45 protein-coding genes (1 of these 45 running past the window's edge) are annotated in these 57,671 nt (G+C 47.3%); 5 read left to right on the top strand and 40 right to left on the bottom strand.

Annotation, left to right across the window (positions count from 1 at the left end; all coding sequences use genetic code 11):
* The 27 genes from thrS to Q0757_RS00095 form a co-directional block, all read right to left on the bottom strand.
* Window positions 1-1,512 carry the 5' portion of a threonine--tRNA ligase gene (thrS, locus tag Q0757_RS00225; protein WP_298783497.1) on the bottom strand. 429 nt of this gene lie to the left of the window's left edge, so only the first 1,512 of its 1,941 coding nucleotides appear in the window; it begins with the start codon at window positions 1,510-1,512; the stop codon falls past the left edge of the window.
* A gap of 331 nt (window positions 1,513-1,843) precedes the next feature.
* On the bottom strand, window positions 1,844-2,953 hold the full coding sequence (gene mqnC, locus Q0757_RS00220) for a cyclic dehypoxanthinyl futalosine synthase (RefSeq protein ID WP_091614809.1): 1,110 nt from the start codon (window positions 2,951-2,953) through the stop codon (window positions 1,844-1,846).
* 140 nt (window positions 2,954-3,093) lie between these two features.
* Window positions 3,094-4,020 (bottom strand): primosomal protein DnaI, encoded by a 927-nt coding sequence (dnaI, locus tag Q0757_RS00215; protein ID WP_298783493.1) that lies wholly within the window; start codon window positions 4,018-4,020, stop codon window positions 3,094-3,096.
* A gap of 18 nt (window positions 4,021-4,038) precedes the next feature.
* Window positions 4,039-5,442 (bottom strand): replication initiation and membrane attachment family protein, encoded by a 1,404-nt coding sequence (locus tag Q0757_RS00210; RefSeq protein WP_298783489.1) that lies wholly within the window; start codon window positions 5,440-5,442, stop codon window positions 4,039-4,041.
* 16 nt (window positions 5,443-5,458) lie between these two features.
* A complete protein-coding gene (gene nrdR, locus Q0757_RS00205) occupies window positions 5,459-5,938 on the bottom strand; it encodes a transcriptional regulator NrdR (RefSeq protein WP_022793114.1) in 480 nt (159 codons plus the stop codon).
* Between the two features lie 171 nt (window positions 5,939-6,109).
* The gene (gene speD, locus Q0757_RS00200; protein ID WP_022793113.1) at window positions 6,110-6,493 is read right to left on the bottom strand and encodes an adenosylmethionine decarboxylase; all 384 of its coding nucleotides are present in this window, start codon (window positions 6,491-6,493) and stop codon (window positions 6,110-6,112) included.
* A gap of 373 nt (window positions 6,494-6,866) precedes the next feature.
* Window positions 6,867-7,898, bottom strand: a complete 1,032-nt coding sequence (locus tag Q0757_RS00195) for a glyceraldehyde-3-phosphate dehydrogenase (protein WP_298783482.1) — start codon at window positions 7,896-7,898, stop codon at window positions 6,867-6,869.
* Window positions 7,899-8,037: 139 nt separating this feature from the next.
* Window positions 8,038-8,631, bottom strand: coding sequence for a dephospho-CoA kinase (gene coaE, locus Q0757_RS00190; RefSeq protein WP_298783480.1), 594 nt, complete (start codon window positions 8,629-8,631; stop codon window positions 8,038-8,040).
* Complete coding sequence (gene mutM, locus Q0757_RS00185; RefSeq protein ID WP_298783478.1) at window positions 8,604-9,467, bottom strand: DNA-formamidopyrimidine glycosylase; 864 nt, start codon at window positions 9,465-9,467, stop codon at window positions 8,604-8,606. Before mutM ends, coaE begins: the two co-directional genes overlap by 28 nt.
* 12 nt (window positions 9,468-9,479) lie before the next feature.
* On the bottom strand, window positions 9,480-12,104 hold the full coding sequence (gene polA / locus Q0757_RS00180) for a DNA polymerase I (protein WP_298783476.1): 2,625 nt from the start codon (window positions 12,102-12,104) through the stop codon (window positions 9,480-9,482).
* Between the two features lie 263 nt (window positions 12,105-12,367).
* Entirely contained in the window at window positions 12,368-14,149 is a 1,782-nt protein-coding gene (gene pnpS / locus Q0757_RS00175) for a two-component system histidine kinase PnpS (protein ID WP_298783474.1), read from the bottom strand.
* Window positions 14,146-14,856: a response regulator transcription factor gene (locus tag Q0757_RS00170; RefSeq protein WP_298783472.1), complete on the bottom strand. Its 711-nt coding sequence runs from the start codon at window positions 14,854-14,856 to the stop codon at window positions 14,146-14,148. Before Q0757_RS00170 ends, pnpS begins: the two co-directional genes overlap by 4 nt.
* Window positions 14,857-15,027: 171 nt before the next feature.
* Window positions 15,028-15,972 (bottom strand): malate dehydrogenase, encoded by a 945-nt coding sequence (gene mdh / locus Q0757_RS00165; protein WP_091614836.1) that lies wholly within the window; start codon window positions 15,970-15,972, stop codon window positions 15,028-15,030.
* Between the two features lie 29 nt (window positions 15,973-16,001).
* Window positions 16,002-17,270 carry an NADP-dependent isocitrate dehydrogenase gene (icd, locus tag Q0757_RS00160; RefSeq protein ID WP_022793105.1) on the bottom strand — a complete coding sequence of 423 codons (1,269 nt, stop codon included), beginning with the start codon at window positions 17,268-17,270 and terminating at the stop codon, window positions 16,002-16,004.
* A gap of 124 nt (window positions 17,271-17,394) precedes the next feature.
* The gene (gene citZ, locus Q0757_RS00155; RefSeq protein WP_298783469.1) at window positions 17,395-18,510 is read right to left on the bottom strand and encodes a citrate synthase; all 1,116 of its coding nucleotides are present in this window, start codon (window positions 18,508-18,510) and stop codon (window positions 17,395-17,397) included.
* 231 nt (window positions 18,511-18,741) lie between these two features.
* Window positions 18,742-19,215 carry a DUF441 domain-containing protein gene (locus Q0757_RS00150; protein WP_022793103.1) on the bottom strand — a complete coding sequence of 158 codons (474 nt, stop codon included), beginning with the start codon at window positions 19,213-19,215 and terminating at the stop codon, window positions 18,742-18,744.
* Between the two features lie 119 nt (window positions 19,216-19,334).
* The gene (locus tag Q0757_RS00145) at window positions 19,335-19,733 is read right to left on the bottom strand and encodes an FxsA family protein (protein WP_298783467.1); all 399 of its coding nucleotides are present in this window, start codon (window positions 19,731-19,733) and stop codon (window positions 19,335-19,337) included.
* A 72-nt stretch (window positions 19,734-19,805) separates the two neighbouring features.
* The gene (gene pyk / locus Q0757_RS00140) at window positions 19,806-21,560 is read right to left on the bottom strand and encodes a pyruvate kinase (RefSeq protein WP_298783465.1); all 1,755 of its coding nucleotides are present in this window, start codon (window positions 21,558-21,560) and stop codon (window positions 19,806-19,808) included.
* A gap of 84 nt (window positions 21,561-21,644) precedes the next feature.
* Window positions 21,645-22,604: a 6-phosphofructokinase gene (gene pfkA / locus Q0757_RS00135; RefSeq protein WP_298783463.1), complete on the bottom strand. Its 960-nt coding sequence runs from the start codon at window positions 22,602-22,604 to the stop codon at window positions 21,645-21,647.
* Between the two features lie 210 nt (window positions 22,605-22,814).
* On the bottom strand, window positions 22,815-23,777 hold the full coding sequence (locus tag Q0757_RS00130; RefSeq protein ID WP_091614852.1) for an acetyl-CoA carboxylase carboxyltransferase subunit alpha: 963 nt from the start codon (window positions 23,775-23,777) through the stop codon (window positions 22,815-22,817).
* 15 nt (window positions 23,778-23,792) lie between these two features.
* On the bottom strand, window positions 23,793-24,638 hold the full coding sequence (gene accD / locus Q0757_RS00125; RefSeq protein ID WP_298784472.1) for an acetyl-CoA carboxylase, carboxyltransferase subunit beta: 846 nt from the start codon (window positions 24,636-24,638) through the stop codon (window positions 23,793-23,795).
* Window positions 24,639-24,903: 265 nt separating this feature from the next.
* Entirely contained in the window at window positions 24,904-26,139 is a 1,236-nt protein-coding gene (locus tag Q0757_RS00120; RefSeq protein ID WP_022793097.1) for an NADP-dependent malic enzyme, read from the bottom strand.
* Between the two features lie 114 nt (window positions 26,140-26,253).
* The gene (locus Q0757_RS00115) at window positions 26,254-29,550 is read right to left on the bottom strand and encodes a DNA polymerase III subunit alpha (RefSeq protein ID WP_298783457.1); all 3,297 of its coding nucleotides are present in this window, start codon (window positions 29,548-29,550) and stop codon (window positions 26,254-26,256) included.
* A 41-nt stretch (window positions 29,551-29,591) separates the two neighbouring features.
* Window positions 29,592-30,551 carry a bifunctional oligoribonuclease/PAP phosphatase NrnA gene (locus tag Q0757_RS00110; RefSeq protein WP_298783455.1) on the bottom strand — a complete coding sequence of 320 codons (960 nt, stop codon included), beginning with the start codon at window positions 30,549-30,551 and terminating at the stop codon, window positions 29,592-29,594.
* Between the two features lie 17 nt (window positions 30,552-30,568).
* Window positions 30,569-31,879 (bottom strand): CBS domain-containing protein, encoded by a 1,311-nt coding sequence (locus Q0757_RS00105; RefSeq protein WP_298783453.1) that lies wholly within the window; start codon window positions 31,877-31,879, stop codon window positions 30,569-30,571.
* Window positions 31,880-32,079: 200 nt separating this feature from the next.
* Window positions 32,080-32,763, bottom strand: coding sequence for a metal-dependent hydrolase (locus Q0757_RS00100; protein WP_298783451.1), 684 nt, complete (start codon window positions 32,761-32,763; stop codon window positions 32,080-32,082).
* A 77-nt stretch (window positions 32,764-32,840) separates the two neighbouring features.
* Entirely contained in the window at window positions 32,841-33,599 is a 759-nt protein-coding gene (locus tag Q0757_RS00095) for an SDR family oxidoreductase (RefSeq protein ID WP_298783450.1), read from the bottom strand.
* A 171-nt stretch (window positions 33,600-33,770) separates the two neighbouring features.
* Here Q0757_RS00095 and Q0757_RS00090 point away from each other — a divergent pair, with 171 nt between their 5' ends.
* A complete protein-coding gene (locus Q0757_RS00090) occupies window positions 33,771-34,211 on the top strand; it encodes a universal stress protein (protein ID WP_091614868.1) in 441 nt (146 codons plus the stop codon).
* Between the two features lie 129 nt (window positions 34,212-34,340).
* Here Q0757_RS00090 and argH read toward each other — a convergent pair whose 3' ends face one another.
* From argH to Q0757_RS00030, 12 genes are all read right to left on the bottom strand, one after another.
* Window positions 34,341-35,720, bottom strand: coding sequence for an argininosuccinate lyase (gene argH, locus Q0757_RS00085; RefSeq protein WP_298783445.1), 1,380 nt, complete (start codon window positions 35,718-35,720; stop codon window positions 34,341-34,343).
* Window positions 35,717-36,922, bottom strand: a complete 1,206-nt coding sequence (locus tag Q0757_RS00080) for an argininosuccinate synthase (RefSeq protein ID WP_298783442.1) — start codon at window positions 36,920-36,922, stop codon at window positions 35,717-35,719. The genes argH and Q0757_RS00080 overlap by 4 nt, the downstream gene beginning before the upstream one ends.
* Window positions 36,923-37,260: 338 nt before the next feature.
* A complete protein-coding gene (locus Q0757_RS00075) occupies window positions 37,261-39,639 on the bottom strand; it encodes a Lon protease family protein (protein WP_298783440.1) in 2,379 nt (792 codons plus the stop codon).
* A gap of 121 nt (window positions 39,640-39,760) precedes the next feature.
* Complete coding sequence (locus Q0757_RS00070; protein ID WP_298783438.1) at window positions 39,761-40,954, bottom strand: acetate/propionate family kinase; 1,194 nt, start codon at window positions 40,952-40,954, stop codon at window positions 39,761-39,763.
* 29 nt (window positions 40,955-40,983) lie between these two features.
* Window positions 40,984-41,982 carry a class I SAM-dependent methyltransferase gene (locus Q0757_RS00065; RefSeq protein WP_298783436.1) on the bottom strand — a complete coding sequence of 333 codons (999 nt, stop codon included), beginning with the start codon at window positions 41,980-41,982 and terminating at the stop codon, window positions 40,984-40,986.
* A gap of 133 nt (window positions 41,983-42,115) precedes the next feature.
* Entirely contained in the window at window positions 42,116-42,616 is a 501-nt protein-coding gene (gene tpx, locus Q0757_RS00060; RefSeq protein WP_298783434.1) for a thiol peroxidase, read from the bottom strand.
* 32 nt (window positions 42,617-42,648) lie between these two features.
* Window positions 42,649-43,203, bottom strand: coding sequence for an RDD family protein (locus Q0757_RS00055; RefSeq protein ID WP_298783432.1), 555 nt, complete (start codon window positions 43,201-43,203; stop codon window positions 42,649-42,651).
* Window positions 43,204-43,214: 11 nt separating this feature from the next.
* Complete coding sequence (sppA, locus tag Q0757_RS00050) at window positions 43,215-44,210, bottom strand: signal peptide peptidase SppA (protein ID WP_298783430.1); 996 nt, start codon at window positions 44,208-44,210, stop codon at window positions 43,215-43,217.
* Window positions 44,207-45,838, bottom strand: a complete 1,632-nt coding sequence (locus Q0757_RS00045; protein ID WP_298783428.1) for an amidohydrolase — start codon at window positions 45,836-45,838, stop codon at window positions 44,207-44,209. Before Q0757_RS00045 ends, sppA begins: the two co-directional genes overlap by 4 nt.
* A 98-nt stretch (window positions 45,839-45,936) precedes the next feature.
* Window positions 45,937-47,142, bottom strand: a complete 1,206-nt coding sequence (thiI, locus tag Q0757_RS00040) for a tRNA uracil 4-sulfurtransferase ThiI (protein WP_298783426.1) — start codon at window positions 47,140-47,142, stop codon at window positions 45,937-45,939.
* Window positions 47,139-48,284, bottom strand: coding sequence for a cysteine desulfurase family protein (locus tag Q0757_RS00035; protein ID WP_298783424.1), 1,146 nt, complete (start codon window positions 48,282-48,284; stop codon window positions 47,139-47,141). Before Q0757_RS00035 ends, thiI begins: the two co-directional genes overlap by 4 nt.
* A 77-nt stretch (window positions 48,285-48,361) precedes the next feature.
* Window positions 48,362-50,068, bottom strand: a complete 1,707-nt coding sequence (locus Q0757_RS00030; RefSeq protein WP_298784470.1) for a septation ring formation regulator EzrA — start codon at window positions 50,066-50,068, stop codon at window positions 48,362-48,364.
* A 273-nt stretch (window positions 50,069-50,341) separates the two neighbouring features.
* Between Q0757_RS00030 and hisJ the strand changes: the two genes are divergently transcribed.
* The 3 genes from hisJ to rpsD all read left to right on the top strand — a co-directional run bounded on the left by hisJ (window position 50,342) and on the right by rpsD (window position 52,615).
* Window positions 50,342-51,163 carry a histidinol-phosphatase HisJ gene (gene hisJ / locus Q0757_RS00025; RefSeq protein ID WP_298783421.1) on the top strand — a complete coding sequence of 274 codons (822 nt, stop codon included), beginning with the start codon at window positions 50,342-50,344 and terminating at the stop codon, window positions 51,161-51,163.
* 13 nt (window positions 51,164-51,176) lie between these two features.
* Complete coding sequence (locus Q0757_RS00020; RefSeq protein ID WP_298783420.1) at window positions 51,177-51,683, top strand: GAF domain-containing protein; 507 nt, start codon at window positions 51,177-51,179, stop codon at window positions 51,681-51,683.
* 329 nt (window positions 51,684-52,012) lie between these two features.
* On the top strand, window positions 52,013-52,615 hold the full coding sequence (rpsD, locus tag Q0757_RS00015; protein WP_022793076.1) for a 30S ribosomal protein S4: 603 nt from the start codon (window positions 52,013-52,015) through the stop codon (window positions 52,613-52,615).
* 72 nt (window positions 52,616-52,687) lie between these two features.
* On the opposite strand, the gene tyrS is transcribed toward rpsD, so the two are convergent.
* Window positions 52,688-53,965 (bottom strand): tyrosine--tRNA ligase, encoded by a 1,278-nt coding sequence (gene tyrS, locus Q0757_RS00010; RefSeq protein ID WP_298783412.1) that lies wholly within the window; start codon window positions 53,963-53,965, stop codon window positions 52,688-52,690.
* 425 nt (window positions 53,966-54,390) lie between these two features.
* Between tyrS and Q0757_RS00005 the strand changes: the two genes are divergently transcribed.
* A partial coding sequence (locus Q0757_RS00005) for a transglycosylase domain-containing protein (protein ID WP_298783410.1) occupies window positions 54,391-57,671 on the top strand: 3,281 nt, incomplete at its 3' end.

Genomic DNA, 57,671 nt, shown 5'->3' with positions numbered 1-57,671 from the left:
GAGATCAAAACGTTCAGGAAGGTGGGTGTCGATCTGGACGGTGGAGAGCGTCTCTTCCTTGCCCATCGCTGTTTTTACCTGGACATCGAGCTTCGGGCCGTAAAATGCTGCTTCCCCTTCTGCTTCCACATATTCAGCGTCAATCGCATCCATCGCTTCCTTCAGGATACGCTCGGAATTTTCCCACATCTGGTCGTCATCCACGTATTTTTCTTTATCCTCCGGATCCCGGTACGAAAGCCGGAAGGTGTAATCCTTAATGCCAAAATCATGGTAGACTTCACGGACAAGCCGCACTGCACGGATGAATTCATCCTTCAGCTGATCCGGGCGGGCAAAAATGTGACCATCGTTTAATGTCATCGCCCGCACACGCTGCAGGCCGGCAAGCGCCCCGGATTTTTCATAACGGTGCATCGTTCCGAGCTCTGCGATGCGGACCGGCAGATCGCGGTAGCTGTGCTTTTTATTTTTATAGACCATCATATGGTGCGGACAGTTCATCGGCCTAAGCACGAGGGTTTCATTGTCCATTTCAATCGGTGGAAACATATCATCCTGATAGTGGTCCCAGTGGCCCGACGTTTTATACAGCTCGGAGGAACCAAGCACCGGCGTATACACGTGATCATAGCCGAGGCGTACTTCTTTATCTACAATGTAGCGCTCAATAATCCGGCGGATTGTGGCACCGTTTGGAAGCCAGAGCGGAAGCCCCTGTCCGACTGTCTGACTTGTCGTAAATATGTCGAGCTCTCTGCCGATTTTACGGTGATCGCGTTCTTTGGCTTCTTCGAGCATTTTCAAATGATCATCAAGCTGGGACTGCTTTTCAAAGGCGGTGCCGTAAATACGCTGCAGCATTTTGTTATTGCTGTCTCCGCGCCAGTAAGCCCCGGAGATGTTCATCAGCTTAAACTTTTTCAGTTTGGATGTCTGCGGTACATGAACGCCGCGGCATAAATCGACAAATTCTCCCTGCCGGTAAAGCGCGATCTGTTCTCCTTCAGGGATATCTTCAATTAATTCCAGCTTCAGCTCGTCGCCAAGCTCTTTAAAAAAGCGGACTGCTTCTTCCCTGGACACTTCCTCGCGAATAATTTCCAGATTCTCATCAATGATTTTATTCATCTCTTTTTCGATTTTAGGAAGGTCTTCCGGCGTCAGCTGGTGCGACGTATCAATGTCATAATAAAACCCGTTTTCAATCACCGGGCCGACACCAAGCTGCACGTCATCAAACAGGCGCTTCACCGCCTGGGCCATTGCGTGCGCGGTGCTGTGCCGGAGCACTTCAAGGCCTTCCGGAGACTGGTACGTAATGATTTCAATCTGGCCATTCTCCCTTAGCGGAGTGCGGAGATCCACCATTCTTCCGTTGATTTTTCCTGCCAGTGCGCTCTTTTTCAGGCCTGAGCTGATACCTCCGGCTACTTCTTCTGTCGTCGTGCCGATGTCATATGATTTTTCGTTCCCATCTGGAAATATGAGCGTGATTGTTTGTTCTGCCATTGTGGTTTTGTCCTCCTTTTATAACTGTAATAAACCAAAAAACACATAAAAAAGCCCGCCCCTCGAAAGGGGCGGGCTCAGCCGCGGTTCCACCCTAGTTTTCGTCCCAAGCGCAGAGACGACTCTATCCGGGTAACGGCCGGGGGCCCGCCGGCAGATACTGCTGTTCCCTGCCGGAGCTCCGAGGGGGTAAAAATAAAACGGTTCGTAGAGAACTTCCAGCCCTGGTTCTCTTCTCTGGGACGCCTGCTTTAATTTTATGTCCTCATCCTTGCATTTTCCTTTTCGCTATTTCAGCATAGCGAAAAGCTTCTTATCATGCAACCTGTAGTTAGTTTTGCATTACAAAGTCTTTTTCGCTGTTTTCTTCTCCTTCAAACACACGGAGTGTATGGTACTTCGTATTCCGCTGCGCCGGCGTGTAGCCTGCTTCCCGTATCAAACGAAGAATCCGGTTGATGTTCACTTTGTGTGTGGTACCCGCTGAAGAAACAACATTCTCTTCCATCATGGTGCTGCCAAAGTCATTACAGCCGTAGGAAAGAGAGCGTTTGCCCGTCTCTGGTCCTGCTGTTACCCAGGAGGACTGGAAGTTCGGGATGTTGTCCAGGAATAAGCGTGAAATGGCTACATTCCGGAGGTAGCCTTCCGGTGTAATACGCTCGCCTTTCATGCTTGTGTAATCCTGCTGGAAGGTCCAGGATATGAAGGCCAAAAAGCAGTTGGATTCGTCCTGGGCCTCACGAATGCGCCACAGGTGTTCTGCCCGCTCTTCGTTTGATTCGCCAAAGCCGATAACCATCGTTGCCGTGCCGTGCATACCAACCTCTTTAGCCATTTTCATGCAGTCGATCCACTGATCGGCCGTGCATTTCAAGCGGCTGATCCGTTTTCTCGTCTTTTCTGTGAGAATCTCGGCACCTCCGCCTGGAAGCGAATCCAGACCAGCTTCGTGAAGAGCCGTTAATACCTCTTTTAATGACAGACCGGAAACCTCCATCATTTTGTACACTTCTGCCGGCGTAAACGAGTGCATCGTCACGTCCGGGAAATGACTTTTAATTTTTTTAAGCAGGTTTGTATAGTATTCAAATGGGAGATTCGGGTTGGTCCCACCCTGCATTAGAATCTCGTCTCCTCCAACATCCTGAAGCTCTTTAATTTTCTGCAGAATCTGGTCGTCCGAAAGAAGGTAGCCCTCTTCCGATCCCGGCCGGCGGTAAAATGCACAGAAACGGCAGAAAGTATCGCAGACGTTTGTGTAATTGACATTACGCCCTATGTTAAAGGTGGCAACAGGCTCCGGGTGCCAGCGTTTTTTTATTTCATCCGCGGCAGCTCCCATTTTTTCTATTTCATCACTTTCATATAAGCGCACAGCGTCGTCCATTGTCAGTCGTTCTCCGTTTAATGCCCGTTCCAGTATTCCATCAATGCTCATTGTATACCCTCCAGAAAATTCCTTTATGGCGCTCGCATGAAAATATCGCGAATCCAACCCATTTTCTGCATGCTGGGCGCTATTATCATGGTAGCATATTTATTTGTATTATACACTTAGAATGGCCTCTGTATTTCCAATTATCCCCGACGGTTCTGTCCGTCCATAAATACTTCCTCTGTGAACGGGCGGATGCGCTCCATGATACGCTTTGCTTTCAAACGCTCGTTACCGCCTTTCTGGGAATACGTCAAATGCTCTTCAAGTTCACTGTAATCATAGTTGGACGTATAGACAGTAGGAAGCTTTTCCATCATCCGGTACTGCAGAATAACGCCCAAAATATCATCCCTTGTCCAGGCGCTCATTGATTCGGCTCCAAGGTCATCGAGTATGAGTACCGGTACACCTTTAACACTGTCGACCTTTTCCCGCACCGTATTATCCGATAACGATTCTTTGATTTCCCGGAAAAAGTCCGGCACATGTACAATCATCGAGCCGATGTTTCGCTCCGCCAGTTCATTCATAATAGCTCCCGCAATATACGTTTTACCAACTCCGAACTTTCCGTACAGGTAAAGTCCTTGTCCGTCCTCCCCGGGCACGGTGGCCGATGCGAAGTGAAGTGCCGCAGTTCCGGCCTTAGCTCTTGATTCATGGTCCATATCCACCTGATCAAAGGAGGCGTGCAGTATCTCCTTTGGAATATAATAGCTTTTAATAAGTGCCTGTCTTTTTTTCTTTTCATCATCGTGTACCTTTAATGAACAACGGTGATAGGCCACCGTCACTTTTCCTTTGTCTTCCATCAATTCCGGCTGGTACCCCTGCATCAGGTTTGGGCAGTTTTCAAGTCCCGGACAGGCATCGCAGTTGCTGCGTTCCCGCTTATATTCAAATAAAGCTGCTTTGTTTTTTTCGTATTCTTCTGCTGGTATATGCGGATGGCGGCGCTTGAAATCGATAACTCCCGGATAGGCAAATACTTCTTTTTCCAGCCTTGCCATCCGCTCCTTCCAATCCTTATCCATCCATCTGTTCAACGAGGATCCGATCGAATCCATCCAGCGGCCCCCTTTCTTTTAACGGTTTGCTCTTTCCCGTCGTTCCTTCAGCATTTCTTCAAAGCGCTCTCTTTCCTTCGACAGCTGCTCATCCTGGGTGGTTTTTTCAGCTTCAGCCGGTGAATTCTTCACCTGCTCTTCCTTTTCCATCCATTTAGGCAGCCTGTCGTTTCGGACATAGCCCTGCTGCCGTTTATTTGCATAATTGTTTTTAGGCGCCGTGCGTTCCTGGGCCTGCTTGTGTTCTTCCTTCGCAAGCTTCATGGCATCCTCTACGGTATGTACTTTTTTCCTTGTCCACTGACCGGCGATTTTATATACAAGCGCCTTGCTTAATTTCATATTATTTTTCTGCATCACATAATCCGTCAGCACGTTCACCACGCCCGGTGATAAACGGTAGCTGAATAAAAGCTCCTCCACGAGATGAATATCGGACTCCGGCACAGTCGCTCCTCCGGCAACCGAACGAAGAAACGTCACCGGGGAGGTCTGTTCATAAAACTGCTTCATCTGCTCCTGTTCGGACGCAGGGCGGTCCTTTGCCGGCGCTGGTTCCTCCCGCTCTATACGGTTTCCGAGTGCAGGCGGAGCTGCTCCGTGCTCCATGCGGTAATGGTTTTTTGCTTTTTTACGCAGATCTTCTATATTCACTTCGTCGTCCGCTGATAGGGACTCCTGTATTACTTTTCCCATATCAATTGGCGAAAGCTGATACACAAAAGCAAGCCGGCGGACGGTCTGCTGCAGCGATGGCGTTAACAGCCGGGCAGCGTCGAGAAAGGATGGGAGCGAAGCTTTCAGCAACTCCATATCGAACCCGTTCTCTTCAAGCTGCAGACGCGATGGTTCACTGCCGCCGATAAACTCTGTGTCTTCATCTGCCGGAGGCGGTTCGGAGGCCATCTCCGACGCATGCAGAGAAGCAAATACTTCATTGAACGAAGCCGTAATTTCTTCTGCTGCTTCGGGCACAGCTGAAATGCAAAAGCGCTGGCGAAGCTGAATATATTTACTCTTTCCAAGGCGGTTATATAAAAATACGCTTAAAACATCATCCTGAAAAAAAGCCCGCGGCGACATGGGCGGCTGGATATCGTATACAAATGTTTTATCCTGGGACTGGGTTTCTAATTCGTAAACCCTTAGAAGCCCGATGCCCTCAAGCAGGCGGCGGGCAGCGTAAATTTCATTTAAAGGCATCTGCAAAAAAGCCATCAGCTCATGATGGGTGGCTTCGGAGCTTTCATAGCAGTCCTTTTCCAATTTATTCTGCAGAGTCTGGTAGAGAGCGATCGCTTTGCTTCCGACTAACGGCTGGTAGAGCATAGACATTGTTTTATCCGTGCTCTCGCTGAATTCTTTACTTGTGCGAACGTAGTACCCGTCCACCGGTTTGACTTCCATCCAATGCAGACTCAAAGCGCCGCCCTCCTTTTTATGATTTTGATGAATCCTCTTTGTTTTCTTTATCAATCAGCTCTTTTAATTCATTGATGAATACATTTATATCACGAAACTGCCGGTAAACAGAAGCAAAACGGACGTAGGCGATTTCATCAATATCCGCGAGCTCTTCCATGACAAGCTCTCCGGCTTCTTCGCTTTTCACTTCTGTCCGTCCCTCTTCCCGAAGTTTATTTTCCACCCTCGAGACAATGCCCTCGAGCGTTTCCATTGGAATTGGCCGCTTTTCACAGGCCCTGATCAAGCCTCTCAGCATTTTTTCCCGGCTGAATTCCTCCCGGTTCCCATTTTTTTTCACTACGACAAGCGGGAGTTCTTCCACAATTTCAAAAGTGGTAAAGCGGTGGTGGCACGTATCACACTGACGCCGGCGCCGGATGGAACGGCCTTCATTGCTCGGCCTCGAGTCCAATACACGTGTGCCATTGGAGTAGCATACAGGGCATTTCATTATTATCATCTCCAATTTGATGGGCGGTCTCTATTTTTATTGGTTCTATCATATCACATTCGTTCCTTGCGGGAGGATGACAATTTGTGTATTTCTTTGAATCTATTCCGCTGCCGGAAATAAAAAACCGTTCAAGCACAGGCAGCTGCTTGAACGGTGTTCGTATGCGCATTATAGGGCGTTTGCTTCCGGACGCTCTACACGGATAGGGCCTGTTCCGCGGGGAATTTCTATCGTTTCTTCCGCTTCGGCACCGAGTGAACCGGCAATATATTTAGCCGCCGTGTTCGGGTCAATATGGTCCCCGCACGTATAAACATCGATGCTGGCATAGCCGTGTTCCGGAAAACTGTGAATCGTTAAATGAGATTCTGAAATAATGACGACTCCGCTTACACCCTGCGGAGCAAATTTATGAAAAATCACTTCTCTTATCTCAGCGCCTGCTTTTAAAGCGGCGTTTACAAAGATACGTTCGATTGCATTTACATTGTTTAAAGTTTCTTCGTCACAACCCCAAAGCTCGGAAATGACATGGCGTCCCATTGTTTCCATGGTACGTTTCCCCCTTTGTTTCTTTTTATTACATCATTAGGTCGCTGTGTTTTTATCGGCCCGTCACGTTTTAAAGGCTACTCTGGGGGAAAGTTAGTCCAATTTGGCACTAACCCTTGCAGTAACCGTTGGTATACCTGTATACGCCTGGAAACTGTGCATTTCTGCCGTTAAATTCAAAGACGCAAAGGCACGAAATTCAGTATACGATGTTTATTTGCAATTTGCAACCAGTTTTCTCACGCAGCGTCTTAAACCCAGAATTTACGGATTTCTTACCTGTATAAGCTCTATACCTTCTATATTTGATGTTCATAACGGGGATAAATAAAAAGCGCCCCGCTCAAGGGACGCTTTCCCACATTAACGATTTTTAAAACGAAGCAACGGAGGAGTACCCGACAGCTGGCTCACTGACCATTTTTACCAGATCCACCACCCGGCAGGAGTAGCCCCACTCGTTATCGTACCAGGCAAGCACCTTAACCTGGCGGTCGTTGATCACCATGGTCGAGAGCGCATCGATAATCGAGGAATGTTCATTTCCGTTAAAATCCGTTGAAACGAGCGGATCCTCGCAGTAGGAAATGATCCCTTTGAGCTCCTGCTCTGACGCCGCCTTTAATGTTTGGTTGATTTCTTCTTCGGTTACCGGGCGCTTCATATCAATTACCATATCCACAAGCGATATGTTTGGTGTCGGCACCCGGAGCGCCATGCCGTTCATTTTCCCTTCCATGGATGGGATCACCTCGGAGAGCGCCTTAGCTGCTCCAGTGGACGTCGGGATGATCGACTGTCCGCAGGCTCTTGCCCGTCGCAGGTCTTTATGGGGATTATCCATGTTATTTTGGTCATTAGTGTATGCGTGCACGGTCGTTATTAAACCGCTTTCAATACCGATTTTATCCTCGAGCACCTTGACGACCGGCGCAAGGCAGTTTGTTGTGCAGGAAGCATTCGAGATTATGTGGTGGTTTTCCGGATCGTAGTCTTCTTCGTTTACGCCCATCACGATGGTGGTATCGACTTCTTTTCCCGGAGCAGTCAATACTACCTTTTTCGCCCCGGCTTCTATATGCATTTCAGCATCCGGCCCGCGGTTGAATTTGCCCGTCGCTTCAACCACAATATCTACGCCAAACTCTTCCCACGGGAGTTCAAGTGGATTTCGGTTTTGGAGCAGCCGGATCCGTCTGCCGTCCACCACCATTTCGTCTCCTTCAGATTTTACCTCAAGCGGAAACGGACCATGTACACTATCATATTTCACCAGATGAGCCAGTGTTTCAGGAGGATACATGGCATTGATGGCTTTCACTTCAACTTCCGGGTCCATCATTGCCTTTCGAAAAACCATACGCCCAATTCGTCCGAAACCGTTGATCGCTATGCTAGTTTTCATTTAATATCCTCCTCTGGAAACATGTTATACTTTTATAAGTAAAATCTAAAAATAGTATAACACATTGACAGCGTATTCTTGCAAGTAATTTTAAAAAAATAACCACTTTCTTTTACCAAAAGTGGTTATTACCAAGTTTCTATTTTATTTTCCACTGGTGAAGCAGCTCGTCCACCTGGATTTTTGTTTCCTTTTCTGTGCCCGAATTATCGATTACTGCATCCGCCAGGTCCTTTTTTTCTTCCAGGGGCATCTGCGACCTGATTCTCGCAGCCGCATCCTCTTCTCCCCGACCGTCACGCTCCACGAGCCGCTGCTTTTGGGTCGCTTCATTTACATAAACAACGATAACGCGGTCAACTAGAAAGTTTAAATTATTTTCAAGCAAAAGGGGAATATCGAGAACAACATGCTCATTTCCTTCACGTACAAGATCGTCCCGTTTGGTCATCATACGCTGCCTGACAGCCGGATGAATAATCTGGTTAAGCACCTGACGTTTTTCAGCATCATTAAAAATGACGGAGCCTAACTTCTTTCTGTCGAGTGTGCCATCAAACTGAAGGATTTCCGGACCGAAATGCTCAATGATCTGCTCCAGGGCAGGCTCTCCCGGCTCCACCACCTCCCGTGAAATTACATCCGCATCAATCACGGGCAGTCCCTGCTCCCGCAGGGCATCTGCGACCAGTGACTTGCCGCTTGCTATTCCGCCTGTAAGACCGATAACCATTTTGTCCCCTCCTTCGTCTGGCAGACTGGACAGTAGTGCGTACCACGGCCCGCCACTACAGCCCTCTCTATTTCATGGCTGCATACCTTGCACGGCTCTCCTTTTCTTCCATATACAAACAGGTTTAATTGGAAAGCACCAGCCTGCCCGTCTCCATTCACATAGGAACGCACCGTGCTTCCTCCCTGTTTTACTGCTTCTTCAATCACTTCTGTTATCTGCTTTTGAAGGATTTCCACCACAGGCTTTCCGAGTCCTGCGGCTGGAGCGTCCGGCAGAACACCCGCCCGGAACAGCGCTTCATCCACATAAATGTTTCCGAGCCCTGCAATAATTGACTGGTCGAGCAGCACCGCTTTAATACTGCGTGACGTTTTTTGAAACCGGGCGTGCAGATAATCAGCGGTAAACGAAGCGTCACGATAAGGCTCCGCCCCAAGCTGGTTCAGCGGCTTTTCGTTCCATTCCTCGCCGCGGCTGAACACGTGCATCGTACCGAATTTCCGCACGTCACGATAGCGAAGCTCCGTACCGTCGGTGAAATGAAAGCGCACATGCGTATGTTTATCCGGTTCCCCGCCATCACTCCATTCGTAACGCCCTTCCATGCGCAAGTGAGAAACAACAGCCAGGTCTTCAAGATAAATCACTAAAAATTTCCCTTTACGGTGCACACGCTCGATCGTTTTTCCTCCCAGCATCATGGAAAAGGCTTCATGGTCATCGGGACGCTTAATAATGTTAGGCCAGTATACTTTCACGTTCTCCACCGTTTTTCCAACGGCCGACTGTTCTAAATTCCGTCGGACCGTTTCAACTTCCGGTAATTCAGGCATCGTTCTCTCTCCTTATTTCGCATCATACCATGTCGGGCCCTGTGCCACATCTGCTTTTAAAGGCACCGACAGTTCGATTGTCTTCTCCATCAGCTCCGGAACAAGCTCCTGCATGGTTTCAACTTCGTTTTCCGGCACTTCGAAAATTAATTCGTCGTGTACCTGCAGGAGCAGCCGGCTGCTCAGACCTTTTTCTTCAAGGGCTTTGCTTACATCCACCATCGCTTTTTTAATAATATCAGCTGCAGTACCCTGAATAGGGGTGTTCATGGCGGTTCTTTCTGCAAAGCTGCGCTGGTTAAAGTTGCGGCTGTTCATGTCAGGCAGATACCTGCGGCGGTGCAGAAGTGTGGTCACAAATCCGTCGCGCCTGGCTTCATCTTTAATTTCATTCATATAATTCTGCACATTAGGGTAGCTTTTTAAATAGCTTTCAATAAATTCTTTCGCTTCGTTCCGCGTGATGCCAAGACTCTGTGAAAGCCCGTAGTCCGAGATTCCGTAAACAATCCCGAAGTTTACGGCTTTCGCACTTCTGCGCATGTTGGACGTCACTTCGTCATGCCCGACGCCGAACACGTCCATCGCAGTTTTTGTATGAATATCCATGTTGTTCTGGAAAGCTTCCTTGAGCCCCTCATCGTCTGCGATATGAGCGAGTACCCGAAGTTCAATCTGCGAATAGTCTGCCGATAAAATGGACCACCCGGATTCAGAAGGAATGAACGCTTTCCTGATACGTCGGCCTTCTTCAAGGCGGATTGGAATGTTCTGCAGATTCGGCTCCGTCGAACTCAGTCGCCCTGTCTGCGTAATCGCCTGGTTAAACATTGTATGGATTTTGCCCGTAGTGGGATGAATGACTTTTAATAGGCCTTCAATATACGTGGAGCGCAGCTTTGAAATTTGGCGGTACAACAGCAGACTCGGAATAATTTCATGCTGGTCCCTGAGCTTTTCGAGCACATCCGCTGACGTGGAATAACCGGTCTTCGTTTTCTTAACGGCAGGCAGGCCGAGCTCCTCAAACAGAATCGGCCCAAGCTGCTTCGGCGAATTAATATTAAACTCACGTCCGGCCTGTCTGTATATTTCTTTTTCAAGCTCTGTGAGACGGCCGTCCAGTTCATCACCGATCGTCTCAAGCTGCGAACGATCCACGCAAATACCCTGGGTTTCCATTTGTCCGAGTACTAGCGACAGCGGCATTTCCAGCTCTTTAAACAGCTCGAGCTGCTCGTTCTGCTTTAAGTTCTCTTCAATTTTTCCCTGCAGCCGGTAGACGGCTTCACCTTTGCGGATCAGATGCTCTGCCAGTGCACCTTCCTCCGGCTTCGTGCGTTTGGCGCCTTTGCCGTAAACGGCTTCGTCAGTATCCACAACCTGCAGATTCCGCCGTTTCGCTATATCAGAAACGTGATGCGAGGATACGGATGGGTCAATTAAATAGGAAGCGATCAGCGTATCGTGGGTGATGCCCCGTAGTTCCAGCCCTTTCCAGCCGAGAGCAACGACAGCACGCTTTGTATCAAACGTATATTTTTCTTTGGATTCATCCTTAGCCCAGGCCTGAAACGCTTCACTCTGCAGTGCATCTTCTGTGGAGATAAAATAACGGCCGGTTTCGTTAATAACCGCTATGCCCCAGATACTTCCGTGGTGATAATTTTCCTCCGGCACTTCCACCACCAGGGCAGACGGAGAAACGAGCATATCCTCCTGCACATCTTTCACATGCTTGTATGCCAGTTCATCGAAGGTCTGCTGCGCTTCATCTACGTCATCAAACTTGTTCAACAGCGTTTGAAACTCCAGCTCCCGGAAAAGATCTGTTATCTCTTTTACGTCATACTCCTCATGCTTTAACTGCCGAAGCTCCAAATCAAGCGGCGTGTCCCGGTAAATGATAGCGAGTTCTTTACTCATTCTCGCCTGTTCCTTGTTTTCTTCGAGCCGTTCCTTCATTTTTTTTCCGGAAATTTTATCAATGGACTCCAGTACTTTATCAACAGATCCATACTCCTGCAGCAGCTTCAATGCAGTCTTTTCCCCGATCCCGGGCACGCCTGGAATATTATCCGAGCTGTCTCCCATAAGCCCCTTCATATCGGTTATCTGAATAGGAGTAAGACCATATCGTTCCTGAATGGCATCCGGGTCGTACAGCTCGGTATTCGTTATTCCTTTTTTAATAAAGGAAACATGTACATGAGGACTGACCAGCTGCAGCAGGTCCCGGTCACCGGTATAGATGCGCACATCCCAGTTTTCATCCTCGGCCTGCTTTGAGAGCGTACCGATAATATCATCGGCTTCATAATTTTCTTTTTCGATGTAAGGAACTTTAAAAACGTCCAGCACTTCACGAATGACCGGCAGCTGTTCGGATAACTCAGAGGGAGTTTTTTCCCGTCCGGATTTATATTCGCTGTAAGTATCGTGGCGAAAGGTTGTTTTTCCGGCATCAAAGGCCACGAGCACGTGGCTTGGCTCCTCGTCCTCCAGAATTTTTAAAAGCATGGTTGTAAAACCGTAAATGGCGTTGGTGTAAACGCCTTTATCGTTATTTAAAAGAGGCAGGGCAAAAAACGCCCGGTAAGCAATACTGTTTCCATCCAATAACACTAGTTTACTCAAATCATTGTCCTCCTTATTACAAAAAGCCGAACCGGCTTCTTATGTACATCATCTGGCGAGCCTTCACGTTCATCGTTATATTTTATCATACACCGGGGACAGCGTCAGAATGTCTACCTGAAAAAAAGCATAAAAAAAGAACGAAAGCCAAGGGGTGCTTTCGTTCCAAAAGGGATGCAGCCCGCTGTAAAAACAAACAGCGGATGAAAACCCGTTCGAACACTATGTTATAGCATAAATGTAAACAAGTCGTTTACCGGAGATTAAGAATTTGTAAATTCTTCCTCTTCATGCTCCGTTTCCCCAGGAAAACGCAGTGTGAATACCGTTCCTTCACCTCTCGTGCTGTTCACTTCGATACGGCCGCCAAGGGCATCTGTCAGATGCTTAACAATAGCCAGTCCGAGCCCCGTGCCGCCCGAGCCACGGCTTCTCGCTTTATCAACGCGATAGAACCGCTCAAAAATACGCGGCAGCTGCTCAGGGCTGATGCCGATGCCGTTGTCTTCCACTTCAAGCACGACTTCTTCTGCTTCCTTAAACAGCCGGACCTGCACTTCCCCGCCTTCTTTTGTGTAAATAATGGCGTTATTGACCAGGTTGATAATAATCTGTTTTAACCGGGCTTCGTCCCCGTCCATATAAATCTCTGTGTCTACACGCGAAGTAAGCAGCAAATGCTTATCAATCGCTTTAGTCTCAAGCAGGCGAACAGCTTCTGCTGTCGTTCTGCTCACATCAAACCGTGCCCGGTTCAATTCAAAATAGTCCTGCTCAATTCTTGAAAGCTCCAGCAGATCACTGATTAAATCCTGCAGCCGGTCGCTTTCTTTCCAAATAATGTCCAAAAACTGCCTGCTCAGCGCTTCATCATGCATGGCCCCGTCCAGGAGCGTTTCAGTAAAGCCTTTTAATGAAGTAACCGGCGTTTTTAATTCGTGCGACACGTTCGCAACAAAATCTTTCCGCACTTCCTCGAGCTTTTTCAGCTCCGTAATATCATGCAGGACAAGCACAATACCGCGCAGTTCATCGTTTTCCCCGAGTACTGGAGCACCGTAAACGTGGAAAAAACGAACTTCAAGTTCGTGGAGCATCTGAACAGTGGCGCTTGACCGGCTCTCCGTTAAGAATATCTTCTGGATAAGCTTAATGATTTCTTTCTCATCCATCGCTTCATAGTACAGCAAATCGAGCCACTGACTTGTATCTTCCTTAAAAATCCGGGCGCAGTAGGCATTCATCAAAGTAATTTCGCCACGGCTGTTTATAAACACCAGGCCGCTCTCCATCGTATTGATCAGCGTTTCGAGCCGCTCCTGCTGTTCCTGGTTTTCCTTTGTCACACTTTCAAGATTAAATGCGAGCACGTTAATCGAACGGGTCAGTTGACCGAGTTCGTCCTGCGAACTCCCATAAGCCCGGGCACTGAAATTTCCTTTAGCCAGTTCATTGGCTGTTTTTGTAGCCTGAGTGATCGGTTTGGTTAATTGATTTGTCACTTTTGTTGTAATGTATAAAATGATCAAAAGCGCGACAGCAAAGCTGCCAATTAATGTTCCCCAGATCAGCCAGTTGGTTGCATTGATTCGTTCCACTGGAATCGCAAGTCTCATATAATACGTGTTATTGTCATAGGAAAACGGTACTGCGTAATACAGAAGCTCCGCTTCCAGCGTATTACTGTAGCGGATGTTACTTCCTTCTCCGCTTTCACGGGCATCTTCTATTTCCGGACGTCCAAAATGGTTGTCCAGTTCCTCTGATTCAGCTTCCGTTTCTCCAATCACTTCGCCGGTTTCATTCAAAATCGTCACGCGGACATTCAGCTGGCTGCTGATGTTCTGTGCCAGCGCTTCCCAGCTTTCTTCATCTCGTTCTTCAGCAATCGAGGCAGAAAGGTTGGCTTCCCTTTCCAGACTGCTCTCGAGCTCGTCCAGGTAAAGAGAACGGACAATCTGCCCGATAACAAGCCCCACGACGGTCAAAACGATTAAAATAATCGCCATTAGAGCTACTATCAGGCGGGTGCGGAATCGCTTCATGCAGGTGCGGGCTCCTCAAATTTATAGCCCAGCCCACGTACCGTTTTGATATATACCGGCTTTTTCGTATTCGGTTCAATTTTTTCACGCAGATGACTGATATGTACATCAACTATTCTCGTGTCTCCAACAAATTCGTAATTCCATACTGCATTCAACAGCTGATCACGCGTAAGCACCCGCCCCTTGTGATTAATTAAGTACACGAGCAGTTCAAATTCCTTTGGGGTCAGCTCAAGCGCTTCTTCTTTCACGTATGCTTCATAATTTTCCGGGTACACTGTTAAGTGACCGATGCTTTTTCTTTCTATTTTTTCCATTTCCGTTTCCTGCCCGGAATAATCCACTCTGCGCATGATTGCCTTAACGCGTGCAACCAGCTCGCGCGGGCTGAACGGCTTTGTCATATAATCATCGGCTCCAAGTTCAAGACCGAGCACTTTATCAAATTCTTCGTCTTTTGCAGTCAGCATCAAAATTGGAACCTGAATCTTTTCTGTCCGGATTTTCCGGCACACTTCGAGACCGTCGATCTCTGGAATCATCAGATCAAGCACAATTAAATCGTACGTTACCTCCTGTGCCTTCCGGAGTGCTTCCACACCGTCATAAGCTGTATCCACCGTGTATCCCGACTGCTCGAGATTATATTTTAACAGCGTAACAATGGATTCTTCATCGTCTACTACCAATAACCGTGTTGCCATATGAACCCTCCGCCTCTCAGCGCCCCCCTTGGCCCTGATTATTTTCCCGAGCTGCTGCATCTGTCACGTTCATCATACTATAAGCGGGCAGGGCAGCTCAATGTTTATCGCTTCTCTCCTGCCAGTATAAAAAAAGCTGCCTGTATCATACAGGCAGCCCACAGTATTTCTTTAATCGTTCGGTAAAGCCTTCATGACATCACGAACAGAATCAGCAGAAGTATTCAATTGATTTTGTTCTTCATCTGTCAGCTCGAGCTCGATAATTTTTTCCAGCCCGTTACCGCCAAGAATGGTCGGTACTCCGAGGTAAAGATCATTATATCCATATTCGCCTTCAAGATAAGCAATAGATGGGAGCACGCGCTTTTTATCCTTAAGAATCGCTTCGACCATTTCCGTAAGAGCGGCGGCTGGTGCATAGTAGGCACTTCCATTACCAAGAAGCTGTACAATTTCTCCTCCACCCTTGCGTGTGCGTTCAATAATGGCGTCAATACGTTCCTGGGATATGAGCTTAGTCAGCGGCACTCCGCCAGCGTTCGAATAACGGATCAGCGGTACCATGTCATCTCCGTGGCCTCCAAGAACGAATCCCTGGATATCTTCCACAGAAATGCCGGTCTCCTGGGCGACAAATGTGCGGAAACGTGCCGTATCGAGCACCCCGGACTGTCCGATAACACGGTTTTTAGGGAAGCCGGATTCTTTATACACCGCATATGTCATTGCATCTGCCGGATTCGTGAGCACGACAATAATGCATTCCGGAGAATGTTTCACAATTTCTTTCGTGACAGATTTCATGATTTTTGCGTTTGTATTAATAAGATCGTCCCGGCTCATTCCCGGCTTTCTTGCAATACCTGCTGTAATTACGACAATGTCCGATCCGGCTGTATCGGCGTAATCCGAGGTGCCGGTCACATTAACATCCGATCCGTTTACCGGAGTCGACTCGAGCATATCGAGTGCTTTCCCTTTTGTTGGCCCTTCATTGTCCGGGACATCCACAAGCACTACATCCCCGAGCTCCTTCTGGGCAACCATAAGAGCCGTAGTAGCACCTGTAAAGCCGCCTCCTATAACTGATACTTTTCTGCGCGTAATAGCCATGCATGCTCATCTCCTATCAATTGATTGGATTACATATTGCTGATTAGGGCGTCACCGAACTCAGAGCACTTCACTTCTTTTGCTCCGTCCATCAGACGGGCGAAGTCATAGGTAACGACTTTGCTTCCGATGGTTTTGTCCATGGATTGAAGAACAAGCTCGGCAGCTTCATTCCAGCCAAGGTGACGAAGCAGCAGTTCTCCGGAAAGAATGACAGAAGAAGGATTCACTTTGTCCAGACCGGCATATTTTGGTGCAGTGCCGTGAGTCGCTTCAAAGATGGCGTGTCCGGTCTCGTAGTTGATATTGGCACCCGGCGCGATACCAATGCCTCCAACCTGGGCAGCCAGTGCGTCGGATACATAGTCTCCGTTCAAGTTCATAGTGGCAACCACATCGAATTCCTTCGGACGAGTCAGGATCTGCTGCAGGAAGATGTCAGCAATAGCATCTTTTACGATGATTTTGCCTTCGCTTACCGCTTTATCCTGAGCAGCGTTTCCTGCTTCCTTGCCTTCTTTTTCTACGATTTCATCGTATTCGCGCCATGTGAAGACTTTATCACCAAATTCGCGCTCTGCAAGGTCGTAACCCCAGTTTTTGAAGGAGCCTTCAGTGAACTTCATAATATTGCCCTTGTGCACGAGAGTTACACTTTCACGGCCTTCATCGAGTGCGTATTGAATAGATGCACGTACGAGACGCTCAGTTCCCTCTCTGGAAACAGGCTTCACGCCGATTCCGGATGTTTCAGGGAAACGGATGTTTTCGGAGCCCATTTCATTTTGCAGGAAGTCGATTACTTTTTTCACTTCATCTGTGCCTTCCTGGAATTCAATACCGGCATAAATATCCTCAGTGTTCTCACGGAAAATCACCATGTTAACATCCTCCGGACGCTTTACCGGGGAAGGTACGCCTGTAAAGTGCTGTACCGGGCGCAGGCACGTAAACAGATCAAGCTTTTGGCGCAATGCTACGTTCAGGGAACGAATGCCTCCGCCGATAGGAGTCGTGAGCGGGCCTTTAATAGCGATTAAGTATTCACGGATAGCATCCAGGGATTCTTCCGGGAGCCACTCGCCTGTTTTGTCATAAGCTTTCTGACCTACAAGAATTTCCTTCCAGTGAATTTTCTTTTCACCGTTATAAGCTTTTTCTACAGCTGCATCCAGTACTTTCTCTGCTGCAGCCCAGATGTCCGGGCCGATGCCGTCCCCTTCGATATAAGGAATAATTGGTTCGTTTGGCACCGTTAAGTTACCATTATTAGTTTGAATTTTTTCTCCATTAGACATGAATAAATCCTCCTTTAATGTGGTCAAGCTTTCTTTTTTTACCCGGGCATAAAATCATGCCCGGGACGCTGGCTAAGCAGGGACCGGAAAACGAGGGACCGCTTTCCGCTATTTACATTCCAGCCTACCGTTCTTCAAGAGAAACGTACGTTTTATTTTCCGGACCGACGTATTCTGCACGCGGACGGATTAAACGATTGTTTTCATATTGTTCAAGAATATGGGCGATCCATCCGGATGTGCGGCTGACGGCAAAAATTGGTGTAAACAAATCGTGGTCGATGCCGAGACTGTGGTATACAGACGCTGAAAAGAAGTCAACGTTCGGCAGGAGCCCTTTTTCGTTTTCAATTTTTTCTTCGACTTTCATTGACATGTCATACCATTTTGATTCCCCGGTCACCTCTGTCAGCTGGCGGGACATTTCGCGCAGGTGCTTGGCACGCGGATCTCCGGTTTTATATACCCGGTGGCCGAATCCCATAATCTTTTCTTTATCGTCAAGAAGCTTCTGCACATGACTGTCTACATTTTCCGGCGTGCCGATATCCATAAGCATTTGCATCACGCGCTCGTTGGCACCGCCGTGCAGAGGCCCTTTTAGTGCTCCGATGGCAGCTGTTACTCCGGAGTACATATCTGAAAGAGTGGCTACACAGACACGTGCAGTAAACGTAGAGGCATTCAGCTCATGATCGGCGTGCAGGATCATTGCTTTATTGAATGCTTTGATGGACGTTTCATCCGGCTCTTCTCCGTTTAGCATGTACAAAAAGTTCGCAGAAAAGCTTAGTGCAGGATCAGGCTTGATTGGATCTTTTCCTTTTCGAATTCTTGCAAAACCTGTGACGAGAGATAAAATTTGTGCCTGCAGACGCACAGCTTTATGCTGGTTTGCTTCTTCGCTCATGTCATCAGCTTCACTGTCGTATAGGCTCAACTGGGAAATTGCAGTCCGAAGAGCCGCCATAGGCCGTACTTTATCGACAGGATAGTTTTTCATATAATCAAAGACCTCGTCCGGCACGCTCATATTATCCATGAGCGACTGACGGAAGTTGTTATATTCTTCTTTAGTTGGAAGCTCCCCGTACCAAAGCAGATAAATAACTTCTTCAAACGATGCATGTTCTGTCAGGTCATCAATATGATATCCCTGGTACTTTAACACATCATCAACAATGGAGCTGACACTGGAAGTAGTAGCTACAACGCCTTCTAAACCACGAGTTGAACTCATTACACAATCTCTCCTTTAATTCAAAAAGTATAGCGTACATATTGAAGAAAATGCTTACAATTTCCTTTTAATAAAACATACGCTTCGAAAACAGAACGGTTAGTCTGTTTTTGACATAAAAACCCATTGTAATGCCACTTTTTGGAGGTATAGCGCATTCAATTGTGTACACAATAATGACTTGTTCCCTGTTTAAGCAGCCGGAGATACCTCCGGCTGTTATCCAGCCGACTACCCGCCGAGAGAGGAAAACCACTCTACGGCTCTCATCGCAATATAAGCGATGCCGGCCCCAATAAGAGGCCCGACGGCTATGCCGTTAAACAGAGCTACTGCTAAAATGGTTCCAAGCACAAGCGCGGTAGTAATATGCGGATCTGTTTGAAGCAGCTCCACACCGCCCTTGGCAATAAGTGCCACCAGTATACCTGAGGCAAGCGCAATCCATGCATAATAAGAACGAACTGCTTCGCCCAGCTGGCGAAAGCCAATATCCCCGGTAGCAATAGGGACCAGAACCGCAAATGTCAAAATAGTAACAGCAATTTCAATGCCTTTTGCCTGCATAAACGGAAATATTTTATCGCCCAGCCCTGTCCATTTAATAACGATTAAAGCAGCGACAGCTATGATTAATGACTGGTTTTTTGCGAAAATCCCCACCGCAAGCAGTATAAGTAAAAAAACTGAGGCTTGCGATAACAATGCATGGTCATCCTTCCAAATTAAACGCTCCTAATAATCCTACCACATTTGACAATTTCATGTCATGTGCGCCCGGAAAGTTTTCAGAAGTTTCAATCGGGCAGAGGGGGGTGGCAGGGTTACCACCTGCGCCCCATCACTCTTATATTCCCGTTATCCACCATTTTTTTAAACCATTTCTTCAGTACTGCTTTCATTCCTTTTCTCGACCACGGGATTAACAGGCTGAAACCGAGAGCGTCTGTGATAAAGCCCGGGGTGAGCAGCAGCGTACCACCGACGAGAATACATACACCATCGAGCACAATATCTCCAGGCATTTCTCCCCGCTGTGTCTGCAGCTGAAGCGTACGGAACACCTGCAGGCCTTCCCGCTTCGCCAGCCAGGCCCCAAGCAGGCCTGTTGCAATAATGAGTGCAATTGTCGGCCATATGCCAATCGTGTTGCCGGATAATATTAATACACCTACTTCTGCGGCCGGTACAATAATCAGCAGTAATAAAAACCATTTAGCCATCTGCCCGCCCCCTTTCATTTAAAATTTTATCCAGATCTCTGCACCGTTTCAGTACTGCAGGTTATAAATTCCTTACAGTACACTTGCATGCCCGCGGTAAATGTCACCTCTTGAAGCGTCGACTGTAATTTCCTCTCCGTCTTCAAACAAGCTCCTGGCTTCTTCCACACCTACTACTACAGGGATACCCAGGTTCAGCCCTACAACAGCCGCATGGGAGGTTAAGCCGCCTTCTTCTGTGACCACAGCCAGCGCTTTTTCCACAGCCGGCATCATATCTTTATCCGTCGCCTGAGTGACAAGCACTGCCCCCTCGGTCATTTTGGCATTTGCTTCTTCTGCGCTGCCGGCAACGACTACTCTTCCTGCTGCAGTATAACGGCCAATGCCCTGTCCTTTGGCAACCGTTTCACCGATCACATGGACCTTCATCAGGTTAGTCGTTCCTGTTTCACCTACAGGGACTCCGGCAGAGATAACCACAAGATCCCCGCGGCTGACGAGCTCTTCTGAAAGAGCTTTGCTTACGGTGACATCAAGCATTTCATCGGTAGTGCTGGATTTTGTTCCAAGCAGTCCCTCAACGCCCCAGATCAAAGCGAGACGACGATAGACACGTTCATTACTTGTAACCGCAATGATCGGTGACTCAGGACGGTATTTTGAAACAATGCGTGCAGTATACCCGCTTTCAGTGGCAGTCAAAATCGCCGAAGCATTCAATGAATGGGCCGTATAGGCAACGGACTGCCCAATGGAGTTGGTAATTGAAGGCTTGCTTTCTTTTGTTTTTTCATCAAGCGTATTGCGGTACTGCAGGGATGACTCTGCTCTCAGCGCGATGTTGCTCATTGTTTCCACGGATTCCACCGGATAGTCCCCGGCTGCTGTTTCCCCGGAAAGCATGATGGCATCTGTACCATCAAAAATGGCATTCGCCACGTCACTTGCTTCAGCGCGGGTTGGACGTGGATTGTGCTGCATGGAATCGAGCATCTGCGTAGCTGTAATGACCGGCTTGGCCAGGAAATTGCAGCGTTTAATCAGGCGCTTTTGCACGAGCGGCACTTCTTCTGGCGGGATTTCAACGCCCATATCTCCGCGCGCCACCATCAGTCCGTCGGACACTTCAAGAATTTCCTCGACATTGTCGATGCCTTCCTGGTTTTCAATTTTCGGCACGATGAATGTGTCTTCTGCTCCGTGCTTTTCCAGAAGCTCGCGGATTTCCAAAACATCGGAGGCCCGGCGTACAAATGAAGCAGCAATAAAATCGACGTTGTTTCTGATTCCAAATTCAATGTCATCTGCATCTTTTTCTGTTATACCCGGCAGATTGACCTTCACGTTCGGAAGGTTAACGCCCTTTTTGTTTTTCAGTTCGCCGCTATTGAGCACTTTCGTATGAACTTCCTTCTCCTCGATACCGGTTACTTCAAGCTCAATCAGCCCGTCATCAAGAAGGATTTTTTTGCCGACTTCCATATCCTCCGTCAGGCCGCCGTGGGTGACAGAGATTTTTTCCGTCGTCCCTACAACTTCTTCTGTGCTGATGATGAGTGACTGCCCTTTTTCAAGCTGAATGGCGCCGCCTTCCATCGTATGAGTCCGTACTTCCGGCCCCTTTGTATCCAGCAGAATAGCGACATTTTTTTTCAGGCGGGCGGAAACTTCGCGTATGCTGTCAATCCGGGCCTGATGTTCATCAAAGTCCCCGTGGGAAAAGTTGAGTCTCGCTACGTTCATGCCATTTTTAATTAATTTTTCCAGCGTTTCCGGCGCTTCGCTTGCCGGTCCTATCGTACATACAATTTTTGTTTTTCGCATGATCTTCCTCCTATTCTCTCTCTAAAATCCTAGTTTATTGTACCACAGAAACTTTTCATTCGTGACACTGCCTTGAACCCGGAATTAAATTGACAGTTCCTGAGACAATTTATACATGCCCGAGTCTACCTGATGCTTTTGCTTAAGCACTTCGGGAATGGATTTATCAACAATTTCATTTTTTTCAATGCCGACCATCCGTCCTTCTTTACCGTTTAGAAGAAGCTCCACGGCTCTTGCTCCGAGACGGCTTGCGAGCACACGGTCAAAGCCGGTCGGTGAGCCTCCGCGCTGAATATGGCCAAGCACAGTCACCCTTGTTTCAAGGTTCGTTGTCTCCTGAATTTTTTGGCCGAATTCTGTTCCGCTTCCCACGCCCTCAGCAATAATAATGATACTGTGTTTTTTACCTCTCGCATGACCGCGGCGGAGACGGCTTACTACCTGGTCCATGTCATACTCTTCCTCCGGAATAAGAATCGTTTCTGCGCCGTCGGCGAGCCCGGACCAGAGAGCAAGATCACCGGCATTCCTTCCCATTACTTCAATCACGTATGTACGCTCATGTGAAGTCGCGGTATCACGGATTTTATCAATAGCGTCGATGACTGTGTTCAGTGCTGTATCAAAGCCGATTGTGTAATCCGTCCCTGGGATGTCATTGTCAATTGTACCCGGCACACCAATTGTCGGATAGCCCAGCTCTGTCAATTTTTCAGCGCCGCGGAAAGAGCCGTCGCCTCCTATAACGACCAATGCTTCAATACCTCTTGCGTTCAGCTGATCCACTGCCTTTTGGCGTCCTTCGGGTGTACGGAATTCTTCGCAGCGGGCAGTATACAGCTTCGTTCCACCTCGGTGGATAATATCGCCCACGTCGCCAAGCTCCATTTTTTCAATATCGCCTTCGATCAGCCCGGCGTAACCGTACTGAATCCCATAAACTTCAAGATCGTGATAAATCGCCTTCCGAACGACAGCACGTATGGCCGCATTCATTCCCGGAGAATCTCCTCCACTCGTTAATACTCCAATCCGTTTCATTCCATAACCCCTTCCCTTTGCATTCCTGTTTATCATTATACCCGTTATGGGCCCGATGACACAAAAGTAATTGTGTTTTTAAAAGCCGCTTTAAACAAAAATCCACACCACACGAAGCCTCTATGACAGCTTCCAGCACGTCTTTTCCAATATCACATGCCCAGCAGGACTCTGCTCAATTTCATAAAAAAAGCGCCATCCGGCGCTTTCCTAAAAATCACTTTCTTCAAACGTGCCCATCTGCTTAAATTTTTCATATCTTGATTCTATTAATTCATTCGGCGTTAATACAAGCAGATCCTTCAATGACTGCTGAAGCGTCTTTCTCAGAATAGCCATCTGTTCTTTCGGATCATGATGGGCCCCTCCCCGGGGTTCTCTCACAATCTCATCAATCACTCCAAATTCCTTCAGGTCTCCGGCTGTGATTCGCATAGCCTCGGCAGCTTCCCTTGCATACGAAGCATCCTTCCAGAGGATAGAGGAAGCCCCCTCTGGAGAAATCGTCGAATACCATGAATTTTCGAACATATGTACATGATTCGCTACTCCAAGCGCAAGGCCGCCTCCGCTGCCGCCTTCTCCAATAACAACACTAATCACCGGCACTTTCAGTCCGGCCATTTCCATCAGGTTACGGGCGATAGCTTCACTCTGGCCGCGCTCTTCTGCTGCTTTTCCGGGATAAGCACCCTTCGTATCAACAAAGCAGATGACCGGACGGTTGAACTTTTCCGCCTGCTTCATAAGACGAAGCGCCTTGCGGTACCCTTCCGGATGCGGCATGCCGAAATTCCGGCGTACATTTTCCTTTGTGTCCCGTCCGCGCTGATGTCCGATAACAGTTACCGGGCTTCCTTCAAAAAAGGCAATTCCTCCGACAATTGCTTCGTCATCGCCAAACAGCCGGTCACCGTGCAGCTCGATGAACTGCTCAAACAAACTGTCAATATAATCCAGCGTAGTCGGACGCTCCGGGTGCCTCGCGATCTGGACGCGCTGCCACGGCTTTAAATTATTATATACTTCTGCTTCGAGCTGCTCGAGCCGCTGTTCCAGTTTTTCTATTTCTCCGCTTAAATCAATGTCCTTTTCATCTGTGAAGCTTTTTAACTCATCGATTTTGTTTCGGAGCTCCATGATTGGTTTTTCAAAAGGAAGATGATTTTCCATTGTCACTTACTCCCTTCACGTATGCATCTGCACGATCGCGGACAAAACATTTTTTATGTCCTTCCTATGCAGTACCTTGTCGAGCTGGCCGTGTTTAAGCAAAAATTCCGCTGTCTGAAAGTCTTCGGGAAGCTCCTGGCGTATCGTCTGTTCAATTATTCTTCGTCCGGCAAAGCCGATCAGTGCTTCCGGTTCGGCAAAATTGTAATCCCCGAGAGAGGCAAAGCTTGCAGAAACGCCACCGGTAGTAGGGTGAGTCATAACTGATACAAACAAAAGCCCTGCTTCATCCATTTTTTTCAGCGCTGCACTCGTTTTGGCCATTTGCATGAGGCTTAAAATTCCCTCCTGCATCCGGGCTCCGCCTGAAGCAGAAAACAGAATGAAGGGCGCATGGAGATCAAGTGCCCGTTCGATTGCGCGGGTGATTTTTTCCCCGACTACTGAGCCCATACTTCCCATCCGAAACGCCGGGTCCATAACACCAAGAACCACCGGGGTGCCTCCGATCATCCCTTCACCTGTGACGACCGCTTCTTTATGACCAGTCTTTTTCTGATCTTTTTCGAGTTTTTCTTTGTATTCCGGAAACTCCAGAGGATCTGCCGAGACCATATGGGGGTTCAATTCACGGAAAGAGTCCGTATCGAGGATCAAATCAATCCGTTCGGAAGGAGTCATCGGCATATGATGACCACAGTGCATGCAGACATTGGCATGTTTCATTAACTCTTTTGTATATACAATTGTTTTGCATTTGGGGCATTTTGTCATAACGCCCTCATTCATTGTTTTCGGCTGTTCCCGTTCAGCCGGCATTGAAGCATATTTCCGCCTTTTGCTGAATAAATCTTTGATCATCATAAAGACACCTTCTTCATATTTAATGCTTGGCTGCTCCGCAAATAATAAAAACGCAAGCAGACTGCAGCGTCCCGGAATGTAATTCACCGTTCAGCGGGTGTACATAACGCAGCGCTGTTGTCTTATTTGCAGACGTACATCAGGAGCGACCGTTTTATCAGCGATCGCTCCTGGTATTAGTCTTCCACATAGTTTATCACATACAAGTTCTAATATATAGGAAAAGCCAGACATCTTCAATGGTTAGAAATATAGGTCTTTACTATTCTTCGATATCAGAAAGAGCTCTAGTTTTTTCTTTGATTTTTTCCGGGTCAGCATTTTTTCGCGCCACACCTGTTTCCATCGCTGTTTTCGCTACTGCTGCAGCCACTTCCGGGGCAACTCTCGGATCAAACGGATTTGGAATAACATAGTCTTCGTTCAGCTCATCTTCTGTGATCAGCTCTGCAATAGCATATACAGCTGCTTTTTTCATATCCTCATTAATGTGAGTGGCGTTTACATCGAGTGCTCCCCGAAAAATGCCCGGAAACGCGAGCACGTTGTTTACCTGGTTTGGAAAATCGGAACGGCCCGTGCCAATTACCTTCGCCCCGGCTTCCTTGGCATCGTCCGGAGTGATTTCAGGATCCGGGTTGGCCATTGCAAAGATGATAGGGTCATCATTCATGGACTCTACCATTTCTTTCGATAATACTCCCGCCACAGAAACACCAATAAATACATCCGTATTCTGGACAACCTCTTTTAATCCACCGGAAACATTTTCATTGTTCGTTACTTTTGCGACTTCCGCTTTCATGTCGTTCATGCCTTCCGGACGCCCTTCGTAAATGGCTCCCTTGGAGTCGCATAAAATCACGTCTTTCACTCCAAAGCGGCGCAGAAGTTTAATAATAGCAATTCCGGCTGAGCCTGCCCCGTTAATAACTACGCGGATTTCAGACATATGCTTTTTATTGAGCTTCAGGGCATTGATTAATCCGGCTACGGTAACAATTGCCGTTCCGTGCTGATCATCATGAAAAACAGGAATATTTGTTTCTTTTTTCAGTCGTTCTTCAATGACAAAGCAGTTAGGAGCGGCAATATCTTCCAGATTTACGCCGCCAAACGTCGGCTGCATTAATTTTACCGTCTCGACGATTTTATCCACATCATTTGTTTCAAGGCAGATCGGAAAAGCATCTACACCCGCGAATGATTTAAAGAGAACCGCTTTCCCTTCCATAACCGGGAGGGATGCTTCCGGGCCGATATTGCCCAGTCCAAGCACGGCAGAGCCATCGGAGACGACCGCTACCATATTACCTTTCATTGTATACTCAAATACTTTTTGCTTATCATCAAAAATTTCTTTGCACGGCTCGGCCACTCCTGGAGAATATGCCAGACTTAAATCTCTTCCATTCCTCACCGGTACTTTCGAGACCGTTTCCAGTTTTCCCTGATTCTGTTTATGAATATGTAGTGCTTCTTCGCGGGTTGTCGGCATAGTGCCACTCTCCTTCAGCATGTTTTATATTTTAATCATAACCCTGTGCTTTTAGAAGCACATCAAGTGTTTCATTCATTTTAATTATAAACGTTACCTATTATAACAGAATAATCAGTCAGCGGCATCTTTCTTTGGTTTTAAAATAATAGATTCTTTTGATACAACCTTTTCAAGTTCGCGTATGCATGCATTTCCGGCATTTGTTTTCAGACTGGGTTCGAGCTGAATGGTACGCTTTTGCTGTTCGTCATAGACGATGACAGGCACAGCCCCGGGTGACTGCCGAAGCACCCGCTTAATCCGGCTCAGCGCCTGCTCTCCGCCTTCTTCCGGCAGTTTAACAAACAGCGTACTCTCTGACTGCTTTTCAAGCTCCTGCAGAGATAGACACGCTTCTGCAATCATCTTGCTGCTGCGGGCCTGTTTATCGGTGCGCCCCTGGACCAGAAGAATCGATTTTTCTGTAAGCAGTGATTTCACACTCCGGTAGACATTCGGAAATACTACCACTTCAAGCTCCCCGGAGCCATCATCCATCGTCAGAAAGCACATGGACTGTCCATTTTTTGTTCTCACGGTTTTCACCGTCCTCACGAACCCGCCGGCCCAGCGCAGCTGATTATCCGTTGGAAGAGAACGTCCAAGGTCCCATAACCGGAAGGAAGCAAAAAGTTCATTGTAGGCATCCAGCGGGTGGCCGCTCAAGTAATATCCGGAGGCTTCTTTTTCCATCTCAAGCTTTTCTTCCCGGGTAAGGGGTTCAGCTTCAATCCAGCGCATTCTCGGTGCCAGCTCTGTACCAAACTCCTGGAATTCCTGCTCTCCTTCGATCATCCGCAGGGAACGATCAAGCGAAGCGAGCAGCGTTGACCGCTCGACGCCAAATTCATCAAACACGCCAGCCTGAATAAGGTACACAAATCCCTGCCGGCCAATAGCTCTTGTGTCCACGCGGTGAAGAAAATCAAGCCAGTATTCAAACCGCCCTCCGCTGTGTCTTTCTTTTAAAATCATCTGGATATTATTTTTGCCTGCCTGTTTAATGATATTCAAGCCAAAACGGAGATTTCCTTCCTCGATACGAAACCCATAGCCGCTTTGATTTATGGAAGGCGGAAGCAGTCTAATGCCAAGCTCCTTTGCTTCCCGCTGGTACTCCAGAAACTTTTCTTCGCTTCGTACGTGAGTGGTCATTAAGGAGGAGAAAAAAACGGCCGGATAGTGGGCTTTAATATAGGCCAGCTGATAGGAAATAACGCTGTAGGCTACTGCGTGGCTTTTATTAAAGCCATAATTGGCAAATTGCCCGATCCAGCTGAATATTGTTTCTGCTTCCGTTTTCGGCACGCCCGAAGCTGCGGCTTTTTCAAGAAACCGTTTTTCTTCTTTTTTCATTTCACCAGTATCTTTTTTGCTGATAGCCCTCCGGAAGGAATCTGCTTCTCCCATCGAATATCCTGCCACTTTCACCGCAATCTGCATAATCTGCTCCTGGTATACGATAATGCCGTACGTAGATCCCGCGATGTCTTCAATATGTTCAGGAAGTTCGGGCATTTCTTTTATTCCATGCTTGCGCTCTGCATACAGCGGAATCTGAGCCATCGGGCCCGGACGGTAAAGGGCGCTCACCGCGGCAATATCTTCAAAACGGTCGGGCCAGATCTGCTGCAGAGCAGATTTCATCCCTGCCGACTCAAGCTGAAATATCCCGTTCGTTTTCCCCTCGCTCAGCAGTTGATACGTTTTTTCATCATCCATCGGAATGTACCTTAACTGAAAATCCTTCTCTACTTTTTGAACCGCCTCAGTCATATATTCGAGCAGTGTTAAATTCCGAAGCCCCAGCAGGTCGATTTTCACAAGTCCGAGAGCTTCAAGGTCTTCCATTGGATACTGTGTTAACAGCAGCGAGCCGTTTCTCTCCATTAAGGGAGTATAGGATTCCAGCCGTTCGCTGCTTAGCACGATACCGGCTGCGTGAATAGATGTCTGGCGCGGCAGCCCCTCCAAAAAAGAAGCTGCCCGGAGAAGGGAATCAACTTTTGGTTCATTCTGCTGCCACTGCTGCAGCTGTTTGTCACCGGCAGTTTTTCCGGCAATGGAATCAGAGCCTGAAAACATACCGGCCGTGCGGTTAATGAGTCCCTGGGGAATTTCGAGTACCCTTCCCGCATCCCTTATTGCCGCCCGTGCCCCGAATGTATTGAATGTAACAATCTGAGCCACATGGTTTTCCCCGTATTTATTCCGTAAATAGTGCAGTACTTCTTCCCTTCGGTGATCCGGGAAGTCAATATCTATGTCCGGAAGCGCCGTACGTTCCGGATTTAAAAAACGCTCAAAAAGAAGGCCGTACTGCAGGGGATCCACATCTGTAATACCGATAAGATAGGAAACAAGCGATCCAGCTGCCGATCCTCTGCCCGGCCCTACATACATGCCCTGTTTTTTAGCAAACGCCACAAAATCCTGCACAATTAAAAAATAATCAGCAAAGCCTGCTTCGGTAATAACGTTCAGTTCATGCTCCAATCGCTCTCTCATTTGTTCTGAGACAGCATTATAACGCTTTTGCATCCCTTTTTCCGCGAGCTTTTTTAAATACAGGCCCGCAGACTGCTCATGCGGAGTTGGAAATACAGGCAGATGCGTTTCCCCGAGTGAAATGTCTACGTCGCATTTATCAGCTGCCCGTTTCCAGTTTTCAATATGCTCAGCTTCATACAAATCAGATGCTGCCTGCTGCCACATTTCGAGTGAGAAAGGCCTCTGCTCTATTACCGTATCCTTCCAGACGCTGCCTTTCTTTACTGCATGCAGCAGCTTATAGGCCCGCTCCTCTTCGGTTGTTTGCATATTGATTAATGGAGACGCTGCCATCGATAGTCCGAACTGCTCTGCAGCCCTTCTCCATTCTATTTCCTCTCCAGCCTTTGGTGCTTCAAGCCATAGTGCGTCAGGCTTGAACCGCCTGCTCCACTTTTCAAAAAATGCATGTAACGCGTCCTGGCTGTTCTTAAAGGTGCCCGGCTCACTGTTTTCAAGCGGGAGGATAAAAAGACAACCGGCAGAGCCTGCCAGTTGTTCCCATGTTACCTGCTTGTCCTGTTGTTTATCCCCGGCCCACCGCATGAGCTGCGCGTATCCCTGATTGTTCTGCGGGAGCGCCACCACCGGAAATTCTTCGTCCTCATTCATGTCTCCCTGGACCCACAATTCAATCCCCGGGAGACCTTTCACCTGATACTGCCGGCAGAGGCGGTAAAAAGCAACTGCGCCGTGCATCGTATCCCGATCAGTAACCGCTGCAGCCGGCCAGTTGTATTCCTTTGCTTTGCGCACAAGATTTTCGAGCCGGATCGTGCTTTGCAAAATGCTGTATTCCGAGTATGCGTGCAGTGACATGCGCCTTCCCCTCCCTTCAGCCTGGCCTATTACGAAGCTCTTTACCGCTGCTTCCAGCTTCGGCAGATAGTCTCAAGCTCCTGGATGATATCCTCCGCTTCTTTCATGTTCTCTGCTTTCGCTCCAGCGGCCATTGTATGTCCGCCCCCGTGGTATTTAACAGCCAGCTGATTGATTACCGGCCCGCGTGAACGAAAGCGCACACGGTATGTTCCCTGCTCTTCTTCTACAAAAAACACCCACGCAATGACACCTTCTGTATCAGCAAAGGAGTTAATTACCGCTGAAGATTCGTTGATAGTTACATTGTACTTATTAAGCATGTCCTGCGTTAAGTACATGTAGGCTGCTCCGTCTTCGGTCAGCGTGAAGTTTTTAAGCACTTCCCCGCGCAGACGCACCAGACTCTCAGGATTTTTATACATTTCGGCATAGATGGCTCCTGGATCAAAATCAAACGCAAGCAGTTCAGCTGCCATACGCATCGTATTCGGCGTGGTATTACTGAACTGGAAACGCCCGGTGTCCCCAATAAGACCAGCATAGCAGAGACGGGCGGTTTCATTCGGGATCGCCCATCCGTAAGACTGCTGGGCATACAGCACCAGCTCGGTAATCATTTCGCAGGTGGAGCTTTTTTTCGTATCCACCCACATCGGCTCGCCGTATGGGTCTTCGTTCGGATGGTGGTCGATTTTTATGATCGCCGCTCCCTGGTCCCATCCCCCGCCGTCAATTCTTGCCATATTGGCAGTGTCGCACACGATAACCAGTGTTTCGGCATCCACTTCAAACGGCTGTTCATCCATGGTTGTTAAAAACGAAAGAGAAGGCTCATTTTCACCTGTAGTGCCCACCTCTTTGCCGGGAAACTGCTTTCTAATCCATGCCGCCAGTCCCGCCTGGGACCCGAGAGCGTCCGGGTCCGGGCGTTCATGCCGGAAAATCATGATTTTACTGTATTGTTCTATCGTTTGTATGATTGCCTGAAACATCTGCATTATTTTTCCTCCATTGATCAGCGGTCGAGCAGCTGTACCATCATCATCGCCTTACCGACGATTGCACCTTCGTAGTACAGTTCCACATCCACTTTTCCGTGTTTTCTTCCCACTTCCAGGATTTTTCCGTTCAACTCAATTTTACTTTCAATCTGTACTGGGCGGATAAAGTAAAGTGTTACGTTTTCTACAACCATGTCACCTTTTTTGTATTCTCTTAAAAGACGCCGGCCTGTTTCTGTGACAAGCGACATGATGACCCCGTTTGCTACCGTCCCCAGCGCATTAGTCATCTGCGGAGTAATATCGCACTCAAACATAAAGCCTGATCCTGGAGAAGCCTCCCGGAATCGGCTTGTCACTGTATCTTCGATGGTTTCCCCGACGTGAGGCTGGCGCTGCACCATCTGCAGCGCTTTTAATACATCCTGCCGGCTGATGACGCCAAGCAGCTTTTTCGCATCGTCCATCACCGGGAGCAGCTCGATTCCTTCCCACACCATCGTGTGGGCTACCGAAGCTACAGACGTTCGTTCACTCACCGTAATCGGAGATTTTGTCATTACTTTTTCAATCGGTGTCTGCACTGAAGCACCCAAAACATCCTTCGCTGCCACCATTCCCTGGATTTTCATGTCCTCACTGATCACCGGATATCTGCTGTGGCCGGTTTTCTGGTTCATTTCATGCCATTTTTCCACAGTGTTATCCACTGTCATAAAATAGGTGTCCTGAAGTGGAATTAAAATGTCGTTTACTACTACAATTTCCTTTTTAATCAGCTGGTCATAGATCGCCCGGTTAATCATTGAGGCTACCGTAAACGTGTCGTATGTCGTTGTAATGACCGGAAGTCCCAGTTCATCCGCCAATGAAATGACATGTTCATTCGTGTCAAATCCGCCGGTGATTAAAACAGCAGCTCCCGCTTCAAGTGCAAGCTTATGCACCTGGTAGCGGTTGCCGACAATAAGAAGATTTCCGGGTTCCACATAGCGCATCATCGCTTCGAGTTTCATCGCCCCGATCACGAAGCGGTTCAGGGTTTTGTGCAGGCCGTTTCTGCCCCCGAGTACCTGGCCATCGATAATATTGACGACTTCAGCATACGTTAAGCGTTCAAAATTTTCTTTTTGCTTTTTTTCAATACGTATCGTGCCCACTCGTTCGATTGTACTGACAATTCCCTGGTTTTCCGCTTCCTTGATCGCCCGGTACGCTGTACCTTCACTTACCTCTAAATTCTTTGCAATTCCTCGGACTGAGATTTTTTCTCCTACATCCAGGGCAAGTATGTAATTTAATATTTGTTCATGTTTAGTCGCCATAGGCACAGTACCTTCCTTTTTATTCACGCATTTACCGGGAACGCTCTGTCTGCGTAAATTTCTAACTGTATTACTTCTGTTTTATTATCTGTACTATTACATTATACGGTTCAAGAACCCTCCCTTCAACTGCCTGCCAGCAATTGCATTAAAAAAAACCGCTCAGTCTGTTTTAAAGACTGAGCGGTTTTTTAAAAGTGTTACAGTTCGATGGATCCGCCTGCTTCCAGCGCTTTTCCTTTGAGCGGTGAAAGCGAGTCCACAAACTGCTGCGGGTCCTGCTTAATGGGCGGCATAGTGTTGTAATGGATTGGGACTGTATAATCCGCGTTTACCCATTCCGCTGCCGTTTTGGCATCCTTTGGCCCCATTGTGAAGTTATCACCGATCGGAACGAATAAAAGATCGATCTTATTTCTTTCAGCAATAAGCTTGATATCTGAGAACAAGCCAGTATCACCCATGTGATACACTTTTTTGCCTTCTGATTCAAAAATGATGCCGCTTGGCATGCCGGTGTATATAATCTTTTGTTCTTCTTCGAGGAAATAGCCCGATCCGTGAAATGCCTGCGTCAGCTGCACGTGACCGAAATCAAACGTGTATCCGCCACCAATATGCATCGGGTGCGTTTCTACACCCTGCCAGCCAAGATACTGTGCCAGCTCAAACGGTGCTACAACAAGCGCATTGTTGCGTTTAGCAATATCCACCGTGTCGCCAACGTGATCAAAGTGACCGTGAGTCAGCAGAATGGCATCTGCTTTTACTTCCTCCGCGTTTAAATCAGTTAACGGGTTGTCTGTAATAAATGGATCAATCAAAATCGTTTTGCCGTTCGTTTCAATCTTTACTACTGAGTGACCATGATAAGATACTTTCATGTATATCCTCCTCCGCAATCAAAAACTGTTTCCGGGGAACTATACCTTTTACTGGCCAAACTTAAACTGCCTTCCTTTTACCTGTGCTTATGAAGCACATCCACTCCACCGGTCACTTCAATCACAGAACCAGTGATCATATCTGCATCGTCATCCGTTAAAAACAAAATAGTTCTCGCAATATCCCCGCCTGTGGCCGGTCTTCCCACCGGGATGGAATGGTCGGTTACCTCTCTGCCTTCATGAATATCCGCTTCCTTAAAATCTCCGGTCACTACGCCCGGGCATACCATATTTGCAGTAATGCCATGAGGCGCTTCTTCAATCGATATTGATTTTGTCAGCGAGACCAGACCGCTTTTTGCGGCAGCGTAGGCTGAACGATAAAGCCATCCCGGTGCTGTTGGAGCATTTTGGAATCCATATGTGACAAAACGGCCAAACTGCTGCCGGCGCATAATCGGTATTGCCTTTCGAGCCAGGTGGAAGGCAGCGCTTAAATTGCCGTCGATCATCCGGTGCCATTCTTCATCAGAGTAATCTGCCAGCTGTTTTTTCTCGAATATGTAGGGGCCGGCGTTATTCACGACAACATCCAGACGGCCAAAAGCTGTGTAAGCTTCCTCCACCATCCGCTCAACGTCCTGCTTTGACACCATATCCCCCTGAACAAACTGAACACGGCTGCTTTCCTCTTCCCACTGCTTTTTCATCCTATAGTATGCTTCGTCTTTTTTTCGGTAAGTAATCGTTAATGTATATCCTTTTTCTTTTAAAGCTTCAGAAACTTTTCGGCCAAGGCCTTTGGTGCCTGCTGTAATTAACGCATGCCTCATCGTTATTCACCCGCCTTTATATCATCCATTAGTCATATAATAATGAAAATTTTTTGAACATTTTCTACTTCTTTTTCCGGCACATCCTTTTACCTACACTCCATCGTTTTAAATTAAAAAAATAGGGAAAATCATCTATAGGAAAGAGAAATCCTACGACAAAAGGGGAGGATGGCATTGAGTAGATACGAAGTTATTATTGTTGCCGTCGACGGCTCAGACGAATCCAGAACAGCTTTCAAAAAATCTGTTGAGATCGCACAGGAGCAGCAGGCAAAATTAATCATCTCTCATGTTATTGATACAAGAACATTCGCTACAATGGAACGGTATGACCGTACTATTATTGCACGAGCAGAAGAATATGGCAACGAACTGCTCGAGAACTACACGGCAGAAGCAAAAAATGCAGGGGTCCCTGACGTCGTCTCCTCGTTGGAGTTCGGTTCTCCAAAAACAAAGATCCCGCGTGAGCTTGCCAAAAACTATGAAGCAGATTTAATCATCACCGGTGCTACCGGCTTGAATGCTGTTGAACGTGTGTTTATCGGAAGCGTTTCTGAAGCTATTGCCCGCCATGCAAAATGTGATGTTTTGATTGTACGTAAATAAAAACTGGGACAGTTCCCCGCATCCATAAGGATTCGGGGATTTTCTATTGTTTAACCAGGCGCAGGGCCCTTCTGCATCAAAAAAGCCCCGGCCGGAGGGTTACTCCGGGCGGGGCAGAAGCAATGCTTATTACGCTTGGTTTATTACCTTTTTTCCCTGCTCGATGGCAGCACGAACCTGCTTGAAGCCGGTGCCGCCTTCACTATTTCTGCGGCTGACAACTGTTTCAGGCTTTAAGACCTCATAGATGTCTTCTTCAAATGCTTCATTTGCCTCTTTGAATTCCTGCATGGAAAGGTCCACAAGATACTTGTTGTTCTGAATGCAGTCAAGCACCAGCTTGCCGACAATCTCATGAGCCTCCCGAAATGGCACTCCTTTAACGGCTAGATAATCCGCCAGTTCTGTCGCATTGGAAAAGTCTTTGCTCGTAGTTTCCGCCATTTTCTCCGTACGAACTTCCATCGTTTCCACCATTCCTGCAAAAATATCCAGAGACCCTTCAAGTGTCCGCACAGTATCAAACAGTCCTTCTTTATCCTCCTGCATATCTTTGTTATACGCAAGCGGAAGTCCCTTCAAAAGCGTATACAGTCCCATTAGGTTTCCGTATACCCTCCCGGTTTTCCCCCGAATAAGCTCTGCCATATCCGGGTTTTTCTTCTGCGGCATAATACTGCTTCCTGTCGCAAAGGAATCATCAAGCTCAATAAACTGGAATTCCTGGCTTGACCAGAAAATCATCTCTTCGGCCAACCTCGATAAATGCATCATCACTGTGGATGACGCACTCATAAACTCCAGGGCGAAATCTCTGTCGCTTACAGCATCCAGGCTGTTTTGGTAAATATCATCAAAGCCGAGCTCCTCTGCCGTCTGCCGCCGGTCGATGGGAAACGTTGTGCCGGCGAGGGCCCCTGCCCCGAGAGGAGAAATATTCGTGCGTTTTAAGCTGTCCTCAAAGCGCCCGTAGTCCCGCTCAAGCATCCAGAAATAAGCCATCATGTGATGGCCAAAGGATATAGGCTGGGCCCGCTGCAAATGAGTGTAGCCGGGAATAATGGTTTCCACGTGCTCCTCGGCCTGCAAAAGCAGCGCCTGCTGCAGGGCCCGGATGGAATTCATAACGGTGTGTGTATGATTTCGCACATACAGATGAACATCTGTAGCAACCTGGTCGTTCCGGCTCCGGCCTGTATGGAGCTTGCCCCCGACCGGACCGATTTCATCAATTAAAAACTTCTCGATATTTAAATGAATATCCTCATTTTGAACCGAGTATTCCAATTCCCCGTTTTTTGCTTTGGCAAGCACCGCTTCCAGGCCACGGTGAATTTCGGAAGCCTCTTCTTCGGTGATGATTTCCTGATTTTTCAGCATATGTACGTGCGCAATACTCCCCTGGATGTCTTCTTCCACCAGTTTTTGGTCAAAAGGAATGGATGCCCCGAAGGCATCCACCCATTCTTCCGCTTGTTTTGTAAAGCGCCCGCCCCACAGTTTGGTCATACATTAACACCTTTCTTGTTAACTGCACTTTGTACTTTGGTCGGCAGACCCCACAGCTGAATAAATCCAACAGCTGCATTATGATCAAATTCGTCGTGCGTTGAGTAGGTAGCCAGGTTTTCATTGTACAAGGAGTAGTCTGATTTTCTTCCTTCAATGATAGCATGGCCTTTAAATAATTTCACCCGTACAATGCCTGTCACGTTGGTCTGCGTTTCTTTCAAAAACGCTTCAAGCGCCGGCCGCACCTGGGAGAACCACAGTCCTTCATAGATCACTTCGCTCAATTTTTTCTCAATAACCGGCTTAAAGTGAGCCACTTCTTTGGAAAGCGTCAGGTCTTCAAGCTCTTTATGCGCCTGAATCAGCGTCATAGCTGCCGGGCATTCATAAATTTCTCTTGATTTAATTCCCACCATTCTGTTTTCCACATGATCAATTCTGCCCACGCCGTGCTTACCAGCAACGTCATTTAATTCCAAAATCAAATCCTGCAGTTCATAGGCCTGGCCGTTAAGTGATACCGGCTTGCCCTGTTTGAATTCAATTTCGACGATATCTGCTTCGTCCGGTGTTTTTTCGAGCGGGTTCGTCAAATCGTAAGCACCTTCCGGTGGTGTGGCCCATGGGTCTTCAAGAACGCCGCACTCATTGCTTCTGCCCCAGAGATTCTGGTCCACAGAATATGGATTATCGAGATTCACTGGAACAGGAACGTCATTTTCCTTCGCATAGGCGATTTCTTCATCTCTCGACCATCCCCACTCCCGGACAGGTGCGAGTACTTCGAGATCAGGATTGAGAGCCTGTATGCTGACTTCAAATCTTACCTGGTCGTTCCCTTTACCCGTACAGCCGTGTGCTACGGCATCGGCATTTGTCTGCTCTGCAATTTCCACAAGCTTCTTTGAAATCAACGGCCGCGACAATGCGGATACGAGCGGATATTTTTGTTCATACAGCGTATGTGCCTGCAGGGCCGGAAGCACGAATTCCTCGGCGAATTCTTTTTTGGCATCTACCGTATATGACTGTACCGCCCCTACTTCCAGTGCTTTATTTTTTACAAATTCCAAATCCTTTCCTTCACCCACGTCAAGACCTACTGCTACCACTTCGTACCCCTGACTGCTCAACCATTTAATTGCTACTGATGTGTCTAAACCGCCTGAATAAGCGAGAACTACTTTTTTGTCTGCCATTCTTATTTCCCTCCAGATTATAATTGAATATTCATGCTTGATTAATTATTTTTATACATCATTTTGAAAAAATTAAAAGGACCAGCGCCTTTGTTTATGATTACTGTATTCAACTTCTTTCATTACTTTAACAAGCCCGCAAAGAATTTGCAACCGGAAAATACAATTTTTTAGTATAAAAATTTATTTTTTTGATATTTTATGCGTTATCCGCCCTTTATCATGCAATCTGGTGTATGTGCATGCATGAATTATAAAACACTTTTGAAATGCTCCTGCTAAACAGCGGGATGAACATACAAATAAGCAGAGACGCCTGTACGGGCCTCTCTGCTTATTTATTCCTGATGCTTTTCTGCCATCTCCATTAAGCGCTGCTGCACGTTACCGTAAACAGTATTGGAAGCGTAGAATCCATTTTCTCCTACCTCACCGGCATGTTCACTCATAAGTATTTCCATGCCTTCTTTCACAGTGTTCACCGCCCAAATGTGAAATTCACCGGCCTCCACGGCCCGCCTGATTTCATTTCGAAGCATTAAATGCTTCGCGTTCTGCGTCGGTATAATTACGCCCTGGGTTTTTGTAAGTCCCTGCTTTTTACATACATAATAAAAGCCTTCAATTTTTTCGTTTACTTCTCCAATTGCCTGCACATCACCAAACTGATTGACAGCTCCGGTCACGGCAATATCCTGGCGGAGCGGCACTTCTGCCAAAGAAGACAGGAGAGCATAAAGCTCCGTGCTTGAAGCACTGTCACCATCCACTAAATGATAGGATTGTTCAAAGGTGATGCTTGCCGCGAGCGGCAGGGGCCGGTCACTTGCAAATTCTGCCTGCAGATAGCTCGTCAGTGTATGAAGGCCCTTCGTATGAAAGGCTCCGGTAAGCTGGGATTCCCTGTCGATATTAACGATCCCGCCGCTCCCGGCATATGTACGCGCCGTGACCCGGGTCGGATAACCGAATGAATAATCCCCTGTATGGGCTACCACCAGTGCATTGATCTGGCCAATTTTTTCTCCGCTCGTTGCGATATTGATTGTTCCATCTTCAATTGCTTCATGAATGGCTGCTTCCGGCTGAGCTGAGCGGTAATTTGTTTCTTTTAAGGCAGCGTGTACGTGATCTTGTTCAACGATGGCTGATTGTTCCTGCGCCGCCCAATAATCCGCTTCAATTAATAAAGATGTTACTTCGTGAAATTTAACGGAAAGCTTGCGCTGGTGGCCTGCTTCTCTGGTGCTGTAATCAATAAGCCTTGCGACTGCTTCCGATGTCAGAGGACGGAGTCGTTTATTATCGCAAAAACAGGCCAGAAAAGTTGCATACTGCCATATATTCTCTTGGGTCCGCTCCATTGTGGTAGTAAAATCCACCTTCACTTTGAAAAGCTTACGGAAGGTTTCATCTTCCTTCTGGAGCTTCTGGTATAAAGCATTCGTTCCGACAAGAAGCACCTTCGCCTGAAAAGGCACAGGCTCCGGCTCGAGATAGGTGCTGGCAAATATATCAGAATCCTCATAAGGAGTCTCAAGCCGGATATAACCCAGCCGCATGGCTCTTTTTAATGCTTTCCATGCAAATGGATGAGACATCAGCTCTGCGGCATGAAGGATTAAAAACCCTCCATTTGCCCGGTGGAGAGCACCTCCTCTGATGTGGGAAAAATCCGTGGGGGAGCCTCCGTTACGGCCAATTTCAACCTTCCCGAACAGGTTGACATATGTCGGGTGAGACTCATAAATGACAGGAGCCCCCGAATTACCGCCGTTATTTACCAAAATATTAATTTCATACCGGCGAAACGAAAAGCCCGATACAGCCGGGCGCTCCTCCTGTGTTTCTTTTGCTGGCAGGAATTCCTGCCAATGCTGAATAACGTCCTTTTCCATGTCCGACAAGAATGTATGTAAGCCTTCGTTGATATATTCATCTTTTAAAGTCGAAATAAAACCCTGGATGGATGCCTGAACCATCTGTTCGTCGGCTTCCCTGAGCTGGCGTCTTAAAATACGCTTTGCCACCTGCTGCTGTCTCAAAAAGTCGTTCACCTGTCTGGTGATCGTCTGAGATTCTTCCATAATATAATCCTGCCGGCTTTTTGAAAGTTCGTTGTAGCTTTCGTCACTGTGGGGTTCGCCGTCATCTTTAAGCGGCACCGCCACGATGTCTTCTTCTGTTTTTTCAAGAGCAAACCCCTTTGCCGCGGCCTCCTCTTCAAGCTTTTCCCAATGCTCGTTAATCGCTTTTTCATGCTTTTCCGCCATAGCTACTTTTTTCCGTTCAAAGGACTTACTGCGAAGTGTCGACGCAATCTCTTCCTGCAGATCCTCAATCAATTCTTTAATATCTTTAGCAAAAGGCTCAGCCATTCCGGCGGGGATGCTCATCACTCTCGGCCGCCTGGGATCTTCAAAAGAATATGTATAAATCCAGTCAGCCGGCACCTGCCGTTTTTCTGCTGCTTCCTTTGCTTTCCTCCGGGCATAGGTCGTTTTCCCAAGCCCGCTTGCTCCGGTTAAAAACATATGATAATTTTCATCCTGAATATCCAAACCCATCTCCATAGCTTTCACTGCACGCTCTTGTCCAATCATTCCCTGAGTTCTATCTGTTAATTCTTTCGTTGTGTGAAAGGAAAACATGCGCGGATCGCAGCGCTCCGCTAATGCTGAGACAGGAAGTTTGCAGCGCATTTCAGCTGTTTGCATAAATCTGTCTCCCTTCAAAGTACTGTTACTCCTTCTTTCCCATTATCCAGAGAATATATGCAGAAATATCATATATTTTGTAAAAAACTCCTGCTTCACCGAAACAGGAGTTGAGTCTTACTTATTGAATCTGGCCGAGCCGGACTGTGTCCCGTGCAATCATTACTTCTTCGTCGGTAGGAACCACTGCAACGGCCACCCGGGAGTCACCTGTCTGAATAAACGCCTCTCCCGAAGCCTGGCTGTTTTTCTCTTTATCAATTTGAATGCCCATAAATTCAAGGCCCTCCATTACTTTTTCACGGACCAGCGCACTGTTTTCGCCTACACCGGCGGTGAATATAACCGCATCGACACCGTTCATACTGGCTGCATAGGTGCCAATATATTTATGCATCCGGGTTAAATATATATCGAGCGCTGTCTGAGCTCTTTCAACGCCTTGCTCCGCCTGCTGAACAACATCGCGGAAATCACTGGACGCTCCGCTTACACCAAGCAGCCCGCTTTTTTTATTCAGTGTATCAATAATTTCCGCAGCTGTCTGGCCGGTTTTTTCCATTAAATATGGAATCAGGGCCGGGTCAATGTTGCCGGAGCGGGTGCCCATCATTACGCCGGCAAGCGGAGTAAAGCCCATCGACGTATCGACAGAAGCTCCCTGGTCCACCGCCGTAATGCTGGCACCGTTGCCAATATGACACGAAATGATTTTCAGGTCATTTTCAGGACGATCCATTAACTCTGTCATCCGCTGACTGACATATTTATGGGAGGTTCCGTGAAAGCCATATTTACGAACACCATACTTTTCGTAGTATTCATAAGGAACACCATATAAATATTTTTCTTTCGGGATCGACTGGTGAAACGCTGTGTCAAATACAGCTACAGATAGTACATCCGGGAGAATATCACGAAACGCTTTAATCCCGACAATGTTAGCCGGGTTGTGAAGCGGGGCAAGCTCGCTTACGTTTTCCAGTTCGCTAAGTACCTGCTCTGTAATTAATACAGAATCCGAAAATGCTTCGCCTCCGTGAACTACCCGGTGGCCCACACCTTCAATGTCATTAACATCGGTGATAACATTATATTTTGTTAACGAGTCCAACAGGGCTTTTACAGCCTCTTCATGATTTTGCAGGGAAGGATATTCGGTTTTCTTTTCCCCCTGCACCTCCACGGTAATAAAAGGGGATTCCAGGCCGATCCGTTCCACGACCCCTTTAGTGATAATGGTCTCTTCAGGCATCTGCAGCAGTTGAAATTTCAGCGAGGAGCTCCCCGCATTAATAGCAATAATGGTAGACATTCTTTCTCCACTCCTAATAATTACTCTCTTTATTTATCGATAAACCCTTCCTGTACAAACCAGTCATTGATCCGCTTCATCATATCCTGCAGAGCTTCCTGACGGCTGAATGATGGCAGCTCTGCCAACAGTGCCTGCCCCGGCTGTTTTACATCAGGACTTTTCTTTTGAAGCATCCATATACTTTTTGAGGCTTCTTTGGCCTGAAACATCGTTTCCGGCAGCTGAAGAAGACCGAGCGTATGCGCATGTCTTTTTACATAAGCCTGAAGCTCCGCTGCTTTTTCATCTTCAAACAGGTTGTTTGGAATAAGAAGCATCATAAAACCACCCGGCTTCAACCGGTTCATCATGCCCTCCACAAGCAGGTGATGCACGTAGGATTTTCCGTCTGTGCCGCCCAGCTGATACAGTTCGGCTATTTGATTTTTCGGATAGTAGCCGACCGGAAGATCACTCATGACCACATCCGGAGCAGGCGCACCGAATTGTTCGATACTGTCCTGATGAAACAGCTGAACAGCATGCTCCTGCAGGTTCGCGAGCGTATAGGCAATTTTAATTAACGTTTCATCAACTTCGGAACCGTAGGCCTCAATATTTTTTTCCGACAGCTGGTTTAATACGGCTGACAGCAGATTGCCTGTACCTACAGCCGGGTCCGCGACCACAAATTCTTTACGTCCGTTCATCAGCTTGTCTACTAAATAACCCATGAAAATAGCAACAGCGTCCGGTGTAATAGCATGATGCTGCTGTACGGACTGCTTCATTCCTTTAATCAAAGCGAGCTGAAACGCTTTACGAATATCCTCCTGCTCCATCGCTTCAGGCATCTTTTCTTCCAGACTCTGCTCCAGACGATCTTTTTCCTCGGCAGATATACGCTGCACTACTGTGCCCTGAAAGATATCCTCTCCAGCTTCGGCTATCGCTTCTAAATACGTTATACTCAGTTCCTGCTGTATCGTTTTTGTAAGGTCATCCACCAATTCAAATAATTGTTCCACCGGTGTCGTTTCATCCATGACAAGCCCTCCTTCTGCAGCGTAAATGCTTCTCCGCTCTCACTTTACAATACGCCAGTATAGCAGATGTGGTCTTTAAAGAGAAGTAATGAAAACAGAATAAATGACGCCCTTGCAGGCGCCATTTTCTTCATTAGTTTGTGTTGTTGGCTGCGTTTATTGCCGCTTCGTAATCCGGATGATTCGTTCCTTCTGAAACAACTTCCTTATAGGAAACCTTGCCTTCGCTATCCACTACGATCACCGAACGGGCAAGCAGTCTCATTTCATCCATTACAAGGCCAAACTGTTCGCCAAAGTCCAGGTCTTTATGGTCGGACAGTACACGGACGTTTTCGATTCCTTCTGCTGCACACCAGCGCCGCTGGGCATAAGGAAGATCACAGCTGATAGTCCATACTTCCACATTTTCAAGCGAAGCAGCTTCTTCGTTGAACTTCCGTGTCTGCTGCGAGCAGACCCCTGTATCAATAGATGGTACTACGCTGATTAACCTTACTTTGCCTGCGGCATCACTTAATGATACCGGAGTCATATCGTTAGCGAGTACAGTGAAATCGGGAGCGTATTCTCCGACTTCTACTTTGTCTCCCACAAGTGTCACCGGTTTTTCTTTAAACGTTACTGCTGTCATTTTACTCCTCCTTCACTTTTTGTTCACGGGCATCATTTTCTTGTATGAATGACCCTCGTATCGGCAATCATATCATGAATACCAGCCTTTTGTGGTGTGAAGGCTACTACAATATAAGCCAGATTGGTAATAACCAGGCTGCGGTAGGCAAACCGGAGAACGATTTCCCTAAAAATGATATCAGACCATTTTAGTTTTTCCCGGTTCACCCGGACAACCCTCAAGCCAAAAATCATTTTACCGAGCGTCTGCCCATAAAGTTTTGTCATCAGCACAAAATATCCGTAGGTGATCACTGCGTTAAATACAGCATACAATGTGATGAATCCCCAAATTTCTCCTTCTCCCGTAAAATAGAATGGAGATAAAAGGAGCCCATTCAAGGAAAAAAGTATAATCAAATCGGTAAGGTATGCCCAAAAGCGCATCCAAAACCCTGCAAACAGCTCTTCCTTCGTTTCATTTTTTGCGGCGTACTTCTGCTTATCTGCTGCCCCGGACAGAGAATCGGCATTCTTATTGCTTTCTTCCGGCGCTGTTCGTTCAGTTCCCTGTGCATCCTCCGGATAGCGGCCGTCTGTAGTCATCTTCATCCCTCCTATCCTTCATACAAATACATTGGCCGCGGACTGTCGCTTCCGACTGATTTCAACAGCTCCTGGAGTCCAAGCAGCTTCTCATCAGAAATGAACATTCCCTGAACGGAATTTTGCAGCAGCGACTGCCAGCTGAATCCATCCGAAGTGTAGCGTTCTACAGTAGCGTCTCCGAGTTCAAGATCTTCCTCCATCATTGCGATAGTGTCCTCTGAAGTCCCAAGCTCATCGATCAATCCATTTTCTTCCGCCTGCTCCCCTGTATAAATCCGGCCATCAGCCAAATCGCGTGCCTTTTCTTCACTAAATCCTCTTCCGTCAATGACGACCTGGAGAAAATCTTCATACATATCGTCGACGATGCCCTGCATAATTTCCCGGTCTTCCTCAGTTACTTCCTCTGTGGGTGATCCCATATCTTTAAACTCTCCGCTCGTTATGTTAACCCCTTCAATACCAAGGTTTTCAGCCAGCTCGGAGTAGTTCAGGGAGGACATAATTACACCTATCGAACCGGTAATAGTCGCTGAATGAGCTACAATTTTATCCGCCGGGGCTGCGAGATAGTAGCCCCCGGAGGCAGCCGTATTCCCCATTGAAACATACACAGGCTTATTTTCTTCCTCCTGTACCTCGACTACAGCGTCGTGGATTTCATCGCTTTCAACGACACCGCCGCCCGGGCTGTTTACATTAATAATAATACCATCCACATCTGCACTTGATCCGGCTTCCTCCAGATTATTCAGAAATTCCTCATGGTTGTAGCCTTCACCGGAAAAAGCTCCGGATCCGCCCGAGGATTGAATGGTCCCCTCGACATCAAGCATAGCAATTCGGCTGTCTGAAGAGCCCTCTTTTACTATATCTTCCTGATTCTGCTGATTTTGCGCCTGGTTCGAGACTGTATTCCACAGGGAAAAAGCTGTCTGGGCGCCAAGGGAAACGATGAGAAGCACCGCTGCCGCTAATAAAGCAAACCACCTTTTTGCGTTCATGATTGTTCCTCCATTTCATTATTAATTTCGATTCTGCTCTCCTCCGGCAGAAACACGACCGTATCCCCTACAACAGTCGCTTCCACTTCGGCTGTTAAAATCTCTTCCGGCTCAATTCGGAAAAGATCCTTCCGGAGTATCGTAAAGTCTGCCTTGTAACCAGGAGCGATCCTGCCAAGATCGTGCTCCCGGCTGATCGCCCTGGCACTGCCACCGGTATACAGCTCCACGGCTTCAAAGGGAGTCAGCTTTTCTTCCGGCATATAACCGTTGTGCGGCTCTCCCGGGTTTTTCCGCGCGACAGCCGCGTAAATTCCGGTTCTCGGGTCTACAGATTCGATCGGAGCGTCTGAGCTTCCCGCGCAGATTATCTCCTGATCAAGGAGTGTTTTCCAGGCGAAGGAATAACGAAGGCGTTCTTTGCCAAGACGTTCTTCGACCCACGGAAAGTCCGAAAGCACAAACCGCGGCTGCAGATCGAGTGCCACCGGCAGAGCCTTCAGCCGTTCCACCAAATCTTCCCTGGCGATTTGGACGTGAATAATCCGGTCCCGCACTCCTTCCGGCACCGGCCAGGCTTCTAAAGCATCTATTACATATTCCAGAGCTAAATCACCTATAGCGTGAACAGCCACTGGCATTTTTTCTTTTCTCGCTTCTGCCACGAGCTGTTTTAGCTCTTCTCTCGAATGAATAGCAACGCCTGCTGTTTCAGGAGCATCATTGTAGGGACGGCTGAGAAGGGCGGTACGTCCGCCGAGCGCTCCATCCGCAAATATTTTCATGGCGCCAAGCTCCAGGCCTTCCTCAAGAAGCCCATAGGTATGGCCGTGCTGTATAAAATCCGGAAACACTTCATGATGCACAAGAAGGTGGGCCCGAAATGAAGTAGCCGCCAAAATATCCCTGAACGTGTCCAATGTCCGCTTAAACCCACCGTAGTAATTAAGATCTTCTGTATGCCCGCCGGTCAGTCCACACTGATGCATGTAGCGCACAGCTTTTCCAAGTGCTTCATGTAAATATTCCTCAGACACCTCTGGGATTTCATCCTTCACTAAATCAGCGGCCTGGTCGAGCAAATAACCTGTTGGCTCTCCGTGACTTGATTTAACAATGATGCCTCCCTCCGGATCCGGAGTATCTTTATCAATACCTGCAGCATCAAGGGCGCGTGTGTTAACCAGTGCCGCGTGGCGGCATATCCGGGTCAAAAGCAATGGATGAGCGGGCACTAAATCATCAAGCTCCTCCCGGTGGAAAATTTTCCGGTCAGGGAAATTGTTTTCATTCCATCCTTCCCCTATGACCCATTCTCCGGCAGGAATGTCTTTTGTTTTCTCCTTAATCAGCGCAGCCATTTCTTCTGCCGAGGTGCACTCTGACAGATCCAGCTGGATCATCGTTTCCCCCAGCCCGATCATATGTAAATGACTGTCTGTAAAACCCGGATACATTGCCTTACCGTTTAAATTTATCCGGCGGACAGCAGCATTTTGCAATTCTTTTTCTATTTCTCTGAGCATGCCTGCTTTTTCGATTGTCCCGTCCGCGGTCAGGACTGCCTCCACCTGTTCCCCTTCTTTTTTCATCGTATAAATGTTTCCGTTATACCAAAGTGTTTTCACAGCATTAACCGCCTCTCCTTTTTACGGGCAACTTCCCGTTTTGTTTCAACTCTTTTTAAATTCCATTTTATACCATCTTCATGAATGAAAAAAGCTTTTCAGAGAAGGTCTTCAAACTCTTCCTTTTCACTCTTTGCGCCAGATATAGAAATCACCTTCGTTTCAGCTACCGCTTCTTCAAACAGTTCCTCTTTATTCAAGCGTTTTTCATATTTGTAAACTAAACCAATTTTCGGTTTGGTCGCGGGACTGTCCGGCTGAAACACGGTACAGCAGTCTTCATACGGACGCACAGAAATATCATAGGTGCCTATACGCTTAGCAATGCTGATAATTTCTTCTTTGTCCATAGCAATCAGCGGCCGAAGCACCGGTACACTCGTTACTTCATTGATGACATTCATACTTTCAAGCGTCTGGGAAGCCACCTGCCCGAGGCTTTCACCGTTCACTACTGCCTTGGCGTCTTCCTTCTCCGCTATTTTTGTTACGATCTCAAGCATCGCTCTTCTTGTAATCGTCATCGTATGGTCGTCCGGCACCTGGCTTCGGATAGCTTCCTGAATCCGGGTAAATGGCACCACGTGAAGATTGATACTCCCTCCAAACCGGCTGAGGACCCGGGCAATATCCTCCACTTTTTGCTTTGCCCGTTCGTTTGTGTACGGCGGACTGTGAAAGTGTACTGCCTCGATCGTTACTCCACGCTTCATGGCTAAATATGCAGCAGCCGGACTGTCTATGCCCCCGGAAAGCATACTGACTACTTTGCCGCCTGTGCCTGTAGGCAGACCCCCTGCTCCGTTAATACGTCCGCAGCTTACATAGGCCCCCTGCTCTCGGACATCAATTTCCACGGTCACTTCCGGATTTTTCACGTCCACTGTGACGCCTTCGGTATGGTGGAGAATATAACTGCCAACGCTTGGAGCAAGCTTCGTGGAATGAACAGGAAAGTCTTTATTGGACCTTCTTGCTTCCACCTTAAACGTTGCTTTTCTATCCTTATATTCCGAAAACATTTGATAGGCCGTCTGCTGTATCTCTTCTTCTGATAAGTCTGCTTTTCTCGCATAGCTGATGGAAGATATTCCAAACACCGGCTTCACTGCCTCAATAACCTCTTCAGCAGGTTCCCCCAGCAGATTGATCGCAATTCGTCCGTAGGTCCGCCGCACTTCACAGTGGGGGAAATCTTTCACTGCATGATCAATATTTTCTCTTAACTGCCGCTCAAATTCTTTTCGGTTCTTTCCTTTTAAAGCAAGTTCGCCGAAGCGAATTAATAAATATTCTTCTCTCATTGCTGTTCCTCCATAACCTTTTTTAACTGCGGCAGCACTTCTTCACACATGCTGCATAAATGAACGGCTTCCTCTTTTCTGGTATCCGCAGAGAAACTTATCCGTACGGCACTTTCCGCAAGCCTCCGCTCTCCCGTAGCAGCCAGAATTACGGCCGATGGCTCCGAGTTTTTCGAAGCACATGCTGTTTTGGTGGAAATGGAAGCTCCTCTTTCCGCGAGCGCTTCAACAAGCACTTCTGGTTTTATACCTGGGAAGGAGACATTCAATATGAAGGGAGACCCTCCGGAAAAAGGAGAGTTGATCACTCCGCCGCTTTCCTGCAGCCGCACAGCTGTCTGTTTTTTAATTTCTTCAATTCTGCTGCTGTTTGCAGCATAGCGCTCTTTTGCCAGGCGGAGTGCTTTGGCCATAGCTGCAGCCCCTGCTGTATTTTCCGTCCCCGAACGTACACCGCTTTCCTGACCGCCTCCGTGGACTAATGGCTCAAGCATTGTTCTTGGGTGCTTATATAACACTCCTGTCCCCTTTAATCCATGAAATTTATGTGCTGAGACCGTAACAAAATCGAGACCAGCCTTCTCAATATTTAATGGAATTTTGGCAGCCCCCTGCACGTAATCCGTATGAAAATAAATATCAGGGTAAGAAGAAAGTATTTCTCCAATAGCCTCGATCGGCTGTACTGCACCGAGTTCACTGTTTGTGTGACCAATTGTAACAAGGATAGTATCCCGCTCTAACGCTTTATGCAAATCTTTTGTATTTATACGGCCGTCAGTGCCAACCGGAAGGTATGTTATTCGATACCCTTTTTGCTCTAAATGGACACAGGTTTCCATCACTGAGGGGTGTTCAACAGCCGTCGTTATAATATGATGTCCAAGATTTTTCCGCGCCTCTGCAGCTCCTTTTAATACCATATTGTTTCCTTCTGTACCACCGCTTGTAAAAAAGCAGTGCTCCGGTTTCACGTTTAATTCCCGGGCGATCTGGCTTCTCGCAGATTCAAGCAGGCGTTCAGCTTCGCCGCCCTTATGGTGAAAAGAAGAAGGGTTGGCAAAATAGCTTTCGGACGCTTTCCGGTAAGCACTCAGCACTTCCTGGTATGGCTGGGTGGTGGCGCTGTTATCAAAATACATTTCAAATTCCTCCCAGCATTCGCTAATATCATAAAAAAGAAGCCTGAGTTCAGGCTTCTCAACTATTTGCTTGTCGATTATGCTTCTGTCAGCTGCATGTCAGATTCCTGCAGCACTTCTGTTACAAATCGGTCATCCATTTTCCGAACAGCCGCTGAAGCAACCTGCAGCGCGTGCTCATACTGACCTTTGCGGAAAGCACTTTCTGCTTCCTGCAGACTCTGGTCAAGCTCAGCTTCCTTGCTGCGGTATAAATTTCCACGCTGGATGATACGCTCAGTCATCAACGCCTGCTCTTCCATACGTCGAAGCATTGTAGAGACAGTGCGGACACTTTCTTCTGCCTGAGCTACCGTTTCACGAACCTGCGACATTTCAAGCGGAGTCTCAGAAAGAGCCGCAGCAGCATGGGCAATTTTATCATCTGCTGATTCTTTTTCATTTAAAAGTATTGGCGGAAGCTTAGGCAGTCTTGTGCGCTGCATTCTCATTTCTTCGATGCGGTTCTGGCGCTTCAGCTCCTCGAGCGTTTCCATTGCCTGTGTTTCATCTTTTCGGAGTACGCCGAGCTGATTCTCTGCTTCCAGAATGCCCGATTCAACTTCTTCCTGCTTTTCAAGAATTTGCTTTAGTTCCATCTCAATATGAGTAAATGAGTGTTCTTTGTTTTCTTTTTGCTCCTGCAATTGTAATACGCTCTTTCTAATTCCATCAACCTGTCGTTTCGATGAGGCAATCAGATGCTCTGTTTCCGATGGAATCCGGTAGTTGGCTTCGATAAATTCTTTTTCCACTAACAGTGTCTGCATCCGCGTAGATAATTGCTCTCTGCCTTTATTCGCCTCCGGCAGCAGACGTTCGACCTCGGCACGGGCTTCCACTTCTTCTTCAAGAATGCGGTACACTTCTTCATTGTAGGCATCCATCTCGGCAAGACGTTCCGCAACCCCGTCAAGATCCAGGCTCTCAATCCGCGTCTGCAGTTGCTCAGCTTCTGCTTCGTTTTCATTCAGTCGTTGTTCAAATGCAAAAGCGTCCATAGGGTAACCCTGCTCTTCCATTTCATACAGCCCGGCGCGCAGGGCTTTCCATTCTTCCGGCAGGCGCCGGCGTACCTTTGCAAGCATATCAGGGACGGCATAAAGCGATGCTTCTTCACGTTCTAAATCTTCATCGAGTTTCTGTCTGAGCTGTTTAGCTTCAAATTGGTTACCCTGCTCCACCGCTTCGTAAAAAGCTTCAAAAGAAACCTGGAGATCTCGCATATGCTGATCAAACAGCGGGGCTGTCCTGCCAAGCGTGTGCCAGTTCTGGGAAACAAAACGTTTTATTTCTTCATATTTCTGTTCCGACTCTTCAATGCCGCGGCGGTTATCAGATTCATTATGTACGAGCTCTTCTATTTCCAGAAAGATATTATTGATTTCCTCTTCAATACTGGTGAGCTGCGTGTCTACAGCAGCAGTGATTTCTGAAGCCTGACTGAACTTGTACTTGTCTGCTTTTTCTTCCGCATCATAAAGAGCCTTTTCAATATCCGGCAGATGCTTTCCCACAATTTCATCCCAGTCCTTGCGCCATGATTCAAACTTTTCTTCTGTTTCTCCCGACATTGTCATGCCCTTGACCCGCGCAATTTCTTCGGCCACAGGCTGGTCCGCCAAATTCGCCCTCGCATCCTCCAGGCGGTCTACCTCCCGGTAAATGCGTCTGCGTCCCCATGCTCCGTATATGACAAACGCGGCGATAATGATAACCAGAACTATAATTACAATTGTTGTCACCAAATTTTTCACTCCAGTTTTCCCCGCTGTGCATCTTTGTTTTTTCAATAATTTACACGTTATGGGTTACTTATACTTATCTGATACTTTATGTGCACGAACGTACTCAAAATATTTTTTCAACTATGTTTGCTTTAACTTATGATAACATGTAAACGCAGTGATTGTTATATGACGATAAAGAAAATTTCTAGAAAATCCATTTTCCCTATTTCCTTAATTAACTCAGCTATATTTACATAATATTTTCCATTAAAAGAGGTGTTTATACCTATGACAATTACTCGTGACGGCCATATTCACTCTCCCTTCTGCCCGCACGGAAGCAGTGATTCGTTTCATGACTACATTGAATCCTGCATTAAAAACGGAATAAAAACGATCACTTTTACCGAGCACGCTCCTCTGCCTGAAGGCTTTACGGACCCAGTCCCGGATAAAGACAGTGCCATGCCGCTTGCACAGCTCGACCGGTATCTTCGCGAGTTAAATGACCTTCAGTCAGAATACAATAATGATATTTCGATTAAAAAAGGCCTTGAAGTGGATTTTATTGAAGGCTTTGAGAAAAATACAGAGCAATTTATGAACACATATGGTCCTGAGCTTGAAGATTGCATTCTTTCCTCCCACTTCATTAAAATAAACAGTGAATATATATGTATTGATTTTTCCCCGGATCACTTTGACCGCTTTGTCCGTCTGAGTGGGGGCCCGCAAAAAGCAGAGGAATTGTACTATCGCACCGTTCTCCGATCTACTCGGGCGCCTCTTGGAACATACGCCCCAAAAAGGATCGGGCATATGACGCTTATTCGGAAGTTTCACAGAAATTATGAATACGATTTTCTTGATCAAAATGCTATTCAAGCTATTTTGATGGAGGTTCAATCCAGAGGGCTAGAGCTTGATGCAAACGGTGCCGGGACAACAAAAGAAAAATGCCTTGAGCCGTACCCGCATCCATCGGTAATACAATCGGCAGTACAGATGGGGATACCACTTGTATACGGTTCCGATGCCCACGCTTCTTCGGGACTGCTGGCAGGCAGTAATGACATTTCAGCTCTTACAGGAAAGCAACTACGACAATGAAAGAGGGATATTCATGTCTTTTCAACCGGTTTCTTATGATTCATCTTTAGAGAAAAGCTACCAAACACTATGTCAGCAGGCGAAAGCATTATTTTCAGATGAGAATGATCAAACCGCCAATTTAGCTAACGCTTCCGCCCTGCTCAATCAATTTTTATCCAATGTAAACTGGGTCGGCTTCTATATTTGGAACGAAACAGAAAATGAACTCGTTCTCGGACCATTCCAGGGACTGCCTGCCTGCAATCGCATCACTCCGGGCAAAGGAGTCTGCGGCACAGCTTACCAGAAAAAACAGACAGTCCGCGTAGAAGATGTGCACGCCTTTCCGGGCCATATCGCATGTGACGCCGCCAGCCAGTCAGAAATAGTTGTGCCGTTGTTCACTCCTGAAGGGGAAGTATACGGCGTGCTCGACATTGACAGCCCTGTACTGAACCGTTTTTCCGAGCAGGAAGAGTCCTTCCTGCGTCAGTTTGCTGACGAAATTGAACACGGGCTGTTTTCAATTAAAAGTTAGCCTTCCAGAGTTCACCTCCCCACCGGGAAAGCTTAATTTAAGCTTCCCGGCTTTTTTATTCGCTACAGAGTTTTTTTACTTAAGTTCACTTCCTTCAGGTTAAAACATATTGACTTGCCATCAGCCAGAAGTTATAATGACGGTTGTGTAAAAGACAGCCTGGGCAAGCCTTGCATGTGCTTTCCATTTTGCTCCTTGCGGTAAGCAAGGTGTGTTGCGTAACCCCTAGCTGTCGGGGCGAAGACATACGAGGGCAAAATGAGCATGACGGGAGATTCGCCAACAGTGTTTTTATACCAAAATTTGTTTTAATAGAGGAGGATGCCATTATGGCACGCTATACAGGTCCAACCTGGAAAAAGTCCCGCCGCTTCGGCATCTCTCTCAGTGGTACAGGAAAAGAACTCGAAAAACGTCCTTATCCGCCGGGAGAGCATGGCCCAACGCAGCGCAGAAAATTATCCGAATACGGTGTTCAACTGCAGGAAAAACAGAAGCTTCGTTTCATGTACAACTTAAATGAGCGCCAATTCCTTCGCACATTTAATATCGCTGGCAAACTGCCTGGTGTACACGGCGAAAACTTCCTGATTCTGCTTGAATCCCGTCTCGATAACCTTGTTTATCGTCTCGGCCTTTCCCGCACACGCCGCGGCGCACGCCAGCTGGTTAACCATGGCCACATCACTGTAGACGGAAATCGTGTAGATATCCCGTCTTACCGCGTAGAGCCAGGAAAAACCATCAGTGTTCGTGAAAAGTCCCGCAACATGAGCGCTATCCAGGACGCACTTGAAGCTAATTCTTTCGTTCCGGAATATCTCACATTTGATGCTGACAACCTTCAGGGCACCTACAGTCGTTACCCTGAACGCTCTGAGCTTCCTGCGGAAATTTCCGAAGCACTGATCGTTGAGTACTACTCCCGTTAATAGTAAAAATCCCGTGCAGATATTGATCTGCACGGGATTTTTTATATTTCCCCAGTTTTTTCCGGCCGGTTTTTACCCATTGTTTTTTAGAATCAGAAAATATTTCTTTTTACCTCTGCGCATAATGATAAATTGATCGTCAATTAAATCATTTTTCCCTACCGTTTTGTCTGTACTCTGTTCTCTCTCTCCATTAATATATACGGCCCCATTCTGCACATCTTCCCTGGCCTGTCGTTTTGAACCTGCTATGCCCGCTTGAACCAAGAGCTCCACCAGGTTTTGTTCCTCTGTTTCCATCGTGTACGATGGTACATCCTTAAAGCCCTGCGCTATTTCATCTGCTGTCAGCGCTGTGAGCTCGCCTCCGCCAAACAGAGCCTTCGTAATGTTTTCAGCCTGATTCAGCGCTGCCCGGCCGTGGACAAATGAGGTGATTTCCTGGGCAAGCCTCCGGTGAGGTTCCCTTTTTTCAGGCTCTGTCTGCATCTTTTCTTCAAGCTCTTTCATTTCTTCCTGATCAATAAACGTAAAGTAGCGTATAAACTTTAATACATCACGATCGTCTGTATTAAGCAGAAATTGGTACATTTCGTATGGAGATGTTTTTTCAGGATCGAGCCATATTGCGTACCCGGCTGTTTTTCCAAATTTCGTGCCGTCGGCTTTAGTCACTAATGGGATTGTCATACCGTAAGCAGGAGATTTTTCCTCATCTTCATATTCCAGACGGCGAATCAGCTCTAAACCAGCGGTAATATTGCCCCATTGGTCGCTGCCACCGATTTGAAGCGTACACTGATGATTTTTGTACAGGTAGTAAAAATCGATTGACTGCATTATCTGGTAGCTGAATTCAGTAAAAGAAATGCCTTCCTGAATCCGGGATTCCACTGATTCTTTGGCAAGCATATAATTGACGCTGAAATGCTTCCCAAAGTCTCTAAGGAAGCTGATGAGAGTCATGCTTCCAAGCCAGTCATGGTTGTTTACAATTTCTGCACCATACGCCCCGTCAAAATCCAGGTATTTTTCGAGCTGGGTACGAATTTTTTGTGAAAAACCTTCCACAATGTCTGGTTCGTTCAGAGAGCGTTCCGCGTTTCTCCCACTCGGGTCCCCAATCATTCCAGTGCCCCCGCCTACAAGAGCAATTGGCTGATGCCCGTGCAGCTGCATCCGGCGCATTAAAATAATTGTCAGCAGGTGACCAATATGGAGGCTGTCTCCTGTAGGATCAAATCCACAGTAAAAACGGAGCTGACCGTTATTTAACTGATTCTTAAGTCCTTCTCTTTCTGTCACCTGATTCACAAGTCCTCTTTCCTCTAATTCCTCCCAAATGCCCATAACTTTCCCCTTTCTGGTTTAAAAACACTCTAAACTTGGATATATATAGATACAGGTACATAAAAAAGTCCCTCTTCGCTTCGAAAAACGAAAAGGGACGATGATGACCGCGGTACCACCCTTGTTGGAAGCATGAGCTTCCCGGCTTCATGTTGATAACGATGCATTACACCGTTTCAGGACTTTTTAATCAAAGGTCTGAAAGAAGCTCTGGATGTGTAATTCGCCAAAGGCTGCAGTTCGACTTTCAGCAGACGCCGACTCTCTGTGACTGTAGGTCCTATAGTTACTTTCATCCTTCATAGCTGTATGTTATAGTTTGTTTTCAAGTTTGCGCTCTTTTTATTTTTAGCACAATACTTTCAACACTGTCAATGTATGAATTCATAGACAAAGCCACCTACAGAAGGGAGATCGTAATAATTATGGGGCGCCACGACCAAACGAGCTCAAGAAACACCCCGCGCATTGTTGGTCTTTCATTTCTCACCCTTTTTATCGTTTTTATTTTAGCTGTTATATTTATCGGGTCAATCGGTGCAGGCTTTTTCGCCTCCTTGGTTAAGGGACAGGAAGCTTACACGGAAGAAGAAATGCAGGAATCAATATATAGCTACGCCGAAAACAGCACCGTCCATTTTGCCAGCGGAGAAGAATTAGGGGAGCTTCCTTCAGAATTGGAAAGGCAGCGTGTAGAACTCGACAATGTTTCCCCCAATCTTCAGGATGCCTTTTTGTCCACAGAGGACCGGGCTTTTTATGAGCACAGCGGGATCAATCCTCAATCATTAATGCGTGCTACATACCAGGAGTTAACGAACTCCTCTACTCAAACGGGCGGTTCGACATTAACCCAGCAGATTGTTAAAAACCAGCTGCTGACCAGAGAAGTATCCTTCGAGAGAAAAGCCAAAGAAGTTGCTTTGGCGTTGAGAATGGAGACTTACTTTACCAAGGATGAACTGTTTCAAGCCTATATGAACATTGTCCCGTTTGGCCGGAATGCCAACGGAGAAAATATCGCAGGAGCCCAGGCAGCAGCCCAGGGTATCTTCGGCATTGATGCTTCAGAACTAAATGTGGCCCAGTCCGCCTATATTGCCGGACTTCCTCAAAATCCTTATACGTACACTCCATTTGAGAGTAATGGGGATGTGAAAGAGGACCTTTCTGCAGGTTTGAACCGTAAAAATGAAGTTTTACGTAATATGCTCGAGGTCGGCTCCATTTCTCAGGAAGAATACGCTGAAGCAATGAATTATGATATCCGAAGCAATCTTGCTGAGCCGAAAGAAGAAGTAGCTCAGGAGTATCCTTACCTAATTAATGAAACTCAGCGCCGGGCTACACGGATTATGCGTGAGGAAATGCTCGCCGAGGACGACGTGCAGCTGGAAAATTTATCAGACGAAGAACGGCAGGAAACTATTCAGCAATATAATCAGGAAGCAAGCCGCGAAGTTGCTGAAGGCGGGTATGACATTGAACTGACGGTTCATAAAGACACCTATGACGCTATGCAGGAAGCAGTAGATGGCAACGACTACTTTGGACCGGAAAAAGAAGGCGAAGCAGAGCAGGTTGGCGGCATGATGATTGAAAACAACAGCGGTGCTATTTTAAGCTTCGTCGGCGGCCGTGATTTTGAAACAAGTTCATTAAACTATGCCACCCAGACGCGCAGGCAGAATGGCTCAACCATGAAACCACTGCTTGATTACGGACCGGCTATTGAAGAAGGTCTTCTGCATCCCGGACAGACACTACTTGATATTCCTACCGAATACGGAGCTGATGATCAAGAGCTCCGTAATTTTGACGGAGAATATGAAGGCTTTATTGATGCCAGAAGCGCATTGGCCCAATCACGCAACATACCGGCCGTCCGGGTATTTGGCATGCTCGATGAATCAACGAAAGAAAATGCACTTAACGATCTCGGTATGGAAAATGTCGTGGAAAATGGCATTTCCCCTTCCACTGCCATCGGCGGACTCAGCCGGGGCGTGAGTGTAGAACAAAATACAAGTGCGTTTACGACCTTCCCTGCCGGAGGAGAACATCATGAACCTTACATGGTAGCTTCTATTACCGACAGTACAGACGAAACGGTCTTCGAGCATGAAGAGGAATCCACCAATCCTTTTTCTGAACAAACGAGTTTTCTCATTACAGATATTCTTCGTGATGTATTAGGATCAGACGGTACTGCAAGTTCTCTTCCCGATCGCCTGAATATTGACGGCGACTGGGCCGGAAAGACAGGTACAACAAATAACCAGATCGACTCCTGGTTCGTTGGCTATAATCCCAACGTAACCTTCGGTCTATGGCTTGGGTATAATGAACAGATTGGCATTGAAGATGCACAGGGCCTCTCTTATTCGCAGAGAACTCAGCAGATCTGGGCAGATATCATGAATGCCGCTTCTAACACTGAAGATAATTTAATCGGGGCCGGGGACACCTTCTCTGAGCCGGAGGGGATTTCTACAGAAGAAATATGTGGACTCTCTGGTAAACAGCCTACTGATTTATGCGAAGAAGCGGATCTGGTAAATGAAGATATTCTCAATGAGAAATTCGCTCCTACTGAAGAGGATGACAGTATCGAAGAAATTGAGTATGTAACTATCGACGGAGACCGTTATCCTGGATACGATGATACTCCTTCTGAATTTATGCAGGATGGTATTTCTTTAAATGACGAGTACCTATTGGACGGCGATGAAGAAGAAATTCAGGAATATCTGCCGGACGATTGGGACAACCTTGTTCCAGATGAAGATGCTCCTGAAAATAACAGAGATCCTTCCCGGGTCACCGGAGTATCCAATGATGATGGCACTCTCACCTGGTCAGCCTCCGATGATAACGATGTGATCGGCTATCGTATCTTTAATGACGGCGACGAAGTCGACAATGTCATCGATCGTGAGACCACAGAATTTGATACTGATGGAAACGGTGAGTATACTGTCCGTGCTGTAGATACTCACGGCAGGGCATCCAATGATTCCAGCGGAGTTGACATCGGCAGTTCGGATGAGAATAGCGATTCCGGCAATAACAGCAATGATAATTCCGGCGATAACAATTCTGGAAACAACGAAGACTCCGGCAGCGGAGACTCAGGAAACAACAATAGTAATTCGAACAACGATGATGCCGAAGAAAATACAGACAGTAATGAGTCTTCAAACAACGATAATGAAAATCAAAATTCTGGGGACTCGGGCAGCAGTGACGACTCCAGTAATGATAATGAAGAAAACAGTACGGATGAAAACAACGAAACCGAAGGCGGGGATAATTCCTCTACTTCAGATTCTTCCGACGACAGTGCGGAAGAACCTGAAGATAACTCCTCGGAGTCATCAGGCGATGAAAACAATGACAGCTCCGATGAAAACACAGATGAATCGAATACTACGGATGAAGCAGAAAATGACGGAAGTTCAACAAACGAAGAAGAATCCACTGAAGACAGCAGCAATGAAGACTCTTCTACTCCTTCCGGGGACAGTGGCACTGAGGACACCGAGGACTCCTCTTCTGCTCCTTCCGGAGACAGCGGCACTGAGGACTCCGAGGACTCCGGCGCATCCACTGACGAAGAGGAATCCGCTGAGGACTCCTCTTCTGCTCCTTCCGGAGACAGCGGCACTGAGGACTCCGAGGACTCCGGCGCATCCACTGACGAAGA

It is taken from the genome of uncultured Marinococcus sp., assembly GCF_947493875.1.
Taxonomy (GTDB): Bacteria; Bacillota; Bacilli; order Bacillales; family Marinococcaceae; genus Marinococcus.
Note: the sequence above shows the minus strand (reverse complement) of the source record. Positions and strands in the feature narration are given on the sequence as shown.

What these genes read in the sequence shown, in the direction of transcription:
- mqnC (WP_091614809.1), bottom strand. Translation starts at nt 2,953, where the DNA reads ATGAGCATTGATGGAATACTGGAACGGGCATTAAACGGAGAACGACTG.
- dnaI (WP_298783493.1), bottom strand. Translation starts at nt 4,020, where the DNA reads ATGGATTCGATCGGATCCTCGTTGAACAGATGGATGGATAAGGATTGG.
- nrdR (WP_022793114.1), bottom strand. Translation starts at nt 5,938, where the DNA reads ATGAAATGCCCTGTATGCTACTCCAATGGCACACGTGTATTGGACTCG.
- speD (WP_022793113.1), bottom strand. Translation starts at nt 6,493, where the DNA reads ATGGAAACAATGGGACGCCATGTCATTTCCGAGCTTTGGGGTTGTGAC.
- Q0757_RS00195 (WP_298783482.1), bottom strand. Translation starts at nt 7,898, where the DNA reads ATGAAAACTAGCATAGCGATCAACGGTTTCGGACGAATTGGGCGTATG.
- coaE (WP_298783480.1), bottom strand. Translation starts at nt 8,631, where the DNA reads ATGGTTATCGGTCTTACAGGCGGAATAGCAAGCGGCAAGTCACTGGTC.
- mutM (WP_298783478.1), bottom strand. Translation starts at nt 9,467, where the DNA reads ATGCCTGAATTACCGGAAGTTGAAACGGTCCGACGGAATTTAGAACAG.
- pnpS (WP_298783474.1), bottom strand. Translation starts at nt 14,149, where the DNA reads ATGAAGCGATTCCGCACCCGCCTGATAGTAGCTCTAATGGCGATTATT.
- Q0757_RS00170 (WP_298783472.1), bottom strand. Translation starts at nt 14,856, where the DNA reads ATGGCAACACGGTTATTGGTAGTAGACGATGAAGAATCCATTGTTACG.
- mdh (WP_091614836.1), bottom strand. Translation starts at nt 15,972, where the DNA reads ATGGCTATTACGCGCAGAAAAGTATCAGTTATAGGAGGCGGCTTTACA.
- icd (WP_022793105.1), bottom strand. Translation starts at nt 17,270, where the DNA reads ATGTCTAATGGAGAAAAAATTCAAACTAATAATGGTAACTTAACGGTG.
- citZ (WP_298783469.1), bottom strand. Translation starts at nt 18,510, where the DNA reads ATGAGTTCAACTCGTGGTTTAGAAGGCGTTGTAGCTACTACTTCCAGT.
- Q0757_RS00145 (WP_298783467.1), bottom strand. Translation starts at nt 19,733, where the DNA reads ATGGCTAAATGGTTTTTATTACTGCTGATTATTGTACCGGCCGCAGAA.
- pyk (WP_298783465.1), bottom strand. Translation starts at nt 21,560, where the DNA reads ATGCGAAAAACAAAAATTGTATGTACGATAGGACCGGCAAGCGAAGCG.
- pfkA (WP_298783463.1), bottom strand. Translation starts at nt 22,604, where the DNA reads ATGAAACGGATTGGAGTATTAACGAGTGGAGGAGATTCTCCGGGAATG.
- Q0757_RS00130 (WP_091614852.1), bottom strand. Translation starts at nt 23,777, where the DNA reads ATGGAAAATCATCTTCCTTTTGAAAAACCAATCATGGAGCTCCGAAAC.
- accD (WP_298784472.1), bottom strand. Translation starts at nt 24,638, where the DNA reads ATGATCAAAGATTTATTCAGCAAAAGGCGGAAATATGCTTCAATGCCG.
- Q0757_RS00120 (WP_022793097.1), bottom strand. Translation starts at nt 26,139, where the DNA reads ATGCCGACAACCCGCGAAGAAGCACTACATATTCATAAACAGAATCAG.
- Q0757_RS00115 (WP_298783457.1), bottom strand. Translation starts at nt 29,550, where the DNA reads ATGTCACTGCACGCATACTCGGAATACAGCATTTTGCAAAGCACGATC.
- Q0757_RS00110 (WP_298783455.1), bottom strand. Translation starts at nt 30,551, where the DNA reads ATGCAGATGTTTCAGGCAATCATACAAACGATAGAACAATACAGTAAA.
- Q0757_RS00105 (WP_298783453.1), bottom strand. Translation starts at nt 31,879, where the DNA reads ATGGCGACTAAACATGAACAAATATTAAATTACATACTTGCCCTGGAT.
- Q0757_RS00100 (WP_298783451.1), bottom strand. Translation starts at nt 32,763, where the DNA reads ATGAAAGTATCTTATCATGGTCACTCAGTAGTAAAGATTGAAACGAAC.
- Q0757_RS00095 (WP_298783450.1), bottom strand. Translation starts at nt 33,599, where the DNA reads ATGAGGCATGCGTTAATTACAGCAGGCACCAAAGGCCTTGGCCGAAAA.
- Q0757_RS00090 (WP_091614868.1), top strand. Translation starts at nt 33,771, where the DNA reads ATGGCATTGAGTAGATACGAAGTTATTATTGTTGCCGTCGACGGCTCA.
- argH (WP_298783445.1), bottom strand. Translation starts at nt 35,720, where the DNA reads ATGACCAAACTGTGGGGCGGGCGCTTTACAAAACAAGCGGAAGAATGG.
- Q0757_RS00080 (WP_298783442.1), bottom strand. Translation starts at nt 36,922, where the DNA reads ATGGCAGACAAAAAAGTAGTTCTCGCTTATTCAGGCGGTTTAGACACA.
- Q0757_RS00075 (WP_298783440.1), bottom strand. Translation starts at nt 39,639, where the DNA reads ATGCAAACAGCTGAAATGCGCTGCAAACTTCCTGTCTCAGCATTAGCG.
- Q0757_RS00070 (WP_298783438.1), bottom strand. Translation starts at nt 40,954, where the DNA reads ATGTCTACCATTATTGCTATTAATGCGGGGAGCTCCTCGCTGAAATTT.
- Q0757_RS00065 (WP_298783436.1), bottom strand. Translation starts at nt 41,982, where the DNA reads ATGGATGAAACGACACCGGTGGAACAATTATTTGAATTGGTGGATGAC.
- tpx (WP_298783434.1), bottom strand. Translation starts at nt 42,616, where the DNA reads ATGACAGCAGTAACGTTTAAAGAAAAACCGGTGACACTTGTGGGAGAC.
- Q0757_RS00055 (WP_298783432.1), bottom strand. Translation starts at nt 43,203, where the DNA reads ATGACTACAGACGGCCGCTATCCGGAGGATGCACAGGGAACTGAACGA.
- sppA (WP_298783430.1), bottom strand. Translation starts at nt 44,210, where the DNA reads ATGAACGCAAAAAGGTGGTTTGCTTTATTAGCGGCAGCGGTGCTTCTC.
- thiI (WP_298783426.1), bottom strand. Translation starts at nt 47,142, where the DNA reads ATGAGAGAAGAATATTTATTAATTCGCTTCGGCGAACTTGCTTTAAAA.
- Q0757_RS00035 (WP_298783424.1), bottom strand. Translation starts at nt 48,284, where the DNA reads ATGTATTTTGATAACAGCGCCACCACCCAGCCATACCAGGAAGTGCTG.
- hisJ (WP_298783421.1), top strand. Translation starts at nt 50,342, where the DNA reads ATGACAATTACTCGTGACGGCCATATTCACTCTCCCTTCTGCCCGCAC.
- Q0757_RS00020 (WP_298783420.1), top strand. Translation starts at nt 51,177, where the DNA reads ATGTCTTTTCAACCGGTTTCTTATGATTCATCTTTAGAGAAAAGCTAC.
- rpsD (WP_022793076.1), top strand. Translation starts at nt 52,013, where the DNA reads ATGGCACGCTATACAGGTCCAACCTGGAAAAAGTCCCGCCGCTTCGGC.
- tyrS (WP_298783412.1), bottom strand. Translation starts at nt 53,965, where the DNA reads ATGGGCATTTGGGAGGAATTAGAGGAAAGAGGACTTGTGAATCAGGTG.